The sequence below is a fragment of the Asticcacaulis sp. W401b genome (assembly GCF_046503825.1).
Classification (GTDB): Bacteria; Pseudomonadota; Alphaproteobacteria; order Caulobacterales; family Caulobacteraceae; genus Asticcacaulis.
Map to the genome: position 1 here is coordinate 1 of NZ_JBKFEE010000002.1, position 56,915 is coordinate 56,915.

Here is a 56,915-nt window from a genome sequence, read left to right on the forward strand (position 1 = left end):
CCGTATCGTGTCGCCAGGCGCCACTAACACCGACGTCCCAAGCGGGACCTCAACCTCACTCTGCTGGTTGGCATGCTTGATAAAGACCCGACGCGTGTCCGCTCGATAGGTATAACCCTCAGCGCGCGCCACCGCATTCACAACCGTCAGCCCGGTGCTGTACGGGTATTCGCCAGGCTTATTAACCTCGCCCAGAATATAAAACGGACGGAAGTTCAAAACCTCAAAATTGATCTTCGGATCCTTCAGATAGCCATTGCCATAGCTCTTCGCTACGCTCTCCTGAAGCTCCGTAACCGTCAGGCCAGACGCCTTAACCTCGCCAATCAGAGGCAAAGAGATCGTCCCGGCGCCATTGACCACAAACTCTCCGCTAAGCTCCTTCTCGCCAAAAACGATGAGGCGAACCTTATCGCCCGAGCCGAGCTTATACTGATAAAGAACCTGCTGGACCTCAGCCGCATTGGAGACCCCGGCCCCGCCCTCGGCCACAGGTGCCGTGGCACTGGCCGTAACCGCTCCACTCGTTTCGGGAAAAGGTGCCAGCAACGATCCCGTCGCGCACCCAGACAGAACAAACGCCACTGAACCGCCAACAATCGCATTCAGGCCAGACTTGATGAGCCTCATTCTCCACCCCTTCTCAATCACTTAGCTAAAATTACCGCATCGCAATATCTAAACCAACTCACCCTTTAGTGTCAATTTGTCATAATCCCACCTGCACCAGACGGCGCTCGGTGCCCTCGAGATAGATGGCGCTCAGAACACCCGTGGCATAGGCACCGGTATCAAGACCAATCCGCCAGGGCAGAACGGATGCCGTTTCTTCCGGTGTGTGACCATGTACAACCACCTTTTCGCAGGCCTGATGGGCACTCAAAAACTCCCCCCGTATCCAGAGGAAGGTCTCTTCGCCTTGCGCATAAAGCGGCTGCCCTGGACGCACGCCGGCATGGACAAACAGGTAATCGCCGGCCTCAAAGAGCAATTCGCTACGCTCCAGAAGATCCTTATGCGCCTTTGGGAGGGCACGCTCAAGGTTTTGCCGCGTCACCTCCCATGCCTCCATATCGTTGCGACTGGCCGGAGGAGCGACACCATAGGCCGCAAGCGTGGATAGTCCGCCATACTCCATCCAGCTCGGACCATTCTCTGCACCATTGAGAAAATCCAAAAGGGTGGCCTCGTGATTGCCCCGTAACACGATAACTTCCGGCCAGTATTGCCGCAGGTGTTCATCCTGAGTGAGCCGCACCAGCCGTTCTACCACGAGATTTGATGACGGGCCGCGATCGACATAGTCACCAAGGCAGACAAGCCTGGCGGGTTTTCCACGCGCCTTGACCTCCGCCAGTATCTTCGCCAACAGGCCTTCGAAAAGATCGCTACGCCCATGAATGTCACCAATCGCGTAGGTAGGCATGTCGATCACGCTATTTGCGCCTTCGCTCTGAAGCCCTTCAGGAAGCTCCCCATTTTTAATGAACGACCAAATCTTACGGAACATGACTATCTCAAATCTAACGAGGGCGTGACACTATAGCCAAATCAGGAAGGCATGCCTCATATGCAGCTCTCTTTAACATTTAATCAACTCTACAAAATAGCATTTTCTTAAGTTTAAATATTAAGCAAACATTATACATGAAATTTATCGGTTAATTGAAAACTCTTTCGTAATATGCAGTCAACCCATCAAGGATTGGCTCATGTATAAGCATAGTAAACACACTCATTGCGCCCTAATGCCTGTGATTGCTGGTCTGGCTTTATTGCCGGCTCTATCCTTTGCGCAAACCGATTCCCGATTTATGCCGAGAGGTCAAGTCGCGAGCACACCCACGGCTTATCTGTCCTTTTGCAATCGCGCGCCAGAGGAGTGTGTTCAAGGCGATGCACAGTCCCCGGAAGCCGTGCGAAGCAAAGTGCTGAATTTATTGTCTGCCAAGGTTTTTGGGCCCGCAACCCAAACCCTTGCCCCGTCTCAGATCGATCAGGCCTCCACGGAGACACCAAACGAAGCCATAGAGCAACCCCTTTATATCGTGGATGCCCCCACGCGCATCCACTCGCAACCCACAAGGTATATTCGCTGGGTCGGTAAGGTAACAAGGGATGCCGAGACTATTGTTGACGCTCCGAATGTCGCAGATCTTGATCTGCAGACAGAAACCCGTGCTGCGTCCGACGTGAACGTCAGCGACGAAGCAAAGGACTGGCAACTGACTGACAAGGCGTATGTTTCCATCGAAGCTCCCGCGCCCTTGCTCTCGTCCGAGCCAGAGGGGCTCACCACGCCCCTCCCCCGACCGGACCTGTCTGTCTACCAGGCAGAAATCCAGCCTCTGGCAGTGATGGCTGTACCTCACTTCAAAGATACAGCCTTCGCTGAAGCTGCGCCGCAGACTGAATCGGCGCGGGCTACTGAGTGGTATGTAGATGGGGTTCCCGCCTCCAAGCGTTTGCAGCCAGAGACCGAGGTTCGCGAAACCCTGCAAGCCGATGAGGGCGAACGCATGGGGCCCGGGCGCGTTCACATGAGCCCGGCCCTGTGGAGGGACGTGGATAAGGTCAATTTCACGGTCAATCAGGTCGTTCGGCCCGTCAGCGACCGGCGACAGTTCAACAAGGCCGATTACTGGTTCATGCCCGGCGTGACAGGCGATGCCCAAGGGGACTGCGAAGATTATGTGCTCGAAAAGCGGCACTTACTCCTGGAAAAAGGCATCCCCGCGACGGCATTGAGCATAGCCATTGCCAGGACCCCCAAGGGTGAAGTGCACGCCGTCCTCATCCTGACGACGCTTGAAGGTGACTTCGTTCTCGACAATCTCACGCCCAGGATTAAGCCCTGGCGAGAGGTCAATTACGCCTGGATATCAAGACAGGATCCAAACCGGCCCTTTGAATGGATGTCTGTCCCCAGGGTTTGATATAAAGCGTGATGTCCAGGCAAAACTAACGAGCCGCCGCCTTTGATTGCTGAGCCTCCATCAAAGCCTTCTGTTTGAGGCTCTGATCGATCTGAGCCTTCAGAAGCGATATCTCGACAACCGATCTCCCGGACCCTTTCAGGGTCTGGGAGAACTTGCGCATAGAGCTTACGCCGTAGCCGCGTCTTAAGTACTGGTTGAGCTCATAGACGGCTGAGGATCGGACATCGGACGGCATAGCATCCCAGTGCCTTAGAATGAGACGTAGCCGGGGTTCATGCGTATCGGGCGCCAGAGGCATACGTTCATAAGAGGTGCGAAGAGCTCCAACGACCCTCGGTGAGATCGCCTTGTCCGCCTTCAGATAGGCGTAGGCCAGATAAGCCTGCGTACTCGCGCGTCTTGGGCCCGCCTGGTCCGCCCGCTGAAGGAAAGCAACAGAGGTTTGCGGATCTGGCTCCCGCAGACCACGGCTCTGCAGAACTTCGACAAAGGCAAACGGACCGGTAACCGGACGATCCCAGTCCATGCTGTTGAACTGGCAGGCCATCACCGCACACAAAACGCCCACGACGAGAGAAAGGGCAGCAAACACCAACCTAAGCCCGACTTCTATCTGCCCCATAGATCCCTTCCCCACCGTAATAGCGATCAGCGCAAAGCCTCAACACGGTCCACACGCCTGACAAACACAATGCGTCGGTCTAGTACGGCCGCTCCTTTTGCCACCGAAACGCCGTAGCGACGATCGACTGAACATCCGAGTGTTTCGGTCTCCAGTCAAAGACCGCCTGTATCTTTGAAACGTCAGCAACAAGGGTCTGCGGATCGCCCTGACGGCGAGGCTGAAGCGAGTAAGGTACAGAATGACCCGTTACGGCCTGGCACGCCTCAATAATCTCCATAACCGTCTGGCCGTGACCCGTGCCGACGTTGAAGGTATCACTTTGACCACCTGCGAGGAGATATTTCAACGCCTCCACATGCGCCGCCGCGAGATCTACAACGTGGATATAATCTCTGATCGCCGTCCCGTCGCGGGTGTCGTAGTCGTTGCCGAACACCGACAATGCCTTTCCGGTGCCCAGCGCGGCCTGACAAACCAGGGGAATAAGGTGGGTCTCACACATATGGCTTTCGCCCACCTCGCCATCAAAATCGGCCCCTGCCGCATTAAAGTACCGCAGGGCAACATAGCGGAAATCGTGCGCCTCAGATGTCCAGCGCAAGACCTTCTCAAAGCCAAGCTTGCTTTCGCCATAAGGGTTGATAGGCCGTGTGGGATGGGTCTCGCTGATCAGTTCACTCTCAGGGTTGCCGTAAACCGCAGCTGTCGACGAAAAAACGAAGGCCTTAACGCCGGCCTCGACGAGGGCCTCGGCAAAACGATTAGCCGAAGCGATGTTATTGTCGAAGTACTTCCCGGGATCACGAACGCTCTCACCGACAAGCGAAAACGCCGCAAAATGGATCGCCGCCTTGATGTCAAAGGTACGGACGACGGTCTTGATCTTTTCCTTGTCGGAGATATCGGCCTCGATGAGCGGCCCCCATTTAACCGCTTCACGATGACCGGTCGATAAATTATCGACCGTGATGGGTATAAAACCATTCTCAGCCAGAATCTTGCAGGTCTGTGAGCCAATATATCCGGCCCCGCCGGACACCAGAACATGTATCGACAAAATCAAATTCCTTCAGAAAATTCGTCTCAGGGCATAAAATAAGATAGCCATATCGCACACTAGTCACGGGCCTATTCAAGGGCAAGCCGAGATCGCAATGACGATCAAACAAAAGCGGCCGAGGCCTCACACCCCAATAGACAGACAAGCCCATCCCCGAACCTCTGGCGCATACCGCGTTTCGCGCTGTCCCGAGCGAAAAGACTTGTTCTTGCGGCGCCCTCGCGGCTTACGGCTTGGGCGGCAGAATAACCTTTGGTGCCGATGTCAGCGCGTTATCGTTGGCGGGCTGCACCAGGCCGGCCTTTGCCGCAAGGCGCGGCAAGGCCTCATTCACCGCTTTTTGCATCGCATTGCCGAGCACAATCTGCATAGCACCCTTTTCTTCACCCTTATAAGATCCTAGCTCGGTAAAGGATTGCCCGGTCCGGACATTGGTGAGGGTGTATTCGACCCGCAGCGTAACATTAAAAATCGCCCCGGGGTCTTCAACCGCCTCACCCACCTGACCCGCCGCGTTCAGGGCATTGCCCAGGTCCTTTAAGGCGCCCACCCCTCCGAGGATCTGTCCAATCGCTTTCCCCTTGGAGGCAAGGCTTTTCTTCTGGGTGAGATCTCCCTGGATCACCTTCCCAACGAACACAAAATCGGCATCGCCAAACTCAGCGAGATTGCCAGAGGCATCGAGATTATCTTTCGTGACCGGCCGCAAAATGATTTTGGGCTGGCCTTCAAAATACTGGCGCGCAGAGGACGTGGCTATATCTCTGACGTAGTCAAGATCAGAAAAAACACCCACAAACAGGATGACCGTTCCCGGATTTTTCATAATGTCCTTGAGCTGATCATGGAGGTAATCCTGACGGATGATCTCTACGACCGACGTCGTCGCCGCTGCCTGCTTTGCCCCCTTGGCCGCAGTCGCTCTCTCCGTCGACGTACTTCTGAGGATGCCGGCCAGATTGCCCCCAAATACAACCGGACTGCCGCTGTTGCGTTGTTTGACGCTGGCGCGAAGTTTAAACGTTTTACGGTCTTGTGAAACGAGTACGCCGGGTTCAGACGACATGCTGCCTTCATCAAGGCTCACAATGTAGAATTTAAGTGTTTCATCCGTCAAAGCCTGATCAAGCCGCGGCGCGAGGCCACTTCCGTCCTGCCACGGTAAGCGACAGTCAAACTCCTTGGGTACAGTCACACTAAACACCACGAAGTCTTCATTTCGGTCGGCATTCGACCGCAAAACCTTGATGTCGCCCACGCTTGAAAACTGGTTCTTATCCGTGACGGTGACCTTCCTGGCCTGATCATCGTCCGAAAAAAGAACGTGAGCCGCGGTAACGATAAGACATTCGGCGCCCTTCTGCACGGCATAGCCCACGCCGCGCCGGCCATCCGCCTGAATGCGAACAGGGCTGTAGCCAGCGACCTGTGCCGAGGCCTGAGGAATCGTCACGCAAAACAAAAAGGCGACAATAGATGCGATCCTTAACACGGCTTCCCCCTACCTTACTCGCAAGAAACTGAAATACGTTGCCAGGGTTCCAAAGAGTAGGAACAGCATTTGCACAATCGGCTGACGTGAAAAAATCGTCCAGGCGTTGGGCGCTAATAAAGTCTCACCCTTGATCGTGGTGTCATCATTTACAATTGTGGCCGTAGCTCGCTGTGAGCGCAGGCGCGCCAGCATGGGAGCGTCACCCGATTGCAGTGTGATGGTGCCCCACGCACTCGGGATGTTCTTCGGTGAGCCTTCAATCCTGACAACGTCACCATACAACAGATCCTGAGACTGGACTTCATAACGGGTCCGCGCTCCCCGGCTATCACTGTCAAACGGGTCCCTTAATGTCCAAGGCGTGTCATAAAAGACGACCTTGCCGGACTGAATACCCGAATTGCGGATCAGATTGGACTGAGACGCGTCATGGGTTGATGTCGGAGGTCCTATCCTCCGTCCAAGACTGCCCGTCGTCAGCTTCGCCGCCCGCGAAACCGTAAATTCGTGGGTTAAATCTCGATCAGAAGAACCGGGGCACTGCTCTGTACCCTCCATTAAACCAAACGCATGAGACGAAAGCTCTTGAGGCTTTAAGAGGGATTGGGCGTCAGACTCAGTCGTCGATAGCGCTACAGGTTTTGCGGCAAAATACTCAACGTCCTTGGGATTGCCGTTAAGCTTTAAGGGGAATAGTGCCTTCACACATTGTTTATCGGCCTTATCGGGGAGAGTGCGCACCTCCCAAAAGCTCATCTCAAACCGACAGGGACTGAGCCTTTTGAGGCGGACGCCGGTGGGCTGACTGACCCTTACGAAGCTACCATCGGGGAAGACATAGGTGAGATTTTCCGCTGAATTCCGACTGGTCTGCGGGTACTGCAACTCGCTGTTTCGGTTACACTCCCCCCCATTTAAACCGACAAGAGGCTCGGGTAAGTCAATCCACTCCACAAAATCGGTTTCAAGATCATAGGTCGTCGTCAGACGCGACGCCAACAGGTTGGCCGCAGAAGGTTTGTCTTTCGACGTGCCAAGGCTTTCGAGCGCGACAAACGCGGCCATGCCGAGTACAAAAACAATCAGTGTCCAGATGAAGGCATAATAGGCCCTGTCAATCGGCTTGGACCCGCCAGGCGTGTTTTTCGTCATTGCAGTTTAACCCGAATGACCGGGGCGCCATCGCGACCGAGAGTGACCTCACCCGCGCTTGCCTTAACCCGGCAAATCAACCGGAACAAGCGATAGGGTCCTTCACCTGCATCCGCGCATTTACCGCCAGCAGATGCTGGATAGACGGCGACATCGCCACCGTCATTGTTGAGATAGATGCTGAACTCAGTCGCATTTCCCTGGCCCTCATACCAGATGGGCAAAACAGAGACAGACTTCCCCCCAGCGCCACATGGCTGGTCGAGGCCAACCGCGCCCACCGCCACAGTATCGACAGTGTATTGCTCTAAATAGTCGAGTTTGCTGCCATATAGCGTAATACCGATACGCCCCGTCGCCGACCTTGGGACGTTTACGCAGTATCGACCGATAAAGGTCGCATCGACGACCTTTACCGTCAGACTGACCGCCTTAACCTCAGCCGCGGGCGTGGCCATGACCAGTTTCAGCCTGAACCTCTTATCGGCCGCGGTCCCTTGTAGAACCGGTATCGCAAGATCCCGGTTATATGGAGACGGCCCCTGCCGCATGATAGCGATGAGTTCCTCCCCGGCGACCGGCACCTCCGGGTCAATCGTCTCGTCGATAAGCTCAGCGTCCACCTGCGTGACCTCATCCACCACGGGCCCTGCAACTGTGCTCTGCTGGATCCGGGTGGGTGGTAAGGTCAAAAGCCGTTCGGTTATCGCGGCCTTCAACGGGCCCTGTGCTGTCGATAGGGCCTTGCGGAAATAGCCAATCGCGAGCTCCTGATCCGCCCGCACACCAATGCCTTCCGCGTAGATATTGCCGAGATCCACATTGGCAAGCGCATTACCCTGCAAGGCCGAAAGCGTCAGCCACTTGTTCGCTGTCACCGCATCGGCGGGTGTGCCAAGGCCCGCGGCATACATTTGCGCCACGATATACTGGACATCCGAATTGCCAGCTCGTGCAAGCTGCTCGAAGAGTTGCAAGGCTCTGCCATAGTCCTGTTCAACCCCCAGACCCAGATAGTGCAGTCTGGCAAGGTTGAAGACGCCGTCCGGGTCGTTCTGTTCGCCTGCGGCTGTAAACCAGCGCGCGGCCAACCCGTAGTTCTGCGGCAAGCCAACACCCGACGCGTAGCGCTGACCTATAGCAACCTGAGATCTTGCGTCCCCCTGATAGGCCTTCTCTAGAAGACTACTGACGGCCTGACTCAAACCGGCCGCTGGCGAGGCTTGCGGAAGGCCACTGGCGGTTTGCGCGCTGGCCACCTGCGTTGATGCCGCCACTAACGACATGAAAAGCGCCATGCCGGTTGACACTTGCCTGATCATTCTGCCCCCCCGATAAGCCGAAGCCCTGATCCTTGTCCACTGTTGACTGGACACAGAAAAACCCAAAAGGTTAATGCGCGTCAAGGTTTATGCCGGTGAAAACGCACCTTTAGCCTCCATTGTGGCCAAATTGCCCTAGGTTGCGGCGTTACACACCTACCCTCTTCGCTCATTTTTGTTGCGCTGCACTATTTTTAATGCTTGGCTGAAAACGATGTTCGTCGGGGTCATTGTAGTCCCGCTTTTAAGGGCCTGGGAGGGGTACCATGGCAAAGATACGTAAAGCAGTCGTCCCGGTTGCCGGGCTCGGCACGCGCATGCTGCCTGGCGCGAAGGTCGTGCCGAAAGAACTTCTAAACGTCGTTGATCGGCCAATCCTCTCCTACATTGTCGAGGAAGGGCGCGCTGCAGGGATCGAGCATTTCGTTTTTGTGACCGGTCGCAACAAATCAGCCATCGAAGACTATTTCGACCACCAGGTGGAACTCGAAGAGCAACTGCGGGCTAAGAAAAAAGACAGCCTTCTGGCAGAGCTTCTCAAAGACCTGCCGGAAGCCGGAAGCATGAGCTTCGTTAGACAGATGCAGCCAAAAGGGCTCGGCCATGCGGTCTGGTGCGCGCGCGATATCATTGGCAATGAACCCTTCGCCGTCATGCTGCCCGATATGATTATGGACGCGGACGTCCCTGCGCTAAAGCAGGCGGTGAGCGCCCACGAGGCCACTAATGGCTCGAACATCATCGTCGTTGAAGAGATGGCGCAGTCACAGCTTCATCAGTACGGCGTGGTCGCCCTGAGTAAACAGGATGGGCGCTGTAACCCCATGACGGGGATGGTGGAAAAGCCGCAACCGGGGACCGCACCGTCTAACCTGATCGTGTCCGGCCGCTACATTCTCAACCCCGAAATCTTCGACCTTCTCTCCGATCAGGCCGCAGGGGCCGGTGGCGAGATCCAGCTGACCGACGCAATGGCCCGACTGATGGCAAGCCAGTCCTTCCACGCGCTGCAATATGAGGGCGTCACCTATGACTGCGGCGACAAGATCGGTCTGTTGCGCGCCAATGTCGCCCTCGCCCTCAAACACCCACAACTGGCGGCCACGGCCCGCGAGGCGGTAACCAGCCTTCTTTAAACTAAACAGTCTCGGGAGCCTCTTCGTTGGCGCAAGAGGCTCCCGAGCTCATCCCTTTGCCTTCACTCGCGCATGGGTTTGAACCAGGGTCTTAAATCTCACCACAGCCGCGCTCTCGTCGAGGTGCCCTCTTGCCAGAGATCGGAAGAGGTCAGCCACATCACGATCATAGTCACGTGTCGCCGCTCTAACCCAGTTTTTTGGCACAGTCCGAAAGTCATCCATGTCCGGCTTTAACCCCCCAGAGAGATTGGATGAATTTTCATACCGCGCCGCACAATCTACCGCAAGAGGTCCTCTGAACAGAGGTTATGCTGGAGGCGTGAGGTTAAGCAAAAGCGCAATCAGGGCCGCCTAACCTGTAAGTCATATAAAAGTTCAACTGTCTTCAGAGCCTTTTGCCGGAAAATGAGCCAGAGACGCCAACCCATTATCGATTAATCTCAGTCGGAAACCCAAATGGACTATTTGATTGCCTTGTTTCTCGGTTTCGTCGAAGGCCTGACCGAGTATATTCCCGTCTCCTCGACCGGCCACCTGCTGCTTCTGTCGCATTTTCTGGGCTTTGAGTCCCCCAGTAACACCTTCGCCGTGCTGATCCAGTTGGGCGCCGTGCTGGCCCTGCTGAGCCTCTATTTCAACAAGCTGTGGAACGTGCTGATCACCCTGCCGACCTCGCCGGAATCGCGTGGGTTTGCGGTGTCTATTCTTGTGGCCTTCTTTCCGGCGCTGGTGATTGGCGTGCTGGCCCACGACTTTATCAAGAGCGTGCTGTTCGAAAGCCCGCGCCTGATCTGCATCAGCCTGATCGTCGGCGGCATCATCCTGTGGCTGGTGGACAAGTACGCGCCGACGCCGGACAAGGGCGACGCCTTCCGCATCGATTTCAAAACCTCGCTGATCATCGGCGTGTTTCAGTGTCTGGCCATGATCCCCGGCATGTCGCGCTCAGGCTCGACTCTGATCGGGGCCATGCTGTGCCGCGTTGAAAAGAAGGCGGCGGCGGAGTTTTCCTTCTTCCTCGCCATGCCGACCATGCTGGGGGCCTTTACCTATGATGTGTACAAGACCCATAACCAGATGAATTTCAACGACATGGGTCTGGTCGCCGTAGGCTTTATTGCGGCCTTTGTGACGGCGCTGATTGTGGTCAAGGCGGTGCTGAACTTCGTGGCGAAGAACGGTTACGGCATCTTCGCCATCTGGCGCATTGTGGTCGGCGGCCTGGGCTTGATCCTGCTGTCGCTGGAGCACTGAACCTGGAGCATTCGTGGGGTCAGGTGAGTTGTTGCAGTGCTCTGGTTTTTTTTAACGCCGTCATACCGGGCCAGGGACGTTGGTATGGGCATCGACCTGCACAAACACTCCTTTCACTACCTGCCTGGTTTTCAACGAACGGTGAAATGGGTGAAAGCAGTGAATCTCCGGCTTCAAAGGTCGCCCCTTCTTTCGCAAGAGTTCAGTCTTCGTCGTTAATGAAGAATTCCCCTACATAGCGTTCTATCTCTTTCTGTATGGCGTTCTTTGCCACCGGTCCAGCCCATTACTAACAATAGAATTGCACATTAACATTGATGACGTTAACATTCAGCTTAGTGTTATTGTTGGTGTCCCAAATTCTTTTCCGGAGGATCACATGGACGCTTTGAAGACGTTTCGCGTCATCGGCATCCGGCACTGCCTGAGTAATTCTCGCGCCGCGCCCTGGTATCGAAAGGCGTGAACTATTCGGCAGACGCAGAGACCGAACTGGCGGCGGGCGATAGAGAGGCCGAGTAAGCCCTTCACCATCGGACCGCAAGGCGGGTCAGTTCTCGGCAAGATTCAACACTGAGTGATGAAAAGGCCGGCCCCGCTTTCGTGACCGGCCTTCGTAACATTAAACGCCGTAGGCTTTGGCAAACAGTCGTGAAAGCCTCTCTGCAAAGGCTCTTGGATTGGCGGGACGATCGCCGTCAAGGACAAGCGCTTCATCGAGGAGAAGCCACGCCGCGTCCTCCTTAGCGCTCTCTTCAGTGAGCTTCGATACGGCCTGTACCAGCGGGCTATCCGCATTAATTTCCAGCACGGGCTTAGAGGCTGTTTTCAGGCGGCCGGCACTCTGCAGAATCTTCTCAAGCTGCCGGTCGGGTCCGGTGTCCGAGGCAACGAGACAAACTGCACTCTCCGTGAGACGCTTTGAGCGGCGGACATCGGCCACCTGATCCTTGAGCGTCTCCTTCATAAACGCAATCAGAGATGACAGCTCGGGCGTGTCTTCGTTTTGAGAATTGGCAGTGTCTTCGCTTCCCGCCTCCGTGTCGAGGTCGGCAAGACCTTGCGTCACGGACTTGAACGTCTTTCCGTCATAGTCGCCAACATTCGAAGTCCAGAAGCTGTCCACGGCATCGGTCAGGAGCAAAACCTCAACTCCCCTGGCTCGGAACCCTTCCAGCTGCGGAGACGCCTTCAGCTGCTCCAGATTGGTGCCGGACATGTAGTAGATGTCCGTCTGGCCGGGCTTCATATCCTTGATGTAGGCGTCGAGGGTCCGAGCGTTGTCGTCCGACACGGTTGTCCGGAAACGCGCAAGCTTTAGCAACTGCGTACGCCGCTCAAAATCTTCGTAAATCCCTTCCTTGAGTATGGGACCAAAGAGCTCCCACATCTTGGCGAAGGCTTCCGCGTCCGTCTCGGGCAGTTTCTCAAGCGCTGTGAGAAGTCGCCCGGTCACCCCCTTGCGAATGGCCGTCAGAACGGGGCTTTCCTGGATCATTTCGCGCGAGATGTTGAGCGGCAGATCAGAGGTGTCAACAATGCCCCTGACGAAACGCAGATAACGCGGCAGCAGTTCAGCTTCGTCCGTGATAAATACGCGACGCACATAAAGCTTCATGCGGCCATTGCGCTCGACGTCAAACAGATCGAACGGCTGTGAGCCAGGTACGAAGGCAAGCGCCGTATATTCATGCAGACCCTCCGCCCGAAAATGGACATTAAGCAGAGGCTCATCATACTGGCCAGAGACGTTGCGGTAGAAATCCGCATAGTCGTCCTTTGAAATCTCCGATTTGGGTCTGGTCCAAAGCGCCGCCCCATCGGTGACCTGCGTGGCCTCAGCGCCCTCTTTTTCAATGAGGTCGATAGGTACCGGCACGTGACCGGACTGTTCGCGGATGATGCGCTCAACCGTCCACTTACTGGTATAGGTCTTCGCGTCTTCATTCAAATGAAGCGTAACCCGTGTACCGCGTACCGGCGCGTCTGAACCTTGCGCTTCACCGATGCTGTATGTGCCCTGACCGTCAGACGACCAGACCCACGCCGCGGTCTGTCCCGCGCGGCGCGAGATGACGTCCACCCGGTCAGCGACCATGAATGCGGAATAGAAGCCGACACCGAACTGACCAATGAGCTGCGCGTTTTCTCCGCCCTTGGCCGCTTCCAGCCGCTCCATAAAGGCCCTTGTGCCTGAACGGGCGATGGTGCCCAGGGCATCCACCATCTCATCGCGGCTCATTCCGATACCGTTATCCTCAATGATCAGCGTGCGGGCCTCTTCGTTCAGTTGAACAACAATACGAGGGCGCGCACCGTCAGCCGCCAGATCCGGATTCGAAATTGCTTCGTACCGCAGTTTTTCGCACGCATCTGCGCCGTTAGAAATCAGCTCACGCAGGAACACGTCTTTGTCAGAATAAACCGAGTGCACCATCATGTGGAGAAGGCGGCTGACATCGGCTTCGAAGGCGTGGTGCTCCACAGGCTTTTCTTCGGTCATCGTGGTCATGGTCATCGTCACCCCTGAAGTTACAAACCGAGGGTGAGATGGTTTTGGGGGGATAGGTTGTCAAGCGGAGGTGAATCTAAATCCGCGAAAAAAGGGGGGCGCTTCTAACCGCGACGGTCTTGCCTGGTGAGAAGAATCTGGCCGTCAGGGCTGGTTGTCACCCGTACGCCAAAGCTCGACTGGACCATCCGCAGAAACCCTTCAGGGTCTTGTGAACTAAACCTTCCACCGACCGATATAGCCGCAATCTCCGGATCCACAATGATCATTTTCCGGTGCAGGTACCGATTATACTCGTCTACCACATAGGCTAGCGGCTGACCCCCAAACTCGAGCGTATCGCTGCGCCAGGCGGTCGCCGCCTTTGCCTCCTCAGAGGTGAGGCCGCGGACCTTTGCCTCGCCGGCACCTGCCAGGATAGACTGCTGAGGTTGCAGGCGCTGTGGGGACGCCTTTGTGTGGCCCTTGACGATGCAGGCCCCGCGCAGGACCGTCAGGTCCAGGGCGTATGCACGGAGTCGGGCATTTGCATCACCGCTGATTTCCGCGGTCGCCGATGGGGTCTCAAGCACACACGGTCCCTGCCCCGCCGGTACAGACACAGCCACCTCCCCCCGAAGAAGCCACAGACGAACCATCCCATCCATGCGCTTCCATTCAACGCGCGTATCGGTGTTAAGCTCCATACTCATGCGATCTGGCAATGCAATAAAGCGCCGCTCGCCGACCCCAGTTGAGGCTAATGCACGGCGCTGACTAAACACCCAGGCGCCAGCGCATAGCGCCAGACCTAAAACCGGTATGGCAGTACGTATAAGACGTCTTCTTATTACGCCATTGCCGACGCGGAGGTCAGGGTCGTCTTTGAAATCATACTGACGAAGATCGTCAATGGCATCCGCGGTGGCCTGCACCAGCGCAAAAGCGAGCGAGTGTCGCGGGTCCGCGTCTCTCCACGTATTAAACGCGTCGAGGCTGGCCGTACCGGCCTCCAGGCGCGAATGCCAGAGCGCGGCCGCCTCGTTCAGACGGTCTTCATCAGTTGCGATGTCATCAGTCACGAGGTGGTGCATCCATTCCCGCTCAAGGCGCACTCAGAGCCGGTGTCTACAGTACACGCAAACCCAACGCAGAATCTACTCGGAGACCGAAGTTTTGAGCCGCGGCTGCGACGGCTTTGATCTCTTGTCATAGGGTTCACCCAGTCGTTTGGCGATCAGGTTCATGCCCTTGGCCAGATGTTTTTCGACCATGCTGACACTGATACCCATCTCTTGCGCGATGTCCGCAGGTAACATCTCCTTCAGGCGCCTGAGTTTGACGACGCGACGGCATTTAGGAGGCAGCGCCTCAATGGCGTTAAGGATGATCTGACGACGCTCGGCCGCTGACAGAAGTTCATGCGCATCCGGCTCGTCCGATGCCTGATCGACCGCCTCAAGGTTGGCCATCAGCTCTATGGGGACAATGCGTGCGCGTTCAAATTTTCGCCAGGCCAGATATTTTACGGCCTTGGTCACATAAGCTCGCGGATGCTCAACCTTTCGCCAGTTGTCGTCTCGCACAAGGCTCAGATAGGCGTCCTGAAGGATCTCCCGCGCGGTTTCCCGGTTGCCCGTGATGCGCGAAGCCACACGCATCAATACCCCCTCATGCGGCAATAGGTTGGTGGCAAACCAGCGGTCGATGTCGCGATACCAGGGCTTGGTCTTGACTCGATTCAGAGCCCTGGCGTCGAGTCCCAGATAAAAGTAACGACCAGAAACGCTCAGCACCTCGGCACAACGCATCAGCTCGACCGGACCGATGCGCCGTCTGCCCGCCTCAATGGCAATAAGATCTGTAACCGGCACACCAAGTAGCTCGGCCAGCCGTGCCTCCGACATTTGCAGGAAAAGACGCCTGGCGCGCAGACGCTGGCCTATATGAACCTCAATGGGATTGAGCGTCTCGGTCATCGTAAAACCCCCGAGGCTCCAATGGGCGGTACGTCCCCGCCTAGGGAAGCCTCTTCGATCCTGGAGATCGGGAAGTTCGAAAACCGCACAAAGCACGGTCCCTGTGATGGGGTGGACGCCCCATCCCACCGTTAGTGGTAATCTGGGCGAAGGTCCATTTGCAAAGGATACTTGTCATGAGCGAAGTTGTCACCGTAGGCGTTGATATCGCGAAGAACGTTTTCCATGTTCATGCCGTAGATGCGGCCGGGCGACTGGTTTTGCAGAAACAACTCCGGCGCAGCAAGGTCGTAGAATTCTTCTCGAATCTAGCGCCCTGCCGTGTAGCGATGGAGGCGTGCGGTAGTGCGCACTTTTGGGCACGGGAAATCTCAAAGTTTGGCCACGCCGTACAGTTGATCCCGCCTGCCTACGTGAAACCCTTCGTGAAGCGGCAAAAAAATGATGCTGTTGATGCCGAAGCCATATGTGAAGCTGCGCAGCGACCAAACATGAGATTTGTTCCAATCAAGAGTGAAGACCAGCAAGGCAATGCCTTGGTATTTCGGGCGCGAGACCTGCTGACACGCCAACGCATTCAAATCATCAACTCCCTACGCAGCCATATGGCAGAGTTTGGTATTGTCGTAGGACAAGGCCCCGCACAGTTACCTGAATTGCTGTTGCACATCACCGAGCCTGATAGTGGCCTCCCGGAATGTGCAAAGCCTGTGCTTCAGGTGTTAGTCGACACATTGGCGGCGCTTCAGGCACAGATCAAAGGTCTTGACGAAGAAATTAACCGGCGGGCTCGCGAGGATGAAATGGCTCGCCGGTTGGCAACGGTTCCGGGAGTGGGCCCGATAACCGCCACGGCGCTTGTGGCACTAGCTCCCAACGCCGCCAACTTTCGCCGAGCGCGAGACTTTGCTGCCTGGCTCGGGCTGACACCTCTGGAACATTCAACGGGCGGAAAACAGCGGCTCGGCGCCACCTCAAAAATGGGGGAAAGAACCCTCAGACGCCTGCTAATTCTTGGCGCATGCGCAACAGTCCAGCACCGCGCTAAGCACCTGTCAAAAGACACCTGGTTGGGCAAGATGCTCGCCAGAAAGCCCAGAATGCTAGTGATCGTCGCACTCGCCAACAAAATGGCGCGCATCGTTTGGGCACTGATCGTGAAGGGCGGAAATTATAGAGTTTCGGAAGCTGTGGCGTAACGTTTCGGCTTCCGGAAAACGCGAGAAAGGTCAGAGGAAGGTATGGCGCAATAGTCGAGAGACGGGATCGGAAAGCCAGATAAAGGCTGAGCGTCTTATGAACGCGCCCCTGTGATTAGGCTCCGATCCGCGAACTCCCATACGGGCCGGCGACATCTTGATGGTCGCGTTAGAGGCCGGACAGATGACCGCACCGACTACCGGCTGATACCTACCGAAAAAATTTCTTGCGTTTCAAGGGGCGTCCACAGAAGCCTTTAGCCGGGGCCTGTTGCATACGCCACAGGCTTCCCGACCACATAGGTCAAGGAGGCGTGTCGGAATGGCCGACATCAAACCATCTTTGTGAGGGGTTTCGACGCCCCGGCGCTGCACGTACAACGCCAAGAATGAGTGTACATTATACCCTTAAGGATTGCCAGTCCCTATCCGGATGAACCCGGGTTGAAGGCGCGGTATGCGCGTTGGCTCTCGGGGCTATCTTCGTGCGCTTGCGTCGTTAGGGTTTATCGAGCCGCCTGCCTCAGAAAAGCAAACGGATGCCGCTCGAAATGCGAGGGCATCCGTCAAGCTATCACAGGGTCCCGTGAGGGCGTTCGGGGGGGAACAGAACCCGACAGCCCTAGAATACTGCACCCGAGAGGGTTTTGTGACCAGCGGTTGATTATCACACTTTCGTTAACTTTGATGGGTCGTCACCCTGTCGCCGCAAAAGATATGCGGGCGACCACATGACCATGTAGTCATCAACCCCGCGCCTCACGGCTAGCTTCATCTGCGTACTCAGATCCGAAAGGAAGAACGCGATGAAAACGGTTAAGTCCCTTCCCCTCGCCGGCATGTTTGCGCTGGCTCTCGTCTGGTCCTCCGGACCCAGTAACGCGCAAGTCCCCGTACAAGAGCTCGAATTCAAGATCAAAACCGGGGGTGATGATCTCCGAGACGGTGCCCTTCTCTTCGGTCAGGTCATTCTGCCCAACGGCAGTGAACAACCGCGGTTTCGGATAAACCTGCGTAATGGTCGCCCTGTCGCTTTGCAAAATGGCACGGAGACCGTGTTCCGGGTCAACCTCCCAGCGCCCATTCCAGCCGCGGATTTCGCCAAAGCAAAGTTTGTCCTTACCCATGACGGCGAGCCCCGAAACTTTGGCGAGGGCTACGATAACTGGGACCTGCAGGGCTTCAGCGTTTCGACCGTGCCCACCTGCAAAGGCGGTGAGACAGTCACCGAAACCCCAGCGGCAACCTCGTGGGCTCGCTTCACCGGTGCGGATACCGATCGTATCTTCCCCGTCGTGGTCGCAGGGTCACAAAAAAATGACACCCCCAATGCCCTGGTCCTAAAAATTACCACGGGCGAGGATGATCGACGCAGCAACGCCGATACCAAGGCCTTTCTGACCCTGAAAGGTGGCAAACGTCTTCCGGCGGTTTTCGTAACCGGCACCACAGGGGCTCTGCCCTGGGTGACCCTGCCTCTTCCGGAGAAAACCAAACTGGCAGACGTGGAGAGCCTGACCATTATTCATAACGGCGCCGGCGGCCGCACAGTAACTGAAAGCTATGACAACTGGGACGTAAAACGCCTGTCGCTTGCCCTACCTGTGGTGTGCAAAAGCACTCAGTTTCTATCCGTGAACGGAGCCCCGTGGAAGCGCTTCACGGGAAGCGATCGCAACGCCACCATCCCCATGGGCACGAGAGAGACGATTGTGCCCAAACCGATTGTCGGGGGCTCCGTATCCTTTGAAGGCGGCGGCTTCTAGAGCGATGTGCGGAAACGGAGTTCGGCGAAGCCAAATGTGTGACCGGTTTACCGCAAAAACATCGCGACAAAACAAAAATTTAGAGCGAAATGGCGGTTCCATTTAAAGTCATGCCGCTCTCAACCAAACAGGCCGACGGCTTGAGCGGGTTTTACTTCAATCGGAGTGAAGCCCGCTTGAGCACGTTTTAAAACCAACCTCTTCAAGGACGCCTTTGCGCGTCATCACTTCGGAGCAGGCAACGAAATATGGCTTTCTAACGCGAGAACAGACCGAGCTTAGACGCGATGAAAACCGCCTCTTTGGCACTGGAGACCCGCAAAGCCGCATAGATCCGTCGTATATGCCACCTCACCGCATCAATCGACACCTCCATCTGATCCGCCACGGCCTGGTAGGAGTGCCCCTGAGACAAGAGCTTCAGGACCGTGACCTGCTTCTGACTTAAGGCGCCGGCCAGGGGCGCATCGTCATCCGTCTCCCGTGCGCGGGCCCGCAGAAGACCAAGAACATAGGCTGCAAGAGGGGGGGAAAAAACAGCCCCGTGTCGACAAGCCTGTTCAAGGCTCGAAAGCAGTCTCAGAGGCTCTGCGTCTTTCAGAAGATATCCATCTGCCCCAGCCCGAATGGCTTTAAGCAAGGTCGGATGATCCTCATACACGGTGAGCATAACTGCCCGCGCTTGAGGATAGCACGTAACCAGCCCCTTCAGCGCCTCAATACCGTTCGCTTTTGGCAGATCGATATCGAGGAGCACTAAATCCCAAGGCAAGGGTAAACCGGCTTCACACCTCTCTTCGACGCGCGCCATAAATGGCTCAGCCGCACCAAAGGTATCCGCAACACGGAGGGCCTCGCTCGTGTGCGCCAGAAGACAAAGGGCGTTGCGGAAGGTAAAGTTGTCTTCGACAACGCAAATCTTAAATCGCTGAGTGGTCATGCGCTTAACCAGGATGAGCCCTTAGTCGAGCAGGGAAATCGCAGCGTAAGAATAGTTCCGTTATGCGGGCTTGACACTACCGTCAATGCGGCGCCGATGCGCTCAGCACGGAGTTTCATGTTGGAAAGACCGCTGCCACCGGATTGCGTCAGCGGGTCAAAACCACAACCGTCATCGGCAATCTCAAGGAGCCAGTGCTTTTCTGTGACCACATAGTCCGCCCTGACCCGAAGCGTCTTGGCCTTCGCATGGCGTTGCGCATTATGCAAAGCTTCAAGGTAAATCAACGACACCTGACGCTCAATGGAGGCCTCAACCTGGGGTGCGGCTTCCAATCCCTTCAGTTCAAAAAACACCTCAGGCGGCGCGTCTGGAAACATGCGGCGCGCCTGTTCGCGAAGCTGAAAACAAAATGCAGCCCCGTCGCTTCCAGGGCGAAGTAGGGTCTGGCCCAGAAGCCTCACCGCCGCCCCCGTCTTTTGAGCCAGAGCAATCATCTCGTGCAGATGTGCGCGTCTAAGCTCTGCACTCGCCTCGCGTTCAGCGACCGTGCCCAAAAGTGAAATACTGTTCAGGTTCGAACCAAGCTCGTCATGGAGATCCATCGCGATCGACAATCTCTGACGTTCGAGAATGAGCAAATGGCGTGTGCGCAGGACGTGGGCGCCGAAAAGAAGCCCCAGAAGAAGGATGAAGTAAAAAGCGAGGGCCAGTGGGCTGCGCCACAATGGGGCTGCGACCGTGAAGGGAAGCGTTGTGCTCGCCGTCCAGTTTTTCTGATCGGCACTTGCCTGGATTTCAAGCGCATGATCCCCCGCTGGAGGCCGCAAAAGCTGGATCCTGTTTTCACTGCCGCCATAGACCCACGGATCACGCGCCGATAACCGATATCGATAGAGAACATCCTGTGCATCAAGAAAGGACATGGCGGAGAAGGTAACCGTCATGAGCCGCTCATCCGCTCGCATACGCACCGGCGCCTCTAGATTCACAGGCATGCCGTCAACACCCACCTCTGTAAACAAAGGCGGTGCCGGCCTCAGCTCTTTGCGCCGGGCAGATAACGGAATGAAAAAAATGCCATTGTTCCCCGCCACCCACAGGTCACCAGCCGGCGTTTCGACCACATCCTCGGCACTGCCAGGCGCAAGACCATGGCGCACGCCAAGCGTCTCGCGAACCGTCCACCCCTCGCGGCATCTCGTACACGGCTCTATTCGCTTGGCAACACCACTCCCGGAAACCCAGAAGCCTCCAGATGGGCTTGCCCTTATGTGATCGGGATCCTGCATGCCAAGAAGCTGATTTCCTGGGAGGGGCTTCAGCGCATCCCCAGCGACCTCATAAACACCAGATGTCATCGCCTGAGACAGGCTGATTGCAAGTATCCAGACCCGTCTGTCTGGTAAAATCGCAATATCTTTTAGTCGAAGCCCCGGTGGCACCTTCACGCAATCACGATCTTTAAATTCAGGGCTGAAGCGACAGAGTTTGGCGCCGTTCATAGCCCAGATGAAACCGGATGACGTGGTTGCCAGCCTATCCACCCCTTCTCCATCCAGATCGCCACGCCATCTCGCCCTCTGGCCTGAGCGTGCAACCTCAAAAATCCCGCCCTCGCCGGCCAGAAGGGTGCGGCCATCGCCAAGCTGATGGCAGTCCTCAAGGGCTCCAACCGGATCAAGCGTGCGCGCCTGTGTATCTTTTTTAAACCGGCCCTCCTCCGGCACAGGCCCTGACCAAAGCCTGTCCTCTGCACTGACGCAATAATGTCCATTGGGTCCGGCTAAGGGCTGCATGGTTTTGGAGTGAAGAGAAAAGCGCGCCGCCGACCACTGCCAGCCCGTCGCCCACACCTGACTTTGTCCAAGGCTTAGCCTGTAAAAATGCGAATAGGCGAGCCCCTCACCCTGGTCCCACTGCAAGGTGTCCGGTTCCGGAATCTGAACAAGGTCAACAAAGGTACCCATCCAAAGGCTACCCTCCCGGTCAACTAACAGAGGGCCACCACTGACAAAGCGACCCGCCCCCCCTCTAATGCGCAAGCGCCCATCCGAACGAAAGGCAATAAGCTTTGAGTCTAGTGACACCCATAAGGTGTCCCCGCGCGATGCAATGCCCAGCACGCGGCCATCTGGTCTTAGAAAGCGACGAGCCCCGGTCTCGCTCAGCCGCCAGGCATAATCATACCTCTGGCTCTGCGCACCACCAAAAACCCAGTACATGCCTTTATGCGCGAAGGCATGTGTTAAACCCGTTCGCCTTAGACGAAGACGCGGGGCGGCCTCCCGGTGGCTATAGGTATAGAAACCGTCAGGCGTAATAAGGCCAATCTCATCGCCAAGCGCGAAAAGCCGCGCGCTTGACACGCCCCTTGGGCCCTTGACTCTATACCATTGACCCTTGCTTCGTACGGATAGACCCGAATCCGAAAAAGTCCACACATCGCCACTTCTTGAAACCACGAAGGATCGTACAGTCGGTGCATCAGATGCCCCCGACGATGCGAGGAAGGTCAGTCCACGCCGTTCAACCCTGAAAATCCGCCCCTCGAGCGTTCGACCCCAGACCCGCCCATCCGGCCCGGTCAAGAGCGACATCACGGCAAAGGAGGTGTCAAACGCGTGGAACCTTACGCCATCATAGCGATAGAGGCCACCACCCCCGCCAACCCAGATTACGCCATCACCATCCTGCGCAAGCGCCGAGGTCTCATTATTGCTTAAGCCCTGTTCGGTATTAAAATGGCGAGCGAAAAAAGATTGAGCGCATACCCCAGATGTCAGCAAAGCGGAAATCGCAAGGCACGAGATCGCGAAAATGATGGTCCGAGCGAGCCACGCCGCACCCACCGTAACTTCATACCAAAGGCGCAGGCCAGTTGCCCGAAGCCTCATCCCCATTGCCTTCAAAGCCCCATCCCAACTGCCGTCAGTCTAGCAACGCACTCGGGGCCTATCCATCAGAATGTTAGGCTTCCCTAACGCCCACGGACGGAAAGCCAAAAAATCTTGTTTCGAATGGCTCCCCTACACGCCGCGCTGAATGCCTCATCGGGATATGGTCAGCACGGGTTGCTGCGGATTCATTAGCCAGTCGCGAATGCGGACAAAATCGACCTGAAGCGCATTGTTGTTCAGGTTGGCATCGCTACTGCAAGCCGTTGTATCGGCGCCTGTGTAGTCAATCCACACCCTCAACGGGTCGCTGGTTGAGGCGCGCAACGCCCCGTCGTCAGGGGCCATTCTCACGCCGCGGTGAAACAGGCCAAGACCCGGCACAGGCGTGCCATCTGTGGGCGCCACTTTAAGTTCTGCGATCACGCGACCTCGTACCGTCGGGGTGAAGCCGTTTGGCGGCGTCGGCAGCGAACGAAGTCCCGGAGAGGCGATCCTCAGCTTAGCCCCCGGATTGGCCTGGAACTGACCTTGCGGGCCCTGTCTCAGATTACGCACATCAATCTGGACATCAAAATCCGCACGTGTCAGGTCGCGCCCGATAAACGCTCTCGTCTTCTCAAGCCGGATCTCAGTGACCGCAAGATCCGGCGCGCACTGCGCCTTGGCGGTCAGAGGAGCAATGAAGGCCAGTGACAGGGTGGATACAAAAGTGAGGCGGCGCCAGATAGCGCTTTCAAGGCGGACAGCACGCATGTTGAGGTCCCAAATTGTGTAGAGGGTAGAGGAAAGCACAGGCTCTGTTTACGAGTGACGACGGAGAAAGAGCTCGGCTGGTAGGCCTCGCTCAACGCACATAGAAAGGCGAAACGCTAAAAGGCACGACATCGAGCGTGAGGCCGGTCCTGTTCTGGTCGAACCTGACCCCAATGGGACTTGTGTTGGCAAGCTGAAGGCGCTCACAGGTCATGGGGGTACGAACGGTAATCCGCTTAAGGGACCACTCATCAGGCGACTTGATTAGGATATTGCCCGGGTCTGGCCGAAAATCGAAAAGTAGCGCGCTCCAATAGCGGAAAGGACCTACCGGTGAACGCATCTGAACAGACTTCGTCCAGGTCTGCCCGCCTCCCGTACCAACCGTGGCGCCCTGGATGGAAATGCGTTCCGAGATGGGATCATTACTGCCATTCTTCATGATAGAGACCTCAGCGCGCGACCCAGCACGCATGTCGTCATCCGTCTCGAATTCGATGACAATCGTCTGGATGACGCTATCGTCCCTGTTTTCAAAGGGCACGCCGTAAACGGGCTGCCCATGATTGAGCTTAATTACCGGCGCGCCCCTCTTTTCCAGCAGAATGCGACCCCCACTGCACGCCTCCGCCGATGCGCTTATGGCAAGCTGTGTGGCATCATAACCGTCCGTCGGTCCTCTTGGGCGACCATCCCATTGAATATCAAATCGAGCGCCTCTGAGCTGTGCCACCGTCATGGGCGCCGAGAGAGGGAAAACGCCCCGATATTTCGCCCGCTCAGAAATGCCTTGCCCCTGATTTATAATGAACGGCGTTCCGCGTTGACCATTACCCAACACCAGGGTCGCGGTGATCTTGGAGGCGCCGCGCACATCATCCGATAACGCACTCAGATCGAAATCTATGCTCTTGATCACCGCGGCAGGCTCAGTGCGAACCTGAGCCTGGGCAAGGCTCATCGGAAATAGAAAAAGGCCGAAAAAGGCGACCGACAGACCGAAACGTTTCATCGCAAACCTCGCTTGATAGGCCGAGGCTAGTTGGCATGCGCCACTTTACAACTACATGATCATGCGCGTCACAGAACAGATTTCAGGAGGGCTCGGAAAACCAGACTTTACAGCGGAAGACCCATTTGTGCGAAGAGCGCATCTCGGTTCGATAAACCAAGGCCGCAACCACTAGCTGAACAAAGCCTCAACATCAGCGTCTGATAACATCTCAACCGCCTGAGCATCCTCGCTGAACAAAGCATCCGCCAACCCCTTCTTGCGCGCCTTCATCTCGTCCATCTTATCCTCAATCGTACCCTCGGCACACAGCCGATAAACAAAGACAGGTTTGTCTTGTCCAATGCGATAGGCGCGATCTATGGCCTGAGCTTCAACGGCAGGGTTCCACCACGGGTCATAAAGGATAACCGTATCGGCGCTTGTCAGATTAAGCCCGGTTCCCCCCGCTTTCAGACTGATAAGAAAGATTGGGGTCTCGCCTGACTGAAACGCATCGACCTCCTCTTTGCGGTTTTGCGTTTTCCCGGTTAGCAACCCATAACTCAACCCGGCCGCTTTGAGGCGCGCGCCAATCAGATCGAGCATGCTCGTAAACTGAGAAAAGATCAGTATGCGCCGTCCCTCTTCCGTCAGTGCACTGACCATCTCCGTCAGGCGTTCAAGTTTGGCGGACGGCGCACCCTCCGCCCCGGGAAGATCAAGCAGCGACGGGTCACAGCAAACCTGGCGAAGCTTCAACAGGGCATCCAGCAAAATGATATGGCTTTTTGCCAGGCCACGCTCCGCAATGGCCTGGCGGACCTTTTTGTGCAAGCTCAGCCGGATCGTGTCGTAAAGATCGCGCTGCTTCCCCTGCAATGAAATGCGCTCGATGATTTCCGATTTCGGCGGGAGCTCGCGGGCGACGTCCGTCTTGGTCCGGCGCAGCAGAAAGGGACGCACGCGTCTCACAAGCAGCCTCTGAACTGAAACGTTAGACGCCTTTTCGATGGGATTACGAAAATCACGGGTAAAATCGGAATGGGCCCCAAGATATCCCGGGTTTACAAAGTCCATCAACGACCATAGCTCCCCAAGGTGATTTTCTATCGGCGTGCCACTCATACAAAAACGATGGTCCGCCGTAAGCCTGGTGATGAGACGACGCGTGGTCGCCGCCGGATTCTTGATGGCCTGGGCCTCATCCAGAATGAGCGCGTACCAAGACAGTGACTGCAGCCATTCATGATCCCGGGTGATCAGAGGATAGGTCGTCAACAAAAGATCAACCTCTGTCACATCTTCCTGCTGCGCTCTTCGATCCTTGCCATGACGCACCCTTAACCTTAGCTCAGGAGCGAACTTCGCGGCTTCAGCCTGCCAGTTCCCCAACAGACTGGTCGGGGCTACAATTAATGCCGGTCGCGTAAGCCGACCGGCCGCCTTCTCGTTTGCCAGGAAGGCCAGCACCTGCACCGTCTTGCCTAAGCCCATATCATCCGCGAGGATGCCGCCAAGACCTGTCTGTCTTAACGCGTCCAGCCACGCAACGCCCGTTTGCTGGTAAGGTCTGAGGCTCGCCGTAAAGCTTTCCGGAAGGCTGACAGCCGGAAGCGCGTCAGGTGCACAAAGCCCCAGGTACGCTCGTTTCACCGTGTCGATCTGGGTGCTTCCCGACGGCGGCTCCGTATCGAAGTTGATAAGGGCCCGCGAGGCCTTATGAACACGCAATGCCCCCTTCGGTGTCAGGGTGAAGCCGCCCAGTCGCAGCTCGTGTAAGGAGACAATCAGCGGCAAAAGCCGCGTAATCGCGACCGAAAAATACCGTCCTGTCTTGTTCTGAAAAAAATAGCGATGATCAAGCGACGCCATAGCGCGCAAATCATCCAGGTCAACCGCAGGGTTCGAAATCAGATTGGCCAGCAAAGGTGCCAGATCGACCTTTTCCCCGTCCACCTCGATGCCAACATCCAGCTCAAGCCAATCGATGCCCGAACCTTCATTAAACGCAAACTCGAGGTCGCGCGTGATCTTGCCAATCTGAAACGGGAAATCCTTGTCGATCTCAATCTCCACACCCTGAGACTGAATGACGGGCAAGACCTCCTCAAGAAACCCTAGCCACTCCAGATCGTCTTCAAAGGTCAAATGGTGCCCATAGGCCCTGCCAAGCGATGGATAAAGAGAGAGCGCATTCAGGGCATCGCACTTTAAAAGCCCTGTAATCAACGACAACTCCACGTCAAAATGACGCAAGGCTTTTACAATGCGACCGTCCTTGACGGCTTCAACATGGGTCGCCTGATCGTTGGCCAGTGCCCCCCAGGAGGTTCGGATGTTCGCATAGCGAAAGGCCAATTCAATCAGTGGCAAGGTCCGGCGTTGTGCGTAGCCCCCGAGTTTCGCGGTTGTCAGCCGAAGGATGCGTGCAGGTGGCTCTGTGGTTTCAATCGATGGAAGTGGCGGTTTTGGGAGAAACGCTTGCCCAAGAGGTAAGGAGGTTCTCAGAGCCTGCGCCACCTGTAGCGCATGTTCCGGCTCAATGGCCGGGGCGTCCAGCAGTGCGCGCGCCTGCTTCATGCCGAGAGGAAACTCAATCTCGCCAATCTCAGCGGCTTCCGGGTTCACATAAGTGAAAAACTCACCGCCGAAGGCCAGCGCACCTTCCACCGTGAGCTTCGGGTGAAGCTTACGATCCCTGTCCCTAAGCGGCCAGTCAACCCCACCAGGTAAGGGCTCTCCCATGTGCAAAGGGCCAGTATCGAGGTCCTCCCAGTAAAGCCTGCCCGTCGCAACCAAACGCTGCAGCGTGTCGAAGGTCTTTATCTCCAGACCTGTCGTGGAGCTGGAGTGCCAGTAACTCTGCGCTTTTGTATTTAGGAGGATATAGAGCTCCATATCCTCCTGTAAAATATAACCAGGTTTGATACCGCGTTGGGCCCGGTCAAAATTGGCGCGCTCAAGGCGCTTTGAAAACGCGCCCGACTTGTTCTGGCGGGCTGAATTTATATCGACGCAGAGCCTTGAAGGCCCCCGCGGCATGACCACTGGGCGCAGGATGTAGACGATGCGTTGATTGATGGTCGCCGGATAGTTTTCGGGCTGACCCGCCGCGATTAGGCTGCTCAGCCAGGCCTGCGTTTCATAAGGTAACGCGAACAACTCAGAGTCGGGGGCCTCATTCATCGCATCGATCCCCGAAGCCTCTTGCGACTGAAAATAGGCAACCAGTGTGGCCACCACATGCTTGCAGTTGTAACTGACCGGACAACTACACGTCCCCCTTAACGCCGGTGATGGTGCCATTACGGCGCGGAGATTGACCTCAGTCACATAGGGTTTGCGTGCTGTGCCTTTAACGCGTGCCTGGATATAGTGCTCAGACACTTTGGCGATGCGGTCGACCTGATTGTTGAGTGCATAGGCGAGCCCGGCTTCAAACGTTCGCACATCCACCAGCTTTTTTAATGCGCTTATGTAGTTGAAAGTTTCGTTCACCCTGGCCCACCGATACTGAGTCGAGAAAGGACTACGACACTATGGGTGAGCCCGGCGCAGGGCAAGGCTCAGTCCTCAGCAGCGACAATTTTCAGAATCGCGTTAACATCGGCTAGTGAGATGCGTTTCGTCCGACGAGGGATCGGTAACGATTCCAACGGTTTTCCAATCAATTCCCTGGTCCTATTTCAGGGGGCCACTTCACACTTCAGAACGCCCTTCCGGTTGGCTGCCTGCGGAATTGAATCGCAACCAGCGGATGTTCGATTGGCGATGAAGAACAGCGGATTTTAGAGCGCGCGGTCGTTGTTATCGACGGTCCCGGAGTCATGGTATTCAAAAAGAACTGATTTGCGCGATAAGGTGACCTTTCTCGGAGAGTTCATAATGATGATTGCTTTTGCGAAGAAACACTGGATTGCGATTCTGACTGTCGTAGTGGCCGGCGCGCTGTTTGCCCGGCATGGTGGGGATGTGATGAACCAGGTCATCGAAAATCACCGCAAAGCTGAGATGAGCGAGTGGTAAAGCACGGTGCGCCTGGACGTCTCATAATTGCCCCACTTCTCGGTGACCTTCAAAGCCGCGAGAACCTCAAAGGGTTCAATATCAGAGATCGGACGTCGTCCGATTGCGTTTTCCACCTGTGAGCGGAACCAACGCTGTTTAATCAGGGTTGCCGGGGAAAGCCGATCACGCCTGCCTTGGAGGCCGAATAGGCCGAGGGGGGGTTGGGATTGCCTTCCTTGGCGGCGACCGAAGCGACCAGAATGTCGATCTTGCCTAAGATGCCCGCGGACTTTTTGTCGGACGCAGAGACTTCCTCGAGTTTCGAGACATCGAGCGCCACAAAACCAGCCGCGCCGATCTCCTTAGCGGTGGTTTCCAGCAGTTCGGCATTCAGGTCCCGCGGGACGACCTTATTGGGAGCACACGGACATCGAAGACCCGATACTCCCATTGCACAGTGCGGGGACCTGATGGCGATGTCCAGAGCTTAACCGCCGAGCGGTGTTAACGCTAGGGTGCCGTAATGGATGAGCTTAAAGGCAAACGACTTCAGCTAGAATGTGGAATTATCTCGCATCTGACACGCTAGATAATTCTTGACAGACGCCCGACGACACAGGAATTATTACGCATGTCAAATGCGAGATAATTCCGTGCTACACCTCGTCGGCGAGACCATTACACCTAAGCAGGCGCACCTTCAGGCCCATAGGGGCGAACTTATCCAGATCGTCCGCGGTGTCTATGCCTCTGCGGCATCTGATTTGGACCTGGTCATCCGCTCCCATGCGGTCAGGATCGCCCACTACCTTTACCCTACCGCCTACCTGGCATCCGTATCGTCGGTAAACCTGGCCCCGACGTCGGATGGACGCCTGTTCTTGAGCGGACGCCGGAACCAGCGCACCAGACTCAGAACGCTCGAAATCATCCAGAACCAGGCCCCTCCAAGTCCGTCACTGATCGACGTCATCGTTGGTGACGAGATGGGTGAGATCCATGCCAGGGCGTCATCGCCGCGCCAACGCTTCCTCGAAGCCTTCCGCATGAGAAGTGAACATGCCAGCGCCATGACCGGGGACATACGCGCCGCGACCGCCCGGCGACTGAGAGACGAATTCGGTAGCCCCAGCGCGATCGTCGATGCTCTATGGCCTTTGGCGAGGGAAAACGGGTGGCTCAAGGAACTGGAAGGCGCCCAGCGCTACCTGACGGGAATAGACGAAGGCCACCGCCCCGTCAAAAACAAGTCCACGATCAACCTGACCGTTGCCTGGAACAAGAAGCCGATCGGAACGCTTATCCACGATGGCGCCGAATGGCGCTGGAAGCCCTCGTCCGCGAAGGTGCCCCCGCTGATAAGGGATACGCACCCGGGGAGGTTGCCGGCCCTGGTCGAATCGCTCCTACCCGAGGGCTGGCTGGCCCAGGTCCTGGACGCCCGTGACGATCGCGACCTGTTGCGCTCCGGCAAACGCTACATGTCGAACATCGACATCGTCCCGTCATCGGCTGACCTGAACGCGCTGCCCGAAGACGTCCTGCAGTCTCCCCTTGCGGCCCATTCGGACCATGGGCGTTTCACCGGCACTTACCAAGGCCCCGCCAGGGACGATATCGAAAGCACATTTGAACAAAATCTGGCGAGAGTCTTCATCCATGCCCAGACCCCAAGGCTTTCAGGCGTTCAAATCAAGGCGCCGATGTGCCTGACCTCGGCAGGTGAACTCAAGCCCGCCATCGACTTGCCATTCACCCACATCATGAAGCCAGCGGGCACCTCTGGCTTTGAGGGATTGCCCGTCGTCGAATGGCTTTGCCTGGAATTGGGACGAGGGGCCGGTTTCGAACCGCCCGACGCAGCCCTCATTACCATGCCCGAAGGCATGCCACCTGCCCTGCTGGTTGAACGCTTCGATATCCGCAGTTCGAAAGATGACCGCCGCTGGCTGGCAATGGAGGATTTTTGCTCGGTCCTGGATCAGCCCGCCTCCACCAAATATGACGGAACAATCGAAAAGATGGGGCGCGGCCTTCGGCCCCTCTCCACACAGCCAAACGACGACATGAGGACGCTTTTCAAGCGTGCCCTCTTCGCCTGGCTGATTGCCGACGGCGACATGCACTTGAAGAACCTGGCCTTACTGAAGACCGCATACGAAAACGAGCGGCACTTCAGAAGCGTCCGCTTCGCGCCCCTCTATGACGCCGTTACCACGAGGGTTTTTCCGGGCCTCGGACAAGACCGGATGGCGTTGAAGGTTAATGGAAAGGACGACCGCCTGAAGCGTCGTGACTTCATTCAACTGGCCCAGACGCTCGGTATAACCGTTATCGACGCCGACTCCACAATAACCACTCTTATCAAAGCCGTTATCGACACCGCCGGGCTTCTGGAGTTGCCTGACCTGGATTACCCCGCCCAGATAAGAAATCTGAAATCAAAGATACAGGACATTGTAGCTCGAAGAGCCGACGACCTACTGAATGACGCGGATTAGTCCGTGGACAGCAACTATCGCGCGGTCAAGCATAGAGCTAGTTACAACACGTCACGTGGCCCTCAGAAGTGAACCGAACTGGCTTTCTCGGAAACAAGTTTTATGAGTTACGCCGCTATCTCTTAGGTGTTAAAAGTGGCAGACCAAATGTCCGCTATTTTAATTTTACGTTGCAACTTATACCCGCAACGGGCCAAAGCTGGTCTCGCTCACCTAAAATCCCTACTCTTCTGCACCCAACCCCCACCCTGCGCTCTGGCCACCCGCGCATCCTGTCCGGGTCCACCATTGCGGAACTCATCGCCGGGCATACGGGGCACACTGAGCGGCGTGTCACGCTCACCGATGCTGGCCAGAAGCGGCGAGAGATCGAAGATGGATCGGGCGATCAGGTGCACCACCTCGCCTTCGCGCTGGATATAGCCGTTGATGGCCACAAACGACGAACCATAGACGGCGGCCTTGTGGGTGGTAGCGACCTTCTCCCAGACCACCACATTGGCGTCGCGGGTCTCATCTTCCAGCGTCATGAACATCACGCCATTGGCCGAGCCCGGCTTCTGGCGAACGAGCACCATGCCCGCCACGCTGACGCTACGCCCATCTTTTGAGGCCATGGCGTCCGCGCAGGTCATCAGGCCACGTTGGCGCAACTCTTCACGCAGGAACGAGACCGGATGCGTCCCGAGCGTCAGGCCGAGGTGATTATAGTCTTCGACCACCCCGGCCCCGGCCGTCATGGGTTTGAGGATCACTTGCGGTTCCGGCATTGCAGACGTTTCCCCTGCCCCCGCCTCCAGATGGTCGAACAGGGGTAGAGGATCATCGCGCAGGGCACGGATGGCAAACAGGGCGTCACGGCGGTTCAGACCGAGAGCGGGAGAGAAGGCATCGGCCTTGGCCAGTTGTCGCAACGTCGCCACCGGTGTGCGCGCCCGCTTCCACAGATCGGAGATGGATGTGAAGGGGTGATCGCCACGGTGCAGGATCATCCTGGCGATGTCCACGCTCTTGAGCCCTTTAACGAGCCGGAAGCCTAATCGCACGGCGTAACGTCCCGGTCGGTGTGTCTCCTCCAGCGTACAGTCCCAACGCGAGGCATTGACGCAGACCGGGCGAACCTCCACGCCGTGTTCCTGGGCATTACGCACCAGTTGCGCGGGGGCATAAAAGCCCATGGGCTGGGAGTTGAGGAGCGCGGCACAGAAGACGTCCGGGTGATGGCATTTCATCCAGGAGGAGGCATAGGCGATCAGGGCGAAGGAATAGGCGTGCGACTCCGGAAACCCATAGGAGCCAAACCCTTCCAGCTGGCTGAAGATCTGCTCGGCATAGTCTTGTGTGTAGCCGTTTGTGAGCATCCCCTGCACGATCTCGTCATGGAATTTTGAGACGCCGCCGGTGTGTTTGAAGGTGGCCATGGCACGGCGGACCATATCGGCGCGCCCCGGCGAGAAGCCGGCTGCCTTGATGACAACCGACATGGCCTGCTCCTGAAACAAAGGCACGCCCAGGGTTTTGGAGAGGATCGCCTCTAGCTCCTTTGAGGGATAGGTGACCTCTTCCGTGCCCTCACGCCGTCGCAGATAGGGATGCACCATGCCGCCCTGTATGGGGCCGGGGCGCACGATGGCGACCTGTACCACAAGGTCATAGAAGGTCCGCGGCCTGGTGCGTGGCAGCATGGCCTGCTGGGCTCGGCTTTCGATCTGGAAGACGCCGACCGTGTCGGCCTTGCGGATCATGGCATAGGTGCGCGGATCTTCGGCCGGAATGGTGGCGAGGTCCAATTCTATGCCCTTGACCTCAGCGAGCATATCGAGCGATCGCTTCATGCACGACATCATGCCAAGCCCCAGGCAGTCGACCTTCATGAAGGCCAGGACATCGATATCGTCCTTGTCCCATTCGATAACTTGGCGGGCTTTCATCCGCGCGGGCTCGATCGGCACCAGTTCGTCGAGCCGGTCATGAGTCAGGACAAAGCCGCCCGGATGCTGGCTCAAATGCCTGGGCACGTTCATCAAGAGCAGGTGCAGGTCGATGGCGAGCTTCAGGCGCCGGTCATTGAGATTGAGTCCTAAGCCTTCGGCCTCGGCCAAAGTCATACCGCCCCGGTGCCAGTGGGTCACCTGTTTGGAGATCAGCTTGATCGTGTCTTCGGGATAGCCCATCACCTTGAGGACAGCGCGGATGGCCCCACGCGTGCGGAACCGCGTGACCACGGCGGTAAGCGCGGCGTGCGAGCGGCCATAGGTCTCATAGACCCATTGCAGCACCTCCTCACGCCGCTGGTGCTCGAAGTCCACATCGATATCGGGCGGTTCGCCCCGCTCTTCGGAGATGAAGCGCTCGAACAGAAGATCGTTGCGATCGGGATCGACGCTCGTAATGCCCAGTACGAAACAGACGCAGCTATTGGCGGCCGAGCCTCGCCCCTGACAGAGGATGTCCTGCGAGCGGGCGAAGTTGACGATGGCGTTGACCGTCAGAAAATAGGGCGCGTAGTTGAGCTTCTCGATCAGGGTCAGTTCATGGCGCAGAAGGTCGATGACCTTTTGCGGTACACCTTCCGGATAGCGCCGCTTCGCCCCTTCCCAGGTCAGTTTCTTGAGGGCGTCGATAGCCGATAGCCCTGGTAACAGCTTCTCTTCCGGATACTGGTATTTAAGCTCATCGAGGCTGAAACGGCACTGATCGGCGATCTCGACGCTGCGCCTTAAGGCCCCCTCGTAGCCCGGAAACAGGCGATACATCTCCTCGGGCGTCTTCAGATAGCGGTCGGCATAGCGGTGGCGCAGATCACCCAGGGCGTCGATGGTGCAGTTATGCCGTATGCACGTGACCACATCGTGCAACTGGTCGCGCTCATGGACATGATAGAGGACGTCATTGGTGACGACGGTGGGCACCCGCACCCTGGCCGCCAGGTTCGACAGTTCATGCAGGCGCAGATGATCCCCCTGCCGGCGGCGCAGCGTCAGCGCCACATGGGCGCGCTCGGCAAAAATGGTCTTAAATCGCCGCAGGCGCTGGGCGCAGACCTCGTCGGCCTCGTCCGGGAGGAAGATGCCGATCAGACCTGCGTTGAAGTCCTCGACATCCTGCCAGGTGAGGTCACAGCGCCCCTTGCCGCCCCGCGCCTTGCCCACCGTCAGAAGCCGCGACAGGCGCGCATAGGCGGCCCGGTCGGTGGGATAGACGAGCATCGAAGAGCCATCGCTCAGATCGAGGTGGCAGCCGACGATCAGTCGCACCCCCGTGGCTTTGGCGGCCACATGGGCGCGCACCATACCGGCGAGCGTGTTGCGATCCGCGATGGCCAGCGCCTCAAGACCCAGTGCCTGAGCCCGGACGAACAGCTCATCGGGGGATGAACAGCCCTGCAGGAAAGAGAAGTAGGACGCGCACTGAAGCTCGACATAAGGTGGCTGCATCAGTCGAACTTTCCGTGTAGATACCAGTTGAGAGAGCCGGTGCCCGTGTGTTCGCCGTCCCCGGCCCGGAAGACCCAGAACCGCTCGCCCGTGGCCGCTTCGAGGATATAGTAGTCGCGCACCTTGCCGGTCTCGGCATCGCTCACCCACCACTCCCCCTTGACCCGTTCGGGGCCATCGGCACAGACGACGCTGTAGCGCTGCCCGCGCCAGGTAAAGGCGCGCGGGGGATGATCGGGCAAGGCCGCGAGCGCCTGCACCGCTTCGGGGCGATAAAGACGCGCCGGGCGTCGATAGCGGGCATTGCGCGGGGAGCCGGTCCCTTGCGCCGAAGGCGCGAGCCGTCTGACCGAGCGCTCCGGGATATCGCTTGCGACCTCCACCGCGCGGTAAAGTCGGCCCTCGCCGTAGCGATTGCTGAGCGTATCCCACAGGTCTTCGACGTCCGGGCGCGCGGGTGCGGCAAAGCGCGTGGCGACCTGGGTGAAGGACAGCGGTTCGACCAGAGGGGCTGATAGAGTCATTTTGTCGATGCCGAAGCCCGGCTCGACGGTTTCGATCTTATCGACCAGCAGTTTCGACAGACGCTTGACGTCGCGCACCGGCTTGGCGGTGCCAACGCTTATGGTCTCGATGCGACTATCGACGCGCACAAAGTGCAGATCGAGCCGTCGTGCCCCAAGCCCCACCTCTTCCAGTTTCAGGCACAGGGATTCAGTCAAACGGCGGGTATATTTCTCAAGCGTGTCAGGTGCCCCGATGGGCTCAAAGAAAGCGCGTTCGACCGAGATCAGTTCGGGGACATGGACGGGCTCAATGGGCTCGGCCAGTCGCCCAAACGCCATATCGACGCGCCGCCACAGGTCGGGACCGTAGCGCAGCGCCAGCGGGGCGCGCGGCTTGGCGGCCAGTTCGCCGATCGTGTCGATGCCGATGAGGCGCAACTCCTCGACCGTCTCGGCCGGCAGGCGAAGCGCCGCGACCGGCAGGGGCAGGATCGCCTCGGTGGACTTACCCGCTGCAATGATCAGAGAGGACTTACCGGCAAAGCGCACCAGGGCGTGGGCGGCACCCCAGCTGTCTGCGACCGTGGCATAGGCGGTGATATGGAGGGCCTCAAGACGACGTAGCATATCGGAGACCAGAGCGGCCTCTCCCCCATAGAGATGGGCCGCGCCCGTGATATCGAGGATCAGACCATCGGGCGGATCAGCGGCCACCACGGGCGAGTAGAGCCGTAACGCCCAGACGGCGAGCTTTTCAAGCGCCTCGGCGTCACGCTCCACCTCAGCGTCACGCACCTCCAGTCCCTCGATCAGAACCTGCGCCTTGGCCACCGCCATGCCGAGTCTAACGCCGCGTTGATGAGCTAACGCATCGACTGCCGTGACGAGGCGTCGGCTGCCGACCTTGCCCTGCAGAACAAGCGCTTGCTCAAGCGGCAGCGCGTCCAGGCCTACAGCCCGGCGCAGACGATCGGTCCCCCAGAATGGCAGATAGAGGCTGAGGTAGCGGGCCATGACACCCTACACCGCCTGTCGCGTGAGAGGATCGACCCAGTCGGCCCAGGCTTCAAGCAGGGCATTACGCTCAGCCGTCAGGACGTCGAGCGGCACGGCCACAGAGGCCGAGCGACGAATGGGCTCGCTGAGGCCTGAAACATGAATGTCGTAGATCGGCTGATGACGGCTGACGCTGCCCCAGCCGCCCACCGTGAGCGTCTTCGTGTAGATGGGACTGACGGCTGAGATGGCCTGAAGACTGATCAGAAGATGGGACAGGTCGAACAGGCCCGGCGATACGCCGTCCCTGAGGTGATAACGCCGCCAGGCGGCCACGAGTTGCGCATGCGCGCGTCTGAGTGCGGCCCTTTCCTCGTCGGTGCCGTCCTCCGACTGGAACCACAGGGTTTGAGGCAGGCCCTGGATATGGACCGGGAAGGCCAGATGCGTGTCTTCATAAAGGCCGTTTGCCCATACCGGCCCGATAGCGACGAGGGGCGCCAGCGCCACCACCTTCCCCGCACAGGTGACAAGTTCACTCATGCGATATCCGCGTAATCGGTCTGATAGAGATCAACCACGTCGAGGATCTGGGGCGCGCGCGGCAATTGCGGCAGGGGCGAGCCATCGGCGTGGTATCTGTAGCCGGCCACATCGTAATAGACACTACCTTTGGGACCGATCTTCTGCACACAGGCCATATAGTCGCGCTCATGGCGGGCGACCGTGAGCAGGACGGCGGCCCCATCGAACAGGGCTAATCGGGTGTGTTCATCCGGTGTCTCAAACAACTGCATAGTTTCCCTCCTCTTAAGATGCGACCCGCAAGGTGTCTGGTCGTTGTGCGTCCGCGGACAGGCGGATACGCCCCTCCCCGTCACAGGCCTCGACCTCGAAATCATGACACTCGCCGCCGCGGGCCCGGATCAGTTCGAGCATCCAGCGCGCGCGTCCGACGCCGCGCACCGGCAAAGGTGCCGAGTTCAGTTCGGTCACGCGCCAGCGGGTAAAGGCGGCCGTGGGGCGGCCAAAGTCTTTGGCATCGACCTGCCGGCGCCAGCGGCGCACGATCAGGGCCAGCGTCCCGGTGCCCTCCGCCGCCATCAGAAGACGTTGCGAGGCGACACGGGAGAGATTGGCGAGTTCGCCCACGACCGCGGTGAGGCCGCCGTGGCGCAGGGCTTCCTCACAAGCCCCCAGCACGGCGGCCTCATCGCCGGCTTCGAAGAAGACGACCTTGTCATCGGTCAGGCCTGAACGGGCGAGCGCCGGGGCAAACAGATCAGGCTGCGTATAGGCCCATAGAACACGCCCCCCAGAGCGCGCCGCAATCCCGGCGGCAAAGGCAATGGCGGCGGCCCCATCTACCGCGCCATTGGCGCCACCAGCGATCTCGTGCAGGGCCCCAAAGGCCAGCCCCCCCTTGGGAATACGGGTGTCGATATCAGGAACGCCGAAGGGGAGAACGACGCGTCTGGGCGCACTGTGACCGCCGATATGGTCGATCCGGTCTCGCAAAGCGCTGAGGACGGCGGGGTTGGCAGCGGGCATGACATCAAGCATCCTTTCTGAACGCCAAAGATTATGTTCGCTTTTTGTTCTTTAATTCGAACAAGAGTCAATAGGCCGAGATCGGCGTCTGCGTGCTGCCAGAAACTGTCAGGGCACCAGATCGGAGCTGAATCGTGAGGAGTCACAACTCCTTAACGGCGGACTCTTAAGAAACAAATCAGGAACAAATTTCTGTGAATTGTCGAAATGCAGCTCCTGAGACGTCGATACAGAATGTTAATGTGTTGATTTTCTCTGAGATGCGAACGGAAACTTGGGCCGACGCACTTATCCCCTGAGTTCCATAGCCACACGCTCAGTTTTAACCATCTGGGCTTTCACCAAGGCCGCGGGCGCAGGTTTGCAGTAGAGGTAGCCCTGTATTAGGCGGCAACCGGCGAGTTCAAGCAATTCAGCCTGCCCCTCCGTCTCCACTCCCTCCGCCGTAATTTCCATAGCGAGGCCGTTTGCGAGGAACATAACGCCCTGAACAAGAACAGATGACTTGGTGCCGGTCACAAGATCATCAATGAGGCTTTTATCGAGCTTGATTTTGTTGAATCCGTATGCCTGAAGATAAGCAATACTGGTGAATCCGGTTCTAAAATCATCAAGTATCATCCGGATAGGCGCAGATGTTGCATAACATCGGGATCGACGCCGTCTTGTGCGAACACAAACCGATCAGGGCTGGACGGGTCTTCTACCGATTCCCGGGCATGTATCGCGTTGGCTTCCGTACGGCCTATTCCACATTATCGTCGAATGCCAGTATTTGCTTCTTTGGATTTTGCGAGCCTTTCTTCACCGATTCAACATGCGTGCTTGCGGTGACGACGGCCAGCGCCAATATCTCCTGGCTCAAGGGGGGATCTTAGAGGTGAGCCGGGAGACAAAGGCTGTGCACCTGAAAAGATACCGTACCATTGGTATCTGATTCGCGGCGAAAGTGCATACCGGCAATGTTAGGGCCTCGGTTCCGCCTAACCGGTGACCCGTCGCTAAGCCTGGGGGCAATTCAACTTCCTTAGGCTTGTCGAGGCGCCATGCTGCAATTGAGAGCGTTTATGCGGCCTTCAAGCGGTTGATGAAGTTTGCCACCTCTGCCTCGAGCGACGCGGCCTGATGGGCCAGAGCGCCGGACAGGCCGCGGAGCTGTTCTGACGCGACGCCTGTCTCTTGCGCCCCGGCCGAGACGACGCCCATCTGCGCACTCACCTCAGTCGTGCCAGATGCGGCGCGCGCCGTATTGGCCGCGATATCCTGCGTCGCCGCGCCCTGCTGATCAACCGATTCGGCGATGGACACAGTGGTTGCGCGGATCATTTCGATGGTCGACACGATGCGCCCGATCGATTCCACGGTAATATGTGTGGCTGACTGAATCTCGTTGACCTTTTCCGCGATCTCGTCTGTGGCCTTCGCCGTCTGCGTGGCCAGCGACTTGACTTCGGTCGCGACAACCGCAAAGCCTTTGCCAGCCTCCCCCGCACGAGCGGCCTCGATCGTCGCGTTGAGTGCCAGCAGGTTGGTCTGAGAGGCAATGGCGCGGATCAATTCGATGACATCGCCAATGCGCGACGCGGCCCCGCTCAGCACGCTTATGTTTTCATTCGTGGTGGCAGCCTCCTCAGCGGCAGAGGCAGCGACGGCGGCCGAACGAGAGACCTGCGCGTTAATTTGACGGATCGATTGCGACAGTTCCTCGGCCCCGGCCGCGGCGGTCTGCACATTGTCGGATGCAGACAAGGCCGCGTCGGTCACTGACCCGGCGACCTCTGTCGTGCGCTTCACGCTCTCACTGAGATTGGCGGCGGCTTGCGCCATGTCGCGCGAAGTGGCGTTGAAGCCCTGGGTCAGGTCCTGCACCCGCTCAATCAGCGTGCTAGCGAGGGTGTCCCGTTCACGGATGCGTCGCAATTCTTCGGCCTTGATACGATCCTGGCGCTCCGATAGCTCGCGGGCCTCGGCTTCAGCCGCGCGCGCGGCGCTCAGGGCGTCGTCGGCTTCAGCAAAAGCGCACTCCAGCGTATAGACCAGCCAGGTGAGGAGTGCGGTCTGGAGAACCAGAATGCCGGCATGCACGGTTACCCGCAACAGGTCCGGCTGGCTTGTCGGAAACACGGCGGCCGGCAAGAGAAAGTTGAGCCCCAAGTGGTGTACGGCCACGAGCCCAGAATAGGCAATCAGAGCGCGGGCGTCGCACCAGCCGGCGATCAGCGCCAAAGCCGCGAAGAAGTACATGTGCATGTCTATCTGGTAAGCGTGCCCATCAAAGACATAGACCATCAGCCCCACCATCGCGGCCAGTGCCATCGATGTAACCATTCGCGTGGTCGGCCCCGTACGGTCACGCCACCACTGCGCTGTGACGAGCCCACAGATCAGCGCGCCCGACAGTAGCGGCGTCATCACTGGGGCACCGGTGCCGAAGGCGACGGGGAGCACACCCAGAAGAACACAGTTAATCCACAGAAAGGCGATCAACGCGCCGCCAAAGCGGGTTCTGAGGGTAAGGAGGGCATCCATAGGCTTAGACCTTCGAAGAGGAGGACGGCAGAGTCCGGCAACCGGCGAGAAAGCGGGGGTTGAAAACAAGAACCGCGCCATTTGCATACAGGCGGCGGATGAAGCCCGGCTCGTAGGAACGGGCCAGCACGATACGACCCGACAACGCGACATCCTCAAACGCCCCGCCGGACTGAGCCACGAGGCGGCTGGTGGCTTGTTGCGAGGTGAAGGGCCAAGCGAGGACGCCGACCGTTTCGCCCTCGAGCGGCATGAGAGCGTTAACCGTCAGTAGCACCAGTCCTAAAGCGAAGCCGCCCGCTACTACACCGATATTCGGACAGTCCTGAGACTTAATTGAGCTTTCTAGGGGTGGCTTACGCATACTTGGCACTCGAAATGGAAAGATTCGTGGTGAACAGATTTCAGATAACGGCGATGCCATTAAAAAAGACTGAAAGTCGATGCGTGAAACATCCAGCTATGTCGGCGCGGTCGGCTACATTCCGGACTTGTGGTCAAGACGTTGCTGACGGCTTCCGGATAGGTCGACACAAAACTTCGCCAACCCGCCCGCCTTGCGCGAATCTACGCTGAATTCGCGCAGGCGTTACACCCTGGTGTTTAATCTTCCAATGTCGCCAGCTAGGGCGCGTGAAACGTCTCTGAGGAGGGTGTACAGATTAGCCGTTTTACGCACATGCCGACGCGTAATTATCTCCCGCAGTTAGCCAAACATGCCGTTCTTACACCGTCTCCATCGGCGGCGTTCGCGGCCGTGTGTCAGTGACGGGGAACCTACATATCCACTCACGGCTACCAAATCGGTGATGCTAGCGAATACGCGCGGAAATTAGGCGAGCTTAGCCCCTCGCGCTCGATGAGATCTTCTCAGCCTCCCGAAGTGTCATCAAGTTCTGGAATCACGCAATCCCCGACACGAAAACGGCCACCCGTGATGACCCGTGCGGTGATCCCGCCGTGTCCACGCACGGCATTATAGCCTCCGACCCCGAACGTCTCTTCCATGCGCGAACAGGGATGGCATTCGCCGGTATATTCCAGCACCGCTTCACCCAGCCTGAAGCGCTTATCTTTCAGCGCCAGCAGGTTGATCCCTGAGGTGACGATATTGCGCCGAAGCGCGTGCGCCTGCACGGACACGCCGAGGAAGCTTGCGATCGCATTTATGTCCTCCTGCCCGATAAGCGTCAGGTGCCGGTTGCCACTTCGTCCCTGATAATGGTCACCGATTAAGCCAACCTCAGGTGACAGATGGGCCTCGTCCGCAGCGATAATCTCTCCCCGCCGCTCCGGCCGCAAACCTATCCACTGCACCGTGCCGGGACGCACCGGAGCCCGCAGAAGATGAGCGAGACTGGATTTGGGATGAAAGGGCATGGTGGGGGACATCGGTCACGGGCAATTTTGGCCGTCAGCCTAGTCGCGTACAGGCGCATTCTCCAGCTTTAAAGATCGCAAAACTGAGGCTGGCCGCGATCTCCCTCAGTGGTGGGCCGTCTCTGCTACTGACCTGACACAATCGTAACTGGTCTTCACGCTCCTCTTCCGTTAACCCTAATATGGGCGCGTCAATCGGGGCTAACGAACATTGACCGAGCAGATTGAGGAAAAGCTGGCGTCTCTGACGCAGCGGCAGAAAGAGGTGATGCGGCTTATCGCCCGCCATTACCGTGACAAGGAAATCGCGCGGATTTTGAACATCAGCGAGCACACGGCGCGCGCTCATGCCGACGCCGTGCGCGACAAGTTGGGCGGCATTAGTCGGCGGGAAGCCGCCCGTTTTCTCAGTGACCACGCAGACGTTTTGGGCATCCCCCCTGAACGGGAATATCAGTCATCGGGAATAGCGCAAAACGCCCCTGAATCGTCATCCTCCGGTCATCCCTCCCCTATCGGAGATACCGATGACCCACTCCTCGATTCCCTCAACGCCCCCTTACCCGCAGTCGGTCACGATGCAGTGGGCGCACATCGAGACCGCACTCAAATATTTGGCAGTACCAGAGAAGGCGCATCTGATCAGCGAAACGCTTTCGGCGATCCGGCAGGAATACCAGACCACGCCAGAGAAGCTCGTCTTTACCCTGATCTCAGCCTGCGCCTGGCTCACGGACGAGACGGCGTCCATGGCTGGCTCGCCCAACTCAACCTCCTTCAGTGGTCACTTCTGACTCTGGGACTAACCCTGTCCGTCGTGCTGATCATTGGCGGTGTGATGGGGGCCCTGATCGGAATTTTCCAGGCCATTCGCGAACTCAGCGGCCAGACCGGATAACCTGTATCCGGCTGGGCGCATAACCCAGCCGGTAAGAGACCGGCCCTAACTGGAGACCTGATGATGAAACGATCGGAAATGGTATTGGCTGGCGCTGAACGTCTCTTTCAGACCGAAGAGGCTGTCGATCGCGCGCTTACAGAAACAGGCGAGATGCTTGCCGCCCTGCTGCGCATGCGGATGGCTGGCGGCCTGTCTGCTGTGATGGGACAGGAAGCGGTCGAAGGCATCATTAGCAGCGCCAACGCGCTGGCCCAGGCCCGACGCGAAATCATCACCGTGCACGGTCACCTCAATGAGGTCAAAACCCAGATGGGTTGTGCGACTGTAGCCGTGGGAACAGGTAACTCCAAACCTATCACTGGCAATGCCGAGGTACATACCCAGGCTCGGGAAATCGAAAACCAGTGAATGCGAAAACGAAACGGAGAGACTATGCTGCTCTTGCATTTAATTTGGATTTGGGCGGGGCACATCACAGTCATCTTATGTGGTAGTTTAGCCATCTGGCGGGGCGGTTGGGCTGAAAAGTCCACCGCCATAGTCATTTGGGCCGCTTGGATTACGACACCGCTATTGCAGCAACAAAATCATGACCCCGGCGCACTCACAGCGATACTTGATGGCGCGGTCACCCTCTTCGCTTTCAGCGTATCATGCTATTCCCGTCGCATTTGGACGCTGTTTATGACGGCGTTCATGTTGGGGACCTTTCTTACCCATTTCGTCGGTCATCTTATACCAAACACCGGGTATTTTGCTTACATGACGACTATGGGATTGCTTGGCGGCTATGGCGTCGCGCTGACACTGGGAGGCGCGGCGCTGGAAGCAGAATATTTACGAAAGAAATCCACACTGCACGCCTGAGGTGTAAGGGCTGACACCCTTACACCAATGAAACTAAGCTGGGTTTCTGCTTCTTGGTATGCGGGGTCGCGTTCAGGTCCATGTCTCATCCCCATTTCATTGACGTTCAGGTCGGCAAACGTCTTCGCGCGTTTCGCGAAGCCCAAGGGCTCTCACAAACAGACTTGGCCAGTGCCTTGGGCATCACTTTCCAGCAGGTCCAGAAATACGAAAGCGGTCACAACCGCATCAGCGCGTCGAGGCTACATGCCGCGGCCTGTTTCCTGAAAGTGCCGGTGTCCGACTTCTTTGAGGGCCTGGATGACATAGCGCCCGAAGGTCTGTCTGAGTCAGAAGCCAGTATCTGGGCCTTCACGCGCACCTCCGAGGGACAAAGGCTTTCCCGGTATTTCAGTCAGTTGAGCACGCCCATGAGACGCAGTGTTGTCTCCGTGGTCAAGGCTCTGCTCGCCGAACAGAAAGAGTAAAGCGGTTTCGGTTGGAAGGCGTCTTCGCTCTTCGTCGAACTATCTGACCGGCGCAAGCTTCGCCGACTCGATATGCCAGCGGCACCGAGCCTGATAAAATCGTTTCAAATATCTGTTTTTATATCGTTATGATTCCTCCAAAAAAAAATGTGTGTTCAAGAATGTGCTTACGAACATGCGGAAAAGTTGGGTATCAACCCAGTGTCCGCCATTCAGCGTGGCGGAGGCCTGAAAACGGCACGAGATGCCGGTGAGGAAGCCATGCACCGCATCACGTCAGCGCGCTGCAGCTGTGTTCACATACAATGTGGATGTTCCGGCAGGTTCTGACATGCTTCTTGAGCGATTAAAAAAGTTCGCTCGGTGTGGAACTCGCGTCCAAGCTAGATTTGAGGCTATTAAGCAAAAACATCGGGAAGATATATGCGATAACGTCCTTAAATCAGGAAGCCCCCGTTTCAATCGCAGCCTCAAAGCCACCGTTGGCTTGTTTGAAGGTCAACTCCCAGCCGTGCAGTCGGGTGATTTGCTGCGCCATGGCAAGGCCGAGACCTACGCCTGCAACCGGCACCTGCCCGGCGAAGGGCTGACGCGCCTCATCCCCTCTGACAAAGGGTTTGGTCAGTAGTTCGGCCTGTTCCGGGTGGATCCCCTCGCCCTGATCGCGCACCCCAAAGCGAAGCCCCTCTTCGGCAATTATGGCAAAGACCGTCACCGGCGCCTGTCCATAGCGTAAGGCATTCTCGATGAGATTACACAGCAGACGCCGCACCGCTTCGCGGCGCCCCGTGAGTATCTGTTCAGTGTCAGGCAGGCTGATCTCCACACCCGCCTGGGCGTAGTCGGCAGCCGCCGAACTTATCAAGGCATTCAGCGAGAAAGGTTCGACCGCTTCCGCTTCAAATCCTCTGGCGAACACCAAAAACTGCGAGAGGATGCGCTCAATAGTGTCCACCTGACGTTCCGCGGTGAGACGCAGGTCTGTATCCGCGATGGAGGCCATATCCAGCGCCAGCCGCAGCTTGGCGAGGGGCGTGCGCAAATCATGCGAAATCCCCGCCAGCACCAGCGCGCGATTATCCTCGATCTCGGTCAGGCGCCGGGTCATGCGGTTGAAGCTGCGGCTAAGTTCGGCGATCTCCACCAGGCCCTGCTCCTCAAGCATCTGCGGTTTCTCGCTGACATGAACCCGGTCGGTGGCGTTTTGCAGCGCCTCCAGAGGGCGCAGCAATTGCCGCGACAACCAGACGGCCGCCGCAGACGCCAGACACACGGCGATCACCCCCAGCCAGATAATCATGCCCGTTGGCGCATAGAAGGGCGTGGATTTCAGACCAATCCAATAGGGGGTGCCGCCCAGAAAGATCTGAACCCACAGTTTGCCCCTTGCATCTGTGCGCCAGTCTAGATGCGCCTGGCCGTTCAACCGCTCCGCCAGACTGCGCATAAAGGCGCGTTCCATATACCGCGGCCGGGGACCCGTGCGGTCTGGCGGTTTATCCCCCTGCCACAGCGCCAGATAGCTCGACGACTCCAGCCGCTGGATCAGTATGGGGCGGGCTTCGACGGGCAAGGTGTCGTAGGTTTCGGTCAGCACCGCCACGTTTTGTGCCAGCATGGCCGCTCCGCGGTCGATCTGAGGACGCACGATCAGAAAGGTCATGGCGGCGACGGTCAGGACCTGACTCACCGCGACAATCAGTATGGTCCCGGCGAGGCTCTGAAAGCGTAGCGAACGTAGCGGGATCACAGGCTTTTACCGTCCGGCGTGAAGACATAGCCATGCCCCCATACCGTCCTGATCCACACCGGATTGGCCTGATCATCTTCGATGATCCGCCGCAGCCGCACAATCTGCACGTCCACGGCGCGATCTGTAACTTCGGCATCGCGCCCGAGGGCGAGATCAATAATGCGCGCCCGCGACAGGGGCCTGCCAGCGTGCATCACCAGTGTCTTCAGAAGAGAAAATTCGCGCGTAGACAATTCGACCCCCTCGTCACCGCGCGTCAGTTGCATCCGCCCGATATCCAGCCGATACGGCCCAAAGCGTACCACCTCGGATGCAGCGGCCCCCGTCGGCTCTCCGGGGACGAACAAATGACGGCGGCGCACCGCTTCTATACGCGCCAGAAGCTCACGCGGCATAAACGGCTTAGGCAGATAGTCGTCCGCCCCCATCTCCAGCCCCACCACGCGATCGACCGGATCGCCGCGCGCGGTCAGCATGATAATCGGCGTGGTGTCGCCTTCGCTGCGCAATCGGCGGCAAACCGCAAGCCCATCTTCACCGGGCATCATCAGATCGAGAATGAGCAGGTCGAAAGTTTCGCGGGCCAGCAACCGGTTGAGGCTTTCCGCATCCGGCACGCAGCGCACAGAATAATGGTTTTCCGTCAGATAGCGTTGCAGGAGCGCACGCATTTCCTGATCGTCGTCAAGAACAATGAGCCGGCCCTTTTGCGTCGTCATCTGCGCGTCATCCCAGTTCGCCCGTGTCACAGGCTAATTTACAGCTCTTAAAAAAAGCTGCACCCGCGCAGATGTTACAAACCGTTACGCTAGGCGCGGCCTGTAACCGGCTGTCGCAACAGAGCCCGAAGACGACATCACGGCGTAACAGGTCGGCGACGATGATGAGGGGGTAGTCGCGTTCCCCTTCCCTTCCCCATCTCGTACAAAGGATACCTCAATGAAGAAATTTTTCTCTGCGTCGCTGGTTGCCGGCCTCTCTACCCTCATGCTGACCGGTCTGTTCGTCGCCCCCGTCCATGCGGCCGAAGGCCGTGTGAAGGCCCGCGGCGCCAACGGCATGGTCGCCGCCGGTACCCATAATGGCAACAGCTATGTGCGTGGTCACGGCGCCAAGACCAATTCCGACGGTTCGACCACGACCGGATCGGGCGCGGCCTTCAAGACCAATACCGGCGCCGCCGGGGCCCGCGGTTCGGCCACGACCTACAACCCGGATGGCTCAGTCGAACATGAGGGCGGTTTCGCGACCTCCGGGGCGCGCGGCAATGTGAATTCGCAAGGTGGCTTCACCCGCAATGCCGACGGCACCTCGTCAGGGTCGCGCACCACGAATGCTACCAATGCCCAGAATGGCAACAGCTACACCGGCACCACCACCTATGATTCCACCAATGGCGTCTCGCGTCAGTCAAGCTGCAAGGACGCCAGCGGTAACGCCATCGCCTGCCCGACGCGCTAAAGACTGCCCCCTGTCGGGCCGTTTTCCCCGGACGTGCCCGAGTGCGCAAGCAGCGATATGGCCCCGCCCGCATCCCCCGTGTCGGGCGGGGCCTTCTTCACTGGCTTAAGGATAATGCTATGAACTCTCGCCCATTTTTTTTCCTCTCGCTTGCCCTTGTCACCGCCTGGCCAGTGTCAGGCCTGGCTCAGCCCTCCCGACTGGACCCTGACAGTGTGGCTCAACGCATCGAAATGGCGGACCTCAACCACGATGGGATGATTACCCGTCAGGAATTCCTCTCCTATCGCAGTCAGTCGTTTTCAAAGTTCGATCGCAATCACGATGGCTCTCTCACTACCGCCGACCTGCCTGCTTTTGCCCGCCAGTCTAAGCGGGGAGGGGCTTTTCTGGAGATGATGGCGAGCTTCGACCGCAACCATGACGGCCGCGTCAGCCGCACCGAATTCGTCAATGGGCCTACCCCTGTTTTCGACAATACCGACACCAACGGCAATGGGGTCATTGACGGCTACGAACTGAAACAGCTCAAGGCGAAAGGCTAGTCGCATGTACAAGAGCGCCCCACACCTGTCCGATCCTCTCACGGCAGCCCCTGTGCTGGTGACCCTGGCGGGACTGATCCTTATTGAAGCGACCATTGTCGTGCTGGCCTTGCGGCGCGGCTATGACACCGGCGAAGCCGCCGCGTCCGTTGCTGTTGGGGTAGGCAATATCCTGACCCGATCGGTCAACCGTGTGTTGATTGCGTTTGTTATGTCAGCGGTCAGCGAACTGGCCCCCTGGCAGTGGGAGATCACCTCAGCATGGACGTGGGTGGCGGGCTTTGTCGGGGTGGAGTTCTGCTATTACTGGATGCATCGGCTGGGTCATAGGGTCTGGTGGATGTGGGCCTCTCACGGCGTTCACCATTCCGCCAGCCATTTCATCCTGCCTTCGGCCATGCGTCTTTCGTGGACAGGGGTCCTGTCCGGAGAATGGCTGGTGTTCTTGCCTCTGGTTCTGATCGGTTGTCCCCCGATGGTGGTGGCTACACTTCTGGCGCTGAACCTGCTGTATCAGTTTTTCCTGCACACAGAACTGTCACCGCGCTGGGGTCCGCTGGAATACGTACTGAATACCCCCACCCATCACCGCATCCACCATGCGTCCAATGCGGCCTACCTGGACAAGAATTTCGGCGGTGTGCTGATTGTGTTTGACCGGCTGTTCGGCACCTTTGCGCGCGAAGAGGGCAATGAACCACTCCGCTTCGGCCTGACCACGCCCATTGACAGCCACAACCCGTTCGTCATTGCCTTTGCGGGCTGGGGACGCCTGTTCAAAGCCGTGAAAAACGAAAAAGGAGCCGTCCTTCGCCTGCGTGTTCTATTTGGCCCTCCGCGCGACTGAGTTGCAGACGCTTCAAGCATACGAGGTTGGCATTTGCCCCCTAGACTTGGGGAGAAATGGCAATTCCATCCAAAGTCATCTGGATCTAAGCTCCTTTTTGAAGCCATGAATCCAGAGCCGTTCGGTAACGTCAGCAAAACCGCATTTGCATCCCGGACTTCAGCGTCAGGATCCCATCTGCGCAAAGCCCGCTTTGAACCGCGGTAAGGACTGGTTGGGCGGACCGTCCTCGCCCCATTGCGACCAGGCGGTGCCGTAATCACGCGCGTTGATGGCCGAATAATAGAGGCGGACGACCGCCGCAGCCGCTTGCGCACTTTTGGGATCGAGTTGGCAATCGGCGATCGGTGCGTCCTTATCGTCGAACAGCGCGCAACTGCGGGCAATCTCATCGGACATCAGGGCGCAGCTGTTGGCGACATTGCAGGGCGGATGCGTCGCCGGAGACACATTCCGGCAGCTCTTCGCAAGACGCTCGGCCGCCTTTGCGCCGATTTCCGTTGAACAGGCCACAGGTCCCTCCGCCTCGATCACGGGCAGGGTTTCAAGCTTTGTACTCGAAACCTGGGCCGAAGCCGCCACGGGGTCGACGATCTCTATGCCGCCCGAGGTCGTGCCGGACTCTGCCCGAGACGCCGTATCGGGTGCCTCGCCCTCTCGCGCGCCGCAGGCACTCAGGACGCACAAGGCCGCCATCAAAACGGGGCTCAGGACTATAGGCTTCATCGGTCGCTCCTCTCGGCGGCTGTGGGCTTCCTATAGCGCACTTTGCAAATAAGCCATTCCCCTCTGAGATAAGGCGGTTTTACCCTTACGCCTGCACCTCAGAGTGAACCTGCACAGACCAATTGGTGATCCGATCCTTGCGAAACGTGCGTTCTTCCTGCCGGTTGAGACAGACGCCTTCGATATAGGCACCATGGCTGCGCCAGTTGGAGACGCGACGCTCGGTGACCACCCCATCGCGATCGGCGTAGGTGAAGGTGGCAAACTCACCCTCTTCGCCCTCGATCCAACGCGGATCCATTGCGGCGAGGTCGCGATCATGCTCATCGAGCGTCCGCGCGACCTCCGGGTCGGCCCGCTTGTATTTCGAGGGATTGCGCAGGGCCTCGGCCGGTGCCTCGCGCCCTTTGATGGCGATCAGATAGGTCAGGGCCACGCCCGCGATAAGCCCTGCCACAAAGGCGATCAGTGTCGTTACGGTCATCACTTGCCTCCCCGAACGAGATCAATGGCGATCGGCCAATGGTCAGAGGTGCCAGACCCCTTGCCGGTTTCGGCGTTGAAACGGAAGGCCTTCGGTCGCATGACCTGATCGCGATCGTCCCACTGCAGTTGTTCAGTGTCGGTCAAAACGGTGCGGAAGGTCTTGGTATCAATGGCCCAGTCCTGGCTCGCCCCGCTGGCCTTCTGGGTGATGACGTCGAGATAGGACCAGGTCTTTTCGCGACCATAGAACTGGCTGCCGTTGCCCCGGCAGGCATTGTCCAGTTGGGCGGGCAGTACCCAGCCGGTAAGAGCGGCTGCAAGCCCTTTGCGTTCCTCGGGCGCACAGTTGAAATTGAAGTCGCCGGCCGCAAGGATGACGTGGCTCTGCGGCAGTTTGGCGGCCAATTTCGCTATCGTCTGGGCCGCGATTTCACGGCACAGGCGTGGATTGCCGCCCGACGGCAGATGTCCGCCAAAGAGGGTCAGCGTCTTGCCGTCGGGCAGAGCGAGATCGACCTGCAGAAGGTCGCGGGTTGTACCGGCCGAGCCATCGCGGCTCTTGCAGTCAGACGCCTTTGTCAGATCCACCGGGAAAGATTTAGGTGTAAAGCCATTGGCCAGAGGCAGTTTGGACAGAAGAGCGACCTTGATCCCACGCTGATCGGGCTTCGGGGCGGGACGGTTGGGATCGGCATCCAATAGCACCGCCGTCACATAGGCGGCACCGGCGTTATTCAGTGCGCCTTTGATCGCCTCAAGGCTCGCCTGGCTTTCCACCTCGGTCAGGACGAGAACATCCGGCCCTCGCCCGAAATCAAAGCGCTGGATGACGCGCGCGACGTTTGCAGCTTTGGCCGACACCCAGGCGGGGGTGTTGATGACCTCGTTGCTCGAGCCATTGGGCATCCGGGGGTCGTCTTCGGCGTCAAAGAAGTTTTCGACATTGTAGGTCATGACGGTCAGGCGCGGTGCAGCCTCCTGCGCGGCAGCGCTGCCCGCAACGACAAGGCTCAACAGGCCGCTCACCAGCCAGGGGGCAGTTTTCAGGGTCATGACGGGCTCCTTTGATGCTGGCTCATTTACCGGCAGGGCTTCGATGCCGTCCAGCGGTTTTGAGGTCCACTAACCCGAAACGGCGGATGACTGCGCCGCTTCGAGCGTCGCCATGGCCTCAACAAAGGTCAGGCTATTACCGGCCTGCGGCAGATCAAACGCGATACCGTCAAAATCGCCATAGACCCATTTGTCCTCGCGCAGCATACGCAGGGTCGCGCCATCGCGCGAGACGTCCTTTCGATCGACCTCGGTCATGGCCCGCGTCTCCCAGTCAGTGAGCAGCTTTTCAATGCGGCGCTGCATGGAGGTCAGGGTGCCGAGTGCACAGGCACGACCTTTGACGAGCGGTTGCGGCAGGTCTCGCAAGGCGGCGATCATTGCGGCCAGACGGTCATGATAGAGGCGCAGGCCTTCGGGGTTGAGACTCATATCATTCTTCCGATCTGTCATCGAGAGCGGTGAGGTGCCACGCTGTTAAAGCCCTTGGCAAGGTGCCGATCTTGGGTTTCACTGAACGGCCCACAGGAAGAACGACCGATGTGTAATCTCTACTCAATGACCAGCAATGAGGCGGCCATTCGCGCCCTTGCCAGGGTCCTCAAATCATCGGTCGGTAATCTGCCCCTGTTCGAATACATCGGTGCCAATGGCTTTGGACCCATTGTGCGCAACACCGGCGAGGGCCGCGAACTGGCCATGTGCCGCTGGGGGATGCCCTCTCCGCCTTTTACGCTCAAAGGCAAAAACTACGACTCCGGCGTCACCAATATCCGCAATACGGATAAGCCCTACTGGACCAAATGGCTGACCGATCCCGCAAACCGCTGCCTCGTGCCGTTTACGTCCTTCTCAGAACCCGATCAGGTATCCGGCAGCAATGTCATCCACTGGTTCGCCCAACGCCCCGAGCGCCCCCTGCTCTTCTTTGCCGGCATCTGGACGCCTCAATGGACCTCCGTGCGCAAGGTCAAGGATGGCGAGACGACGGATGATCTCTATGCCTTCCTGACCACGACGGCGAATGCCGAAGTCGGAATGATTCATGACAAGGCCATGCCTGTTATTCTGACGACGGAAGCCGAGCGCGATCTCTGGATGACGGGCTCATGGAGCGAGGTTCGGGCGCTGCAACGCCCCCTCCCCGATGGCAGCCTGCACGTCGTGGCGACCGGACGGCGCAAGGACGGGCCGCATCTGGATGAGTTGAATAGCGTTTCAAGTGGGACGGAGGCGCAGAATTTTCTCCTTTAAACCTATCGACAAAGGCCTGGTTCGCGAAAGAGACAGACCCCGCTGTTCGTGTAAGGCTTTTGCACGTCGGCTTACCGGAAATCAAAAGTACCGTTTTGTTGACGGGCTTTACGAACGGGCGTGAAGACCCACCAGTTGAGGGCCTCTCCCGTCCTGGCTTGATGGATGGCTGCGGCAAACACATCCCAGACGCATGGATCTTGGGCCACGCCCGTTTCAGATTGAAGCCGGCTGTAAAGTTCGTCCGGGTCGCATTGCGCAAGTTGCGAAACGGTTTGGATCTTCAGAACGGCAAAATCCTTGCGCGTTGCCGGCCCCACATTTCGGAGTTTCTTCAGGTCATCCACAACTGGCATTGATTCACCTTGTCGGAAAAAAAAACCAGTCACTCAATCGACTGAAGGTAAAGCCCATCGACGGCATAGCCTTGAAAGCCTGAATGACTCAAGCTTGCAGTGCCGTTACGCGCCCGAGGCGGTCATTCGACAACGGCTCAGCAACCGGAGGCCATAGCCGACGTTGCACATTGAATAAAGTGGACGTTCACACGCCGGAACAGTAACATGAGCTTTTAATCCCAACACCCGCGGCCACAAAGATCAATGGGCGGCCCACGGATCTATCAACGCTAAGGGTAGCGCCTCGAAGTCCTTGGTGTTGCGCGTTGCAAGAGAGGCTCCCAACGCGACAGCGATCCCCGCAATCACCATATCCGATGGGCTAGACGGGTGTCCTACCGCTTCACGCAAAGCTCGAAACTTCCCAGCCTTGAATCCAGCCGCGTCGTCCAATGGTAAGGCGCCTAGGGCATCCAACAGCTTTACGAAGGCAGCCTGCAAATCACTCTTGCGCCTGCCATCCGGCAACCGCTCCAACCCATGAGTTATTTCCGCAACCGTTATAGCCGTTGTCGTAAGCCCTACGTCACCCGATCGTCGCAGCCAGTCTCGGACATGCTCATGCGGCCCCGGCCTCATCAACTCTGATACAACATTGGTGTCGGAATGATAATGTTGCAACGGCAGTATTAAGCGCCAAGGTCAGGCGCTGCACGGTCTTGTGGGCGGGAAGGCAGATCGAGATCTACGCCGCTATTGCCGCTGAACAAATCCCTTGACAGAGAAAGCAGGCCAGCACCCGTGAGCCCGCCAACCGCCTGCTTCAGTATCTGTCGGACTTCCTCTTCCATAGAATGGCCGTGCGTTGCTGCGCGAACGCGAAGGCGTTCTTTCAACGTGTCATCAATATTGCGGACGGTGATGCTCGCCATTTTCAAATCCCCTTACAACGACCATGCCACAGCGCATTCATTGAAATCAATGAAATCATCGACAATATCAATTGTGAGCGGGACGGCCCCTGTCGAGGCTCCAGTGCGCCCCATCCGGACATTGATCTGTGTCATGTCACCCGTGCTCGCGAGAAGGCCAGTTGCCGATGCTCCCCTTCAGAGCCGCTAATTCAATGCCTAACAGCCCTTCAAACATGTAACATCATGGGGCAGATGCAGATTGGCGCTATGGCGCGCGACGGCGACAGGATGAGCAAACAGCAAGGGATATGTATGAAAATGGTTATCGTTTAAGATAAAATCGTAGCCAATTCGGCCGCTCATGGTGTAAATTTATCGTTTTCAATAAATTTGAATTGCTTAGCGGGCCCATCCATTCCAATTTAGCGAATACAGTAATTTTTGGTGCGCCCCCATGACCTCAGATCAAGATGACAGCCCGCCCGCCCAGATCGGCCGCCGAATTCGCGCCCTCCGCGATGCGCACGACCTGAATCTAAATGAGCTGGCCCGTCTCAGCGGTTTTAGCGCGTCTGCCCTTTCGCTCATCGAAACCGGAAAACGAGATTTACGGATCAGCAGTCTGTTTCGCATCGCCAGCGCTTTACGTGTCTCCATAAGCGATCTGCTCGAAGACCCATCCGCGGATGCGGCCGTTGTTCGATCGGAGAACGGTGAGGGGTATGATCTAGGAGACTACACGTGACTTCCCAAGTCGCTGTCTGGTTCGACGCCCTCCATGTCGGTGACGTCGTCGTTGCGCCGGACGGCGCACTAACCTTCGTCTACTCAGAAAAATGGCTCGCGACGAATGGCGCGTTTCCCCTTTCGACGACGCTTCCTCTCGCAAGGACGCATTACCCGCCCGAAGTCATCTCGCCCTGGCTCGCTAACCTTCTGCCGGAGGAGGAACAACTGCGTCTTCTGACGCTAACCCTTGGTCTCGATCAGGCGGACACGCTGGCTTTGCTACAGGAGATTGGCGGCGATACAGCGGGCGCACTCTCCTTCGGCGCCCCGTCGGAGCGCGCAGCGTGGACGTACACGCCCCTCACCGCGTTCTATGGAGTGGATGATCCAGTGGTCGCCCTCGACCGACACTTTGACGATCTGCAGAGACGTCCGTTTCTCGCAGGGGAGGACGGCGTAAGGCTCTCGCTGGCGGGAGGGCAGAAGAAGTCGGCGCTCGCGGTTCTCAATTCACGCGGTGAGCCCGTATTGCGGCTGCCAACGGACGGCGATGTCCTCGCCATACCGCGCAACGGCGCGCCCTCGACTGTCATCCTGAAGCCGGACAATCCGAACCTCCCTGGCATTGTCGAAAACGAAACCTACTGCTTGCATCTGGCGCGGGCTATTGGTCTGACATCTGCGCAAGCGTCGATTCTTTCGGTCGGGCGCCGCAATGCGATTTGCGTGTTGCGCTATGATCGAAGGATCGGTCGCAACGGATTGCAGAGGGTACATCAAGAGGATTTCGCCCAGGCTAACGGTGTCCCGCCTGGCAAAAAATACGAACGCGGCACAGTCGCGGGACCCAATCTGGCGAGCCTTTTAACAACCGGTCGGCATCTGTCGGCTGCCGACGCTCTATCGCTGCTCGACTACGTGATTTTTAACATTCTGATCGCGAACACCGACGCCCACGCCAAGAACTATTCGCTGCTTCTGCCGGTCGGCGCCGCTCCACGTCTCGCCCCTCTTTATGATGTCTCGACCGTGCTGCCCTGGCCGAACGTGGTGCAGTATTTCGCGCAAAACCTCGCAGGGAAGAAGCGCAAGCCCGGGGATATCGACGCACGCCACTGGGACAGGATTGCTGAAAGTGTCGGCTACCGCCCAGCCGACGTCCGTGCGAGAGTCACGGAACTCGTAGACCGCCTCGTCGCGCATAGGGTGGCCACGGAAAAGACGGTCTCCGCCCTCTCGGGACACACAAGCGGCTATGTTGAACAGGCGGCCCGCGAAATTGAAGAGAACGCTCTGCGCATCTCTGGCAGACTCCGGCCATCGAAGATGGTGTAAAAGGCCGGAAGCTCGTCCTTTACAGAGAACGACACAAGCTTAGCACCTTGTCCGATTTTCCGGGACCACTTCAACTTCGAATGGCTACTTCTGTGACTGAAGGCCGTGCAGCCTGAAGATGCCGCGCAAGTCTGAGTTTGCGGTGACCATCACGAAAGCCGGTGTTCAGACCTGGGCGGGGAAGGTCAAAAATAAGGTCTCGGGAGCAGGTGGGCAGGCATGGCTGGTAACGTGCTCGTCGGTAGCACAATCGGTGCCGCCGTCGATGGAAGCAACGGCTATGTGCCGGACCTTGTTCCAAACCCGCTGGTCGTCACCCTGGTAAAGGAAGACGGCGCGGAGAAGAAGGACTAAGTAGAGACATCTACGGCCTGTCTCAGGATTCGGGTCGCAGGCATTTCTTCCAGTTGGCGGAAGCACATTTTTGTGGGCGTCTATACTCCTCACCTCGTTTGCCAAAACCGGTACACGATTGGCATCATTTGAAAATTTCCAAGACCTCAGGCGTCTGTGGAGAGGAAATGGTGCAGCATCAGATAATGGTCCTCGAACATGTGCGCGCGCATTTTCAAAGCGCAGTCCACGCCGGTCCATTTCAGTGCCGCCGCATCATCTCCGGCTTCGAGCGCGGGCAAATCCAGGCCACTGAGATCAAAATAAAACACATGGCTGATGGTGCGGCCCCGCGCGCTACGTTCCGGTTGGTCGAAGACGCGTTGGCCTTTTAGGTATTGAAGAGCTTGTCTTTCTGACAAAGACAGACCCGTCTCTTCCCTCAATTCGCGCAGGGCCGCCGCAAATATGGTCTCGCGTGGATCGAGGAAGCCACCCGGTAAAGCCCACTGTCCGCGGCCCGGCAATCCGCCGCGTTTTATCAGAAGGACACGATCATCTTTGCGGATCAGCGCATCGACCGTCACATGCACCGGCGGATAGGGGGCGACGGCCCAGCTTTGGCGATAGGCTTCGATATAGGCATGTTCCTCAGCCAACACGCGTTGCGTGTCCGCATCGAGAGCCCCGTCCATCATCCGACGCACCGCCCCACCGACATCGATGAAGGTGTCTCCGTTCAGCCAGGCGGCCCGCTGGACCGCTGTCTTCTGTGACATTTCAGGATCGGCAAGAGTTAATTCACTCGCCCAAAGACCCTGCAATTCATCGCCGTAACCCGCATCGAAAGACAGGAGAGGTGCGTTTTCGGCTATAGCCGCCAATTGCGCCACCCGCTCTGCCGGCAACAGCGCGTCTTCGATGGCCACGGCTTCAAACCCTGCTGATTGCAACATGGCCACCTGTTCTTCCGCCGTAAACGGATAGCGGCTGGAACGCGGCATGTTGGCGCCAACGACAACGACGATCAGATTGCCGTGACCGCGCCAGTCTTCAAGCGCCCGCACATGATCATCTGTCAGCGGATGAAACCGCCCCACGGCCAGTCGTAAAGATGCGCTTTTCGTCATGTCTGCCTCTGCGTTGGCACGACCATAGCCGCCACAAAAGGGCTTGTCAGTTTCCTTTCCCTGATTAATGGTATTAACCATTCGGGCGGGGAGGCGTGACATGCAGGACACCTATAAGGCAACGACACGTATCGAGCCGCTGAAATGGCTGGTTGCCGCGTTGGAGACCGTTCTGGGCCTGATGGGGGCTCTGGTCCTTATCCTTTATTTCTACACCGGTTCCTTTGCCGGGGCGGGTCAGAAGCTTGATGCCGGGCTGAAAGCCATCTGGCTGTTCGTTGCCCCATTTGTCGGCCAGGGCTGAAAAAATAAAAAGTATTGACCCAACGGCACAACTGCCGTTTAAGCCGCCCGAAATCATATGAAAGAGGCTGGCATGGTTGAGAACCTGATCGAGAATAACCGCCGCTGGTCGCGTGAAAAAACCCGCGTCGATCCGGACTTCTTCTCGCGTCTGGTGCGTCAGCAGCATCCTGAATATCTGTGGATCGGCTGTTCCGACTCGCGCGTGCCGGCCAATGAAATCGTCGATCTCGACCCTGGCGAACTGTTCGTGCACCGCAATGTCGCCAATCTGGCCCCGCAACAGGACGCCAACTATCTCAGCGTCCTGCAATACGCGGTCAATGTTCTGAAAATCAAACACGTTCTGGTCGTCGGTCACTATGGCTGCGGCGGGGTGCGGGCAGCAATCGAGTCCACCGATCACGGCCTGATCGACCACTGGCTGTCCCCGATCCGCGACGTCGCTCACGAGCACCGGCATGAGCTGGAGGCCTGCGATAATCAGGAATCGCGCGTCGATCGTCTGTGCGAGCTGAACGTGATCGCTCAGGTGCGCAATGTCGCCACCAACCCGA

General features: G+C 57.8%; 56 protein-coding genes and 1 pseudogene (1 of these 57 running past the window's edge). 20 read left to right on the plus strand and 37 right to left on the minus strand.

The genetic code is table 11. The annotated features are described in order from the left end of the window. The coding region (locus ACK8OE_RS04705; protein ID WP_410271600.1) for a polysaccharide biosynthesis/export family protein at positions 1-630 on the minus strand (630 nt) is incomplete at its 3' end. Positions 631-709: 79 nt separating this feature from the next. After that, on the minus strand, positions 710-1,510 hold the full coding sequence (locus ACK8OE_RS04710) for a metallophosphoesterase (protein WP_410271601.1): 801 nt from the start codon (positions 1,508-1,510) through the stop codon (positions 710-712). 202 nt (positions 1,511-1,712) lie between these two features. On the opposite strand from ACK8OE_RS04710, the gene ACK8OE_RS04715 reads away from it, so the two are divergent. Next, complete coding sequence (locus tag ACK8OE_RS04715) at positions 1,713-2,936, plus strand: transglutaminase-like cysteine peptidase (protein ID WP_410271602.1); 1,224 nt, start codon at positions 1,713-1,715, stop codon at positions 2,934-2,936. Positions 2,937-2,961: 25 nt separating this feature from the next. On the opposite strand, the gene ACK8OE_RS04720 is transcribed toward ACK8OE_RS04715, so the two are convergent. The 5 genes from ACK8OE_RS04720 to ACK8OE_RS04740 form a co-directional block, all read right to left on the minus strand. Continuing rightward, positions 2,962-3,561, minus strand: coding sequence for a hypothetical protein (locus tag ACK8OE_RS04720; protein ID WP_410271603.1), 600 nt, complete (start codon positions 3,559-3,561; stop codon positions 2,962-2,964). Between the two features lie 79 nt (positions 3,562-3,640). Then, the gene (gene galE, locus ACK8OE_RS04725; RefSeq protein ID WP_410271604.1) at positions 3,641-4,621 is read right to left on the minus strand and encodes a UDP-glucose 4-epimerase GalE; all 981 of its coding nucleotides are present in this window, start codon (positions 4,619-4,621) and stop codon (positions 3,641-3,643) included. A 229-nt stretch (positions 4,622-4,850) separates the two neighbouring features. Next, positions 4,851-6,116 carry a hypothetical protein gene (locus tag ACK8OE_RS04730; protein ID WP_410271605.1) on the minus strand — a complete coding sequence of 422 codons (1,266 nt, stop codon included), beginning with the start codon at positions 6,114-6,116 and terminating at the stop codon, positions 4,851-4,853. A gap of 9 nt (positions 6,117-6,125) precedes the next feature. Further along, positions 6,126-7,271 (minus strand): hypothetical protein, encoded by a 1,146-nt coding sequence (locus ACK8OE_RS04735; RefSeq protein ID WP_410271606.1) that lies wholly within the window; start codon positions 7,269-7,271, stop codon positions 6,126-6,128. Then, positions 7,268-8,593 carry a tetratricopeptide repeat protein gene (locus ACK8OE_RS04740; RefSeq protein ID WP_410271607.1) on the minus strand — a complete coding sequence of 442 codons (1,326 nt, stop codon included), beginning with the start codon at positions 8,591-8,593 and terminating at the stop codon, positions 7,268-7,270. Before ACK8OE_RS04740 ends, ACK8OE_RS04735 begins: the two co-directional genes overlap by 4 nt. Before the next feature lie 266 nt (positions 8,594-8,859). Between ACK8OE_RS04740 and ACK8OE_RS04745 the strand changes: the two genes are divergently transcribed. Together ACK8OE_RS04745 and ACK8OE_RS04750 are read left to right on the plus strand one after the other, a co-directional pair. After that, positions 8,860-9,729 (plus strand): UTP--glucose-1-phosphate uridylyltransferase, encoded by an 870-nt coding sequence (locus ACK8OE_RS04745; protein ID WP_410271608.1) that lies wholly within the window; start codon positions 8,860-8,862, stop codon positions 9,727-9,729. Positions 9,730-10,188: 459 nt separating this feature from the next. Beyond that, the gene (locus ACK8OE_RS04750) at positions 10,189-10,986 is read left to right on the plus strand and encodes an undecaprenyl-diphosphate phosphatase (RefSeq protein WP_410271609.1); all 798 of its coding nucleotides are present in this window, start codon (positions 10,189-10,191) and stop codon (positions 10,984-10,986) included. 622 nt (positions 10,987-11,608) lie between these two features. Here the strand turns inward: ACK8OE_RS04750 and htpG are convergent. From htpG to ACK8OE_RS04765, 3 genes are all read right to left on the minus strand, one after another. Continuing rightward, complete coding sequence (gene htpG, locus ACK8OE_RS04755; protein WP_410271610.1) at positions 11,609-13,498, minus strand: molecular chaperone HtpG; 1,890 nt, start codon at positions 13,496-13,498, stop codon at positions 11,609-11,611. 104 nt (positions 13,499-13,602) lie between these two features. After that, on the minus strand, positions 13,603-14,559 hold the full coding sequence (locus ACK8OE_RS04760; protein WP_410271611.1) for a FecR family protein: 957 nt from the start codon (positions 14,557-14,559) through the stop codon (positions 13,603-13,605). A 75-nt stretch (positions 14,560-14,634) separates the two neighbouring features. Beyond that, entirely contained in the window at positions 14,635-15,456 is an 822-nt protein-coding gene (locus tag ACK8OE_RS04765; RefSeq protein WP_410271612.1) for a sigma-70 family RNA polymerase sigma factor, read from the minus strand. A 176-nt stretch (positions 15,457-15,632) separates the two neighbouring features. Between ACK8OE_RS04765 and ACK8OE_RS04770 the strand changes: the two genes are divergently transcribed. After that, positions 15,633-16,655, plus strand: a complete 1,023-nt coding sequence (locus ACK8OE_RS04770; protein WP_410271613.1) for an IS110 family transposase — start codon at positions 15,633-15,635, stop codon at positions 16,653-16,655. A gap of 806 nt (positions 16,656-17,461) precedes the next feature. Further along, positions 17,462-18,421: a hypothetical protein gene (locus tag ACK8OE_RS04775; protein ID WP_410271614.1), complete on the plus strand. Its 960-nt coding sequence runs from the start codon at positions 17,462-17,464 to the stop codon at positions 18,419-18,421. Between the two features lie 256 nt (positions 18,422-18,677). On the opposite strand, the gene ACK8OE_RS04780 is transcribed toward ACK8OE_RS04775, so the two are convergent. The 6 genes and pseudogenes from ACK8OE_RS04780 to ACK8OE_RS04805 all read right to left on the minus strand — a co-directional run bounded on the left by ACK8OE_RS04780 (position 18,678) and on the right by ACK8OE_RS04805 (position 27,506). Next, the gene (locus ACK8OE_RS04780) at positions 18,678-19,361 is read right to left on the minus strand and encodes a response regulator (protein ID WP_410271615.1); all 684 of its coding nucleotides are present in this window, start codon (positions 19,359-19,361) and stop codon (positions 18,678-18,680) included. Beyond that, on the minus strand, positions 19,358-21,331 hold the full coding sequence (locus tag ACK8OE_RS04785) for a sensor histidine kinase (RefSeq protein WP_410272019.1): 1,974 nt from the start codon (positions 21,329-21,331) through the stop codon (positions 19,358-19,360). The genes ACK8OE_RS04780 and ACK8OE_RS04785 overlap by 4 nt, the downstream gene beginning before the upstream one ends. Before the next feature lie 696 nt (positions 21,332-22,027). Then, positions 22,028-22,264, minus strand: a pseudogene (locus tag ACK8OE_RS04790) (two-component regulator propeller domain-containing protein); the annotation flags it as partial. A gap of 147 nt (positions 22,265-22,411) precedes the next feature. Further along, positions 22,412-23,014, minus strand: a complete 603-nt coding sequence (locus tag ACK8OE_RS04795; protein ID WP_410271616.1) for a hypothetical protein — start codon at positions 23,012-23,014, stop codon at positions 22,412-22,414. A 91-nt stretch (positions 23,015-23,105) separates the two neighbouring features. Further along, positions 23,106-24,026 carry a hypothetical protein gene (locus tag ACK8OE_RS04800; RefSeq protein WP_410271617.1) on the minus strand — a complete coding sequence of 307 codons (921 nt, stop codon included), beginning with the start codon at positions 24,024-24,026 and terminating at the stop codon, positions 23,106-23,108. A 171-nt stretch (positions 24,027-24,197) separates the two neighbouring features. Beyond that, positions 24,198-27,506 carry an SNF2-related protein gene (locus ACK8OE_RS04805; RefSeq protein ID WP_410271618.1) on the minus strand — a complete coding sequence of 1,103 codons (3,309 nt, stop codon included), beginning with the start codon at positions 27,504-27,506 and terminating at the stop codon, positions 24,198-24,200. A 387-nt stretch (positions 27,507-27,893) separates the two neighbouring features. On the opposite strand from ACK8OE_RS04805, the gene ACK8OE_RS04810 reads away from it, so the two are divergent. After that, positions 27,894-28,034: a hypothetical protein gene (locus tag ACK8OE_RS04810; RefSeq protein WP_410271619.1), complete on the plus strand. Its 141-nt coding sequence runs from the start codon at positions 27,894-27,896 to the stop codon at positions 28,032-28,034. Here ACK8OE_RS04810 and ACK8OE_RS04815 read toward each other — a convergent pair. Together ACK8OE_RS04815 and ACK8OE_RS04820 are read right to left on the minus strand one after the other, a co-directional pair. Then, positions 28,004-28,150: a phage integrase central domain-containing protein gene (locus ACK8OE_RS04815; RefSeq protein WP_410271620.1), complete on the minus strand. Its 147-nt coding sequence runs from the start codon at positions 28,148-28,150 to the stop codon at positions 28,004-28,006. The two genes, ACK8OE_RS04810 and ACK8OE_RS04815, sit on opposite strands and share 31 nt — an antisense overlap. A gap of 26 nt (positions 28,151-28,176) precedes the next feature. Further along, positions 28,177-28,467: a hypothetical protein gene (locus ACK8OE_RS04820; protein WP_410271621.1), complete on the minus strand. Its 291-nt coding sequence runs from the start codon at positions 28,465-28,467 to the stop codon at positions 28,177-28,179. Positions 28,468-28,669: 202 nt separating this feature from the next. On the opposite strand from ACK8OE_RS04820, the gene ACK8OE_RS04825 reads away from it, so the two are divergent. Next, complete coding sequence (locus ACK8OE_RS04825) at positions 28,670-30,517, plus strand: type II toxin-antitoxin system HipA family toxin (protein ID WP_410271622.1); 1,848 nt, start codon at positions 28,670-28,672, stop codon at positions 30,515-30,517. 209 nt (positions 30,518-30,726) lie between these two features. Here ACK8OE_RS04825 and ACK8OE_RS04830 read toward each other — a convergent pair whose 3' ends face one another. The 9 genes from ACK8OE_RS04830 to ACK8OE_RS04870 all read right to left on the minus strand — a co-directional run bounded on the left by ACK8OE_RS04830 (position 30,727) and on the right by ACK8OE_RS04870 (position 40,916). Then, a complete protein-coding gene (locus tag ACK8OE_RS04830; protein ID WP_410271623.1) occupies positions 30,727-33,954 on the minus strand; it encodes an error-prone DNA polymerase in 3,228 nt (1,075 codons plus the stop codon). Continuing rightward, positions 33,954-35,474 carry a Y-family DNA polymerase gene (locus tag ACK8OE_RS04835; RefSeq protein WP_410271624.1) on the minus strand — a complete coding sequence of 507 codons (1,521 nt, stop codon included), beginning with the start codon at positions 35,472-35,474 and terminating at the stop codon, positions 33,954-33,956. The genes ACK8OE_RS04830 and ACK8OE_RS04835 overlap by 1 nt, the downstream gene beginning before the upstream one ends. A gap of 6 nt (positions 35,475-35,480) precedes the next feature. Further along, the gene (locus ACK8OE_RS04840) at positions 35,481-35,999 is read right to left on the minus strand and encodes a hypothetical protein (protein ID WP_410271625.1); all 519 of its coding nucleotides are present in this window, start codon (positions 35,997-35,999) and stop codon (positions 35,481-35,483) included. Then, entirely contained in the window at positions 35,996-36,253 is a 258-nt protein-coding gene (locus tag ACK8OE_RS04845; protein WP_410271626.1) for a hypothetical protein, read from the minus strand. Before ACK8OE_RS04845 ends, ACK8OE_RS04840 begins: the two co-directional genes overlap by 4 nt. 13 nt (positions 36,254-36,266) lie before the next feature. Further along, positions 36,267-37,007: an ImuA family protein gene (locus tag ACK8OE_RS04850; RefSeq protein ID WP_410271627.1), complete on the minus strand. Its 741-nt coding sequence runs from the start codon at positions 37,005-37,007 to the stop codon at positions 36,267-36,269. A gap of 288 nt (positions 37,008-37,295) precedes the next feature. Beyond that, a complete protein-coding gene (locus tag ACK8OE_RS04855; RefSeq protein ID WP_410271628.1) occupies positions 37,296-37,628 on the minus strand; it encodes an EAL domain-containing protein in 333 nt (110 codons plus the stop codon). A 444-nt stretch (positions 37,629-38,072) separates the two neighbouring features. Further along, positions 38,073-39,536, minus strand: coding sequence for a methyl-accepting chemotaxis protein (locus ACK8OE_RS04860; protein WP_410271629.1), 1,464 nt, complete (start codon positions 39,534-39,536; stop codon positions 38,073-38,075). 4 nt (positions 39,537-39,540) lie between these two features. Then, a complete protein-coding gene (locus tag ACK8OE_RS04865) occupies positions 39,541-39,900 on the minus strand; it encodes a hypothetical protein (protein ID WP_410271630.1) in 360 nt (119 codons plus the stop codon). Between the two features lie 506 nt (positions 39,901-40,406). Continuing rightward, positions 40,407-40,916: an MOSC domain-containing protein gene (locus tag ACK8OE_RS04870; RefSeq protein WP_410271631.1), complete on the minus strand. Its 510-nt coding sequence runs from the start codon at positions 40,914-40,916 to the stop codon at positions 40,407-40,409. A 211-nt stretch (positions 40,917-41,127) separates the two neighbouring features. On the opposite strand from ACK8OE_RS04870, the gene ACK8OE_RS04875 reads away from it, so the two are divergent. The 4 genes from ACK8OE_RS04875 (at position 41,128) to ACK8OE_RS04890 (ending at position 43,151) form a co-directional block, all read left to right on the plus strand. After that, positions 41,128-41,814 (plus strand): response regulator transcription factor, encoded by a 687-nt coding sequence (locus ACK8OE_RS04875; protein ID WP_410271632.1) that lies wholly within the window; start codon positions 41,128-41,130, stop codon positions 41,812-41,814. Between the two features lie 60 nt (positions 41,815-41,874). Further along, complete coding sequence (locus ACK8OE_RS04880) at positions 41,875-42,225, plus strand: hypothetical protein (RefSeq protein ID WP_410271633.1); 351 nt, start codon at positions 41,875-41,877, stop codon at positions 42,223-42,225. A gap of 24 nt (positions 42,226-42,249) precedes the next feature. Beyond that, the gene (locus ACK8OE_RS04885) at positions 42,250-42,684 is read left to right on the plus strand and encodes a hypothetical protein (RefSeq protein ID WP_410271634.1); all 435 of its coding nucleotides are present in this window, start codon (positions 42,250-42,252) and stop codon (positions 42,682-42,684) included. 80 nt (positions 42,685-42,764) lie between these two features. Further along, a complete protein-coding gene (locus ACK8OE_RS04890) occupies positions 42,765-43,151 on the plus strand; it encodes a helix-turn-helix domain-containing protein (RefSeq protein WP_410271635.1) in 387 nt (128 codons plus the stop codon). 442 nt (positions 43,152-43,593) lie between these two features. Here ACK8OE_RS04890 and ACK8OE_RS04895 read toward each other — a convergent pair whose 3' ends face one another. After that, positions 43,594-44,901 (minus strand): ATP-binding protein, encoded by a 1,308-nt coding sequence (locus tag ACK8OE_RS04895; RefSeq protein WP_410271636.1) that lies wholly within the window; start codon positions 44,899-44,901, stop codon positions 43,594-43,596. Then, a complete protein-coding gene (locus ACK8OE_RS04900) occupies positions 44,898-45,623 on the minus strand; it encodes a response regulator (protein WP_410271637.1) in 726 nt (241 codons plus the stop codon). Before ACK8OE_RS04900 ends, ACK8OE_RS04895 begins: the two co-directional genes overlap by 4 nt. 220 nt (positions 45,624-45,843) lie before the next feature. Here ACK8OE_RS04900 and ACK8OE_RS04905 point away from each other — a divergent pair, with 220 nt between their 5' ends. The 3 genes from ACK8OE_RS04905 (at position 45,844) to ACK8OE_RS04915 (ending at position 47,757) form a co-directional block, all read left to right on the plus strand. After that, a complete protein-coding gene (locus tag ACK8OE_RS04905; RefSeq protein WP_410271638.1) occupies positions 45,844-46,365 on the plus strand; it encodes a hypothetical protein in 522 nt (173 codons plus the stop codon). Positions 46,366-46,580: 215 nt separating this feature from the next. Next, positions 46,581-46,910 carry an EF-hand domain-containing protein gene (locus tag ACK8OE_RS04910; protein WP_410271639.1) on the plus strand — a complete coding sequence of 110 codons (330 nt, stop codon included), beginning with the start codon at positions 46,581-46,583 and terminating at the stop codon, positions 46,908-46,910. Between the two features lie 4 nt (positions 46,911-46,914). Beyond that, the gene (locus ACK8OE_RS04915; protein WP_410271640.1) at positions 46,915-47,757 is read left to right on the plus strand and encodes a sterol desaturase family protein; all 843 of its coding nucleotides are present in this window, start codon (positions 46,915-46,917) and stop codon (positions 47,755-47,757) included. A 165-nt stretch (positions 47,758-47,922) separates the two neighbouring features. Here ACK8OE_RS04915 and ACK8OE_RS04920 read toward each other — a convergent pair whose 3' ends face one another. The 4 genes from ACK8OE_RS04920 to ACK8OE_RS04935 all read right to left on the minus strand — a co-directional run bounded on the left by ACK8OE_RS04920 (position 47,923) and on the right by ACK8OE_RS04935 (position 50,454). Next, a complete protein-coding gene (locus ACK8OE_RS04920; RefSeq protein ID WP_410271641.1) occupies positions 47,923-48,483 on the minus strand; it encodes a hypothetical protein in 561 nt (186 codons plus the stop codon). Between the two features lie 85 nt (positions 48,484-48,568). After that, entirely contained in the window at positions 48,569-48,967 is a 399-nt protein-coding gene (locus tag ACK8OE_RS04925) for a hypothetical protein (RefSeq protein ID WP_410271642.1), read from the minus strand. Next, positions 48,967-50,022: an endonuclease/exonuclease/phosphatase family protein gene (locus ACK8OE_RS04930; RefSeq protein ID WP_410271643.1), complete on the minus strand. Its 1,056-nt coding sequence runs from the start codon at positions 50,020-50,022 to the stop codon at positions 48,967-48,969. Before ACK8OE_RS04930 ends, ACK8OE_RS04925 begins: the two co-directional genes overlap by 1 nt. 69 nt (positions 50,023-50,091) lie before the next feature. After that, complete coding sequence (locus ACK8OE_RS04935; RefSeq protein WP_410271644.1) at positions 50,092-50,454, minus strand: hypothetical protein; 363 nt, start codon at positions 50,452-50,454, stop codon at positions 50,092-50,094. Between the two features lie 108 nt (positions 50,455-50,562). Between ACK8OE_RS04935 and ACK8OE_RS04940 the strand changes: the two genes are divergently transcribed. Beyond that, the gene (locus ACK8OE_RS04940) at positions 50,563-51,276 is read left to right on the plus strand and encodes an SOS response-associated peptidase (RefSeq protein WP_410271645.1); all 714 of its coding nucleotides are present in this window, start codon (positions 50,563-50,565) and stop codon (positions 51,274-51,276) included. A gap of 71 nt (positions 51,277-51,347) precedes the next feature. On the opposite strand, the gene ACK8OE_RS04945 is transcribed toward ACK8OE_RS04940, so the two are convergent. The 3 genes from ACK8OE_RS04945 to ACK8OE_RS04955 form a co-directional block, all read right to left on the minus strand. After that, a complete protein-coding gene (locus ACK8OE_RS04945) occupies positions 51,348-51,632 on the minus strand; it encodes a helix-hairpin-helix domain-containing protein (RefSeq protein ID WP_410271646.1) in 285 nt (94 codons plus the stop codon). A 243-nt stretch (positions 51,633-51,875) separates the two neighbouring features. Next, positions 51,876-52,295: a type II toxin-antitoxin system VapC family toxin gene (locus ACK8OE_RS04950; protein WP_410271647.1), complete on the minus strand. Its 420-nt coding sequence runs from the start codon at positions 52,293-52,295 to the stop codon at positions 51,876-51,878. Between the two features lie 8 nt (positions 52,296-52,303). Further along, complete coding sequence (locus ACK8OE_RS04955; RefSeq protein ID WP_410271648.1) at positions 52,304-52,546, minus strand: FitA-like ribbon-helix-helix domain-containing protein; 243 nt, start codon at positions 52,544-52,546, stop codon at positions 52,304-52,306. A gap of 436 nt (positions 52,547-52,982) precedes the next feature. Here ACK8OE_RS04955 and ACK8OE_RS04960 point away from each other — a divergent pair, with 436 nt between their 5' ends. The 3 genes from ACK8OE_RS04960 (at position 52,983) to ACK8OE_RS04970 (ending at position 54,946) form a co-directional block, all read left to right on the plus strand. Continuing rightward, on the plus strand, positions 52,983-53,273 hold the full coding sequence (locus tag ACK8OE_RS04960; protein ID WP_410271649.1) for a helix-turn-helix domain-containing protein: 291 nt from the start codon (positions 52,983-52,985) through the stop codon (positions 53,271-53,273). Beyond that, on the plus strand, positions 53,270-54,592 hold the full coding sequence (locus ACK8OE_RS04965) for a HipA domain-containing protein (RefSeq protein WP_410271650.1): 1,323 nt from the start codon (positions 53,270-53,272) through the stop codon (positions 54,590-54,592). Before ACK8OE_RS04960 ends, ACK8OE_RS04965 begins: the two co-directional genes overlap by 4 nt. A 219-nt stretch (positions 54,593-54,811) precedes the next feature. Then, on the plus strand, positions 54,812-54,946 hold the full coding sequence (locus ACK8OE_RS04970) for a hypothetical protein (protein WP_410271651.1): 135 nt from the start codon (positions 54,812-54,814) through the stop codon (positions 54,944-54,946). Between the two features lie 146 nt (positions 54,947-55,092). Here ACK8OE_RS04970 and ACK8OE_RS04975 read toward each other — a convergent pair whose 3' ends face one another. After that, the gene (locus tag ACK8OE_RS04975; protein ID WP_410271652.1) at positions 55,093-56,157 is read right to left on the minus strand and encodes an NUDIX domain-containing protein; all 1,065 of its coding nucleotides are present in this window, start codon (positions 56,155-56,157) and stop codon (positions 55,093-55,095) included. Here ACK8OE_RS04975 and ACK8OE_RS04980 point away from each other — a divergent pair. Then, on the plus strand, positions 56,156-56,359 hold the full coding sequence (locus ACK8OE_RS04980) for a hypothetical protein (protein ID WP_410271653.1): 204 nt from the start codon (positions 56,156-56,158) through the stop codon (positions 56,357-56,359). The genes ACK8OE_RS04975 and ACK8OE_RS04980 overlap by 2 nt on opposite strands. 72 nt (positions 56,360-56,431) lie before the next feature. Beyond that, positions 56,432-56,915 carry the 5' portion of a carbonic anhydrase gene (locus tag ACK8OE_RS04985; RefSeq protein ID WP_126422363.1) on the plus strand. It continues 137 nt past the right edge of the window, so only the first 484 of its 621 coding nucleotides appear in the window; its start codon is at positions 56,432-56,434; its stop codon lies beyond the right edge, outside the window.

Coding starts and splice junctions, on each gene's coding strand:
- ACK8OE_RS04710 (WP_410271601.1), bottom strand. CDS start 1,510: ATGTTCCGTAAGATTTGGTCGTTCATTAAAAATGGGGAGCTTCCTGAA.
- ACK8OE_RS04715 (WP_410271602.1), top strand. CDS start 1,713: ATGTATAAGCATAGTAAACACACTCATTGCGCCCTAATGCCTGTGATT.
- ACK8OE_RS04720 (WP_410271603.1), bottom strand. CDS start 3,561: ATGGGGCAGATAGAAGTCGGGCTTAGGTTGGTGTTTGCTGCCCTTTCT.
- ACK8OE_RS04735 (WP_410271606.1), bottom strand. CDS start 7,271: ATGACGAAAAACACGCCTGGCGGGTCCAAGCCGATTGACAGGGCCTAT.
- ACK8OE_RS04740 (WP_410271607.1), bottom strand. CDS start 8,593: ATGATCAGGCAAGTGTCAACCGGCATGGCGCTTTTCATGTCGTTAGTG.
- ACK8OE_RS04745 (WP_410271608.1), top strand. CDS start 8,860: ATGGCAAAGATACGTAAAGCAGTCGTCCCGGTTGCCGGGCTCGGCACG.
- ACK8OE_RS04750 (WP_410271609.1), top strand. CDS start 10,189: ATGGACTATTTGATTGCCTTGTTTCTCGGTTTCGTCGAAGGCCTGACC.
- htpG (WP_410271610.1), bottom strand. CDS start 13,498: ATGACCACGATGACCGAAGAAAAGCCTGTGGAGCACCACGCCTTCGAA.
- ACK8OE_RS04765 (WP_410271612.1), bottom strand. CDS start 15,456: ATGACCGAGACGCTCAATCCCATTGAGGTTCATATAGGCCAGCGTCTG.
- ACK8OE_RS04770 (WP_410271613.1), top strand. CDS start 15,633: ATGAGCGAAGTTGTCACCGTAGGCGTTGATATCGCGAAGAACGTTTTC.
- ACK8OE_RS04775 (WP_410271614.1), top strand. CDS start 17,462: ATGAAAACGGTTAAGTCCCTTCCCCTCGCCGGCATGTTTGCGCTGGCT.
- ACK8OE_RS04780 (WP_410271615.1), bottom strand. CDS start 19,361: ATGACCACTCAGCGATTTAAGATTTGCGTTGTCGAAGACAACTTTACC.
- ACK8OE_RS04785 (WP_410272019.1), bottom strand. CDS start 21,331: ATGGGTACCTTTGTTGACCTTGTTCAGATTCCGGAACCGGACACCTTG.
- ACK8OE_RS04795 (WP_410271616.1), bottom strand. CDS start 23,014: ATGCGTGCTGTCCGCCTTGAAAGCGCTATCTGGCGCCGCCTCACTTTT.
- ACK8OE_RS04800 (WP_410271617.1), bottom strand. CDS start 24,026: ATGAAACGTTTCGGTCTGTCGGTCGCCTTTTTCGGCCTTTTTCTATTT.
- ACK8OE_RS04810 (WP_410271619.1), top strand. CDS start 27,894: ATGATGATTGCTTTTGCGAAGAAACACTGGATTGCGATTCTGACTGTC.
- ACK8OE_RS04820 (WP_410271621.1), bottom strand. CDS start 28,467: ATGGGAGTATCGGGTCTTCGATGTCCGTGTGCTCCCAATAAGGTCGTC.
- ACK8OE_RS04830 (WP_410271623.1), bottom strand. CDS start 33,954: ATGCAGCCACCTTATGTCGAGCTTCAGTGCGCGTCCTACTTCTCTTTC.
- ACK8OE_RS04835 (WP_410271624.1), bottom strand. CDS start 35,474: ATGGCCCGCTACCTCAGCCTCTATCTGCCATTCTGGGGGACCGATCGT.
- ACK8OE_RS04840 (WP_410271625.1), bottom strand. CDS start 35,999: ATGAGTGAACTTGTCACCTGTGCGGGGAAGGTGGTGGCGCTGGCGCCC.
- ACK8OE_RS04845 (WP_410271626.1), bottom strand. CDS start 36,253: ATGCAGTTGTTTGAGACACCGGATGAACACACCCGATTAGCCCTGTTC.
- ACK8OE_RS04850 (WP_410271627.1), bottom strand. CDS start 37,007: ATGCCCGCTGCCAACCCCGCCGTCCTCAGCGCTTTGCGAGACCGGATC.
- ACK8OE_RS04855 (WP_410271628.1), bottom strand. CDS start 37,628: ATGATACTTGATGATTTTAGAACCGGATTCACCAGTATTGCTTATCTT.
- ACK8OE_RS04860 (WP_410271629.1), bottom strand. CDS start 39,536: ATGGATGCCCTCCTTACCCTCAGAACCCGCTTTGGCGGCGCGTTGATC.
- ACK8OE_RS04865 (WP_410271630.1), bottom strand. CDS start 39,900: ATGCGTAAGCCACCCCTAGAAAGCTCAATTAAGTCTCAGGACTGTCCG.
- ACK8OE_RS04870 (WP_410271631.1), bottom strand. CDS start 40,916: ATGCCCTTTCATCCCAAATCCAGTCTCGCTCATCTTCTGCGGGCTCCG.
- ACK8OE_RS04880 (WP_410271633.1), top strand. CDS start 41,875: ATGATGAAACGATCGGAAATGGTATTGGCTGGCGCTGAACGTCTCTTT.
- ACK8OE_RS04885 (WP_410271634.1), top strand. CDS start 42,250: ATGCTGCTCTTGCATTTAATTTGGATTTGGGCGGGGCACATCACAGTC.
- ACK8OE_RS04890 (WP_410271635.1), top strand. CDS start 42,765: ATGTCTCATCCCCATTTCATTGACGTTCAGGTCGGCAAACGTCTTCGC.
- ACK8OE_RS04900 (WP_410271637.1), bottom strand. CDS start 45,623: ATGACGACGCAAAAGGGCCGGCTCATTGTTCTTGACGACGATCAGGAA.
- ACK8OE_RS04905 (WP_410271638.1), top strand. CDS start 45,844: ATGAAGAAATTTTTCTCTGCGTCGCTGGTTGCCGGCCTCTCTACCCTC.
- ACK8OE_RS04915 (WP_410271640.1), top strand. CDS start 46,915: ATGTACAAGAGCGCCCCACACCTGTCCGATCCTCTCACGGCAGCCCCT.
- ACK8OE_RS04920 (WP_410271641.1), bottom strand. CDS start 48,483: ATGAAGCCTATAGTCCTGAGCCCCGTTTTGATGGCGGCCTTGTGCGTC.
- ACK8OE_RS04925 (WP_410271642.1), bottom strand. CDS start 48,967: ATGACCGTAACGACACTGATCGCCTTTGTGGCAGGGCTTATCGCGGGC.
- ACK8OE_RS04930 (WP_410271643.1), bottom strand. CDS start 50,022: ATGACCCTGAAAACTGCCCCCTGGCTGGTGAGCGGCCTGTTGAGCCTT.
- ACK8OE_RS04935 (WP_410271644.1), bottom strand. CDS start 50,454: ATGAGTCTCAACCCCGAAGGCCTGCGCCTCTATCATGACCGTCTGGCC.
- ACK8OE_RS04940 (WP_410271645.1), top strand. CDS start 50,563: ATGTGTAATCTCTACTCAATGACCAGCAATGAGGCGGCCATTCGCGCC.
- ACK8OE_RS04945 (WP_410271646.1), bottom strand. CDS start 51,632: ATGCCAGTTGTGGATGACCTGAAGAAACTCCGAAATGTGGGGCCGGCA.
- ACK8OE_RS04955 (WP_410271648.1), bottom strand. CDS start 52,546: ATGGCGAGCATCACCGTCCGCAATATTGATGACACGTTGAAAGAACGC.
- ACK8OE_RS04960 (WP_410271649.1), top strand. CDS start 52,983: ATGACCTCAGATCAAGATGACAGCCCGCCCGCCCAGATCGGCCGCCGA.
- ACK8OE_RS04970 (WP_410271651.1), top strand. CDS start 54,812: ATGGCTGGTAACGTGCTCGTCGGTAGCACAATCGGTGCCGCCGTCGAT.
- ACK8OE_RS04980 (WP_410271653.1), top strand. CDS start 56,156: ATGCAGGACACCTATAAGGCAACGACACGTATCGAGCCGCTGAAATGG.
- ACK8OE_RS04975 (WP_410271652.1), bottom strand. CDS start 56,157: ATGTCACGCCTCCCCGCCCGAATGGTTAATACCATTAATCAGGGAAAG.